This window comes from Candidatus Dormiibacterota bacterium (assembly GCA_036495095.1).
Classification (GTDB): domain Bacteria; phylum Chloroflexota; class Dormibacteria; order Aeolococcales; family Aeolococcaceae; genus CF-96.
Genome location: DASXNK010000037.1, coordinates 1 through 56821, shown reverse-complemented (window position 1 = coordinate 56821; position 56821 = coordinate 1). Strand labels below are relative to the sequence as shown.

General features: G+C 74.5%; 50 protein-coding genes, 2 tRNA genes and 1 riboswitch. Of the genes, 20 read left to right on the top strand and 32 right to left on the bottom strand.

What is annotated here, in order from left to right:
* Positions 1-509: 509 nt before the first annotated feature.
* The 10 genes from VGL20_04310 to VGL20_04265 form a co-directional block, all read right to left on the bottom strand.
* On the bottom strand, positions 510-1880 hold the full coding sequence (locus VGL20_04310; protein ID HEY2702893.1) for a phosphotransferase: 1371 nt from the start codon (positions 1878-1880) through the stop codon (positions 510-512).
* Positions 1881-2266: 386 nt separating this feature from the next.
* The gene (locus VGL20_04305; GenBank protein ID HEY2702892.1) at positions 2267-3457 is read right to left on the bottom strand and encodes an MlaD family protein; all 1191 of its coding nucleotides are present in this window, start codon (positions 3455-3457) and stop codon (positions 2267-2269) included.
* Positions 3457-4722, bottom strand: a complete 1266-nt coding sequence (locus VGL20_04300) for an MCE family protein (GenBank protein ID HEY2702891.1) — start codon at positions 4720-4722, stop codon at positions 3457-3459. The genes VGL20_04305 and VGL20_04300 overlap by 1 nt, the downstream gene beginning before the upstream one ends.
* Positions 4719-5885 carry an MlaD family protein gene (locus tag VGL20_04295; protein HEY2702890.1) on the bottom strand — a complete coding sequence of 389 codons (1167 nt, stop codon included), beginning with the start codon at positions 5883-5885 and terminating at the stop codon, positions 4719-4721. The genes VGL20_04300 and VGL20_04295 overlap by 4 nt, the downstream gene beginning before the upstream one ends.
* A complete protein-coding gene (locus VGL20_04290) occupies positions 5882-7138 on the bottom strand; it encodes an MlaD family protein (GenBank protein HEY2702889.1) in 1257 nt (418 codons plus the stop codon). Before VGL20_04290 ends, VGL20_04295 begins: the two co-directional genes overlap by 4 nt.
* Entirely contained in the window at positions 7135-8262 is a 1128-nt protein-coding gene (locus tag VGL20_04285; protein ID HEY2702888.1) for an MlaD family protein, read from the bottom strand. The genes VGL20_04290 and VGL20_04285 overlap by 4 nt, the downstream gene beginning before the upstream one ends.
* Positions 8259-9398 carry an MlaD family protein gene (locus VGL20_04280; protein ID HEY2702887.1) on the bottom strand — a complete coding sequence of 380 codons (1140 nt, stop codon included), beginning with the start codon at positions 9396-9398 and terminating at the stop codon, positions 8259-8261. The genes VGL20_04285 and VGL20_04280 overlap by 4 nt, the downstream gene beginning before the upstream one ends.
* Positions 9399-9412: 14 nt before the next feature.
* Complete coding sequence (locus tag VGL20_04275) at positions 9413-10264, bottom strand: ATP-binding cassette domain-containing protein (GenBank protein ID HEY2702886.1); 852 nt, start codon at positions 10262-10264, stop codon at positions 9413-9415.
* 17 nt (positions 10265-10281) lie between these two features.
* Positions 10282-11076, bottom strand: coding sequence for an ABC transporter permease (locus VGL20_04270; GenBank protein HEY2702885.1), 795 nt, complete (start codon positions 11074-11076; stop codon positions 10282-10284).
* 10 nt (positions 11077-11086) lie between these two features.
* A complete protein-coding gene (locus VGL20_04265; GenBank protein HEY2702884.1) occupies positions 11087-11866 on the bottom strand; it encodes an ABC transporter permease in 780 nt (259 codons plus the stop codon).
* Between the two features lie 193 nt (positions 11867-12059).
* Between VGL20_04265 and VGL20_04260 the strand changes: the two genes are divergently transcribed.
* Genes VGL20_04260 through VGL20_04245 form a run of 4 tightly spaced genes read left to right on the top strand, consistent with a single transcriptional unit; the run spans position 12060 to position 16180 of the window.
* Positions 12060-13565, top strand: a complete 1506-nt coding sequence (locus VGL20_04260; protein HEY2702883.1) for a glycosyltransferase — start codon at positions 12060-12062, stop codon at positions 13563-13565.
* A 49-nt stretch (positions 13566-13614) separates the two neighbouring features.
* Positions 13615-14883 (top strand): ABC transporter substrate-binding protein, encoded by a 1269-nt coding sequence (locus tag VGL20_04255; protein HEY2702882.1) that lies wholly within the window; start codon positions 13615-13617, stop codon positions 14881-14883.
* The gene (locus tag VGL20_04250) at positions 14880-15461 is read left to right on the top strand and encodes a CPBP family glutamic-type intramembrane protease (GenBank protein ID HEY2702881.1); all 582 of its coding nucleotides are present in this window, start codon (positions 14880-14882) and stop codon (positions 15459-15461) included. Before VGL20_04255 ends, VGL20_04250 begins: the two co-directional genes overlap by 4 nt.
* Positions 15449-16180 (top strand): hypothetical protein, encoded by a 732-nt coding sequence (locus tag VGL20_04245; protein HEY2702880.1) that lies wholly within the window; start codon positions 15449-15451, stop codon positions 16178-16180. Before VGL20_04250 ends, VGL20_04245 begins: the two co-directional genes overlap by 13 nt.
* 12 nt (positions 16181-16192) lie before the next feature.
* Here VGL20_04245 and sppA read toward each other — a convergent pair whose 3' ends face one another.
* Positions 16193-17026, bottom strand: a complete 834-nt coding sequence (sppA, locus tag VGL20_04240) for a signal peptide peptidase SppA (GenBank protein HEY2702879.1) — start codon at positions 17024-17026, stop codon at positions 16193-16195.
* Positions 17027-17134: 108 nt separating this feature from the next.
* On the opposite strand from sppA, the gene VGL20_04235 reads away from it, so the two are divergent.
* Positions 17135-17458 carry a hypothetical protein gene (locus VGL20_04235; protein ID HEY2702878.1) on the top strand — a complete coding sequence of 108 codons (324 nt, stop codon included), beginning with the start codon at positions 17135-17137 and terminating at the stop codon, positions 17456-17458.
* Positions 17459-17523: 65 nt separating this feature from the next.
* Here the strand turns inward: VGL20_04235 and VGL20_04230 are convergent, their stop codons facing one another.
* Positions 17524-18312, bottom strand: a complete 789-nt coding sequence (locus VGL20_04230) for a CHRD domain-containing protein (GenBank protein HEY2702877.1) — start codon at positions 18310-18312, stop codon at positions 17524-17526.
* A gap of 176 nt (positions 18313-18488) precedes the next feature.
* On the opposite strand from VGL20_04230, the gene VGL20_04225 reads away from it, so the two are divergent.
* Positions 18489-18953: a hypothetical protein gene (locus VGL20_04225; protein HEY2702876.1), complete on the top strand. Its 465-nt coding sequence runs from the start codon at positions 18489-18491 to the stop codon at positions 18951-18953.
* An 18-nt stretch (positions 18954-18971) separates the two neighbouring features.
* On the opposite strand, the gene VGL20_04220 is transcribed toward VGL20_04225, so the two are convergent.
* The gene (locus VGL20_04220) at positions 18972-20057 is read right to left on the bottom strand and encodes an S-(hydroxymethyl)mycothiol dehydrogenase (protein HEY2702875.1); all 1086 of its coding nucleotides are present in this window, start codon (positions 20055-20057) and stop codon (positions 18972-18974) included.
* A complete protein-coding gene (locus VGL20_04215; GenBank protein ID HEY2702874.1) occupies positions 20047-20667 on the bottom strand; it encodes an adenylate kinase in 621 nt (206 codons plus the stop codon). The genes VGL20_04220 and VGL20_04215 overlap by 11 nt, the downstream gene beginning before the upstream one ends.
* Before the next feature lie 121 nt (positions 20668-20788).
* Between VGL20_04215 and VGL20_04210 the strand changes: the two genes are divergently transcribed.
* Together VGL20_04210 and VGL20_04205 are read left to right on the top strand one after the other, a co-directional pair.
* Entirely contained in the window at positions 20789-22030 is a 1242-nt protein-coding gene (locus VGL20_04210) for an ABC transporter substrate-binding protein (GenBank protein ID HEY2702873.1), read from the top strand.
* Positions 22031-22097: 67 nt separating this feature from the next.
* Positions 22098-22628 carry a hypothetical protein gene (locus VGL20_04205; GenBank protein HEY2702872.1) on the top strand — a complete coding sequence of 177 codons (531 nt, stop codon included), beginning with the start codon at positions 22098-22100 and terminating at the stop codon, positions 22626-22628.
* Here VGL20_04205 and VGL20_04200 read toward each other — a convergent pair.
* Genes VGL20_04200 through VGL20_04190 form a run of 3 tightly spaced genes read right to left on the bottom strand, consistent with a single transcriptional unit; the run spans position 22576 to position 25699 of the window.
* Positions 22576-23244 carry an ATP-binding cassette domain-containing protein gene (locus VGL20_04200; GenBank protein HEY2702871.1) on the bottom strand — a complete coding sequence of 223 codons (669 nt, stop codon included), beginning with the start codon at positions 23242-23244 and terminating at the stop codon, positions 22576-22578. The two genes, VGL20_04205 and VGL20_04200, sit on opposite strands and share 53 nt — an antisense overlap.
* Positions 23241-24887, bottom strand: a complete 1647-nt coding sequence (locus VGL20_04195; GenBank protein HEY2702870.1) for an ATP-binding cassette domain-containing protein — start codon at positions 24885-24887, stop codon at positions 23241-23243. The genes VGL20_04200 and VGL20_04195 overlap by 4 nt, the downstream gene beginning before the upstream one ends.
* A complete protein-coding gene (locus VGL20_04190; protein ID HEY2702869.1) occupies positions 24875-25699 on the bottom strand; it encodes a hypothetical protein in 825 nt (274 codons plus the stop codon). The genes VGL20_04195 and VGL20_04190 overlap by 13 nt, the downstream gene beginning before the upstream one ends.
* 80 nt (positions 25700-25779) lie before the next feature.
* On the opposite strand from VGL20_04190, the gene VGL20_04185 reads away from it, so the two are divergent.
* Entirely contained in the window at positions 25780-26859 is a 1080-nt protein-coding gene (locus VGL20_04185; protein ID HEY2702868.1) for an ion channel, read from the top strand.
* Positions 26860-26910: 51 nt separating this feature from the next.
* Here the strand turns inward: VGL20_04185 and dnaE are convergent, their stop codons facing one another.
* From dnaE to VGL20_04165, 4 genes are all read right to left on the bottom strand, one after another.
* The gene (dnaE, locus tag VGL20_04180; GenBank protein ID HEY2702867.1) at positions 26911-30579 is read right to left on the bottom strand and encodes a DNA polymerase III subunit alpha; all 3669 of its coding nucleotides are present in this window, start codon (positions 30577-30579) and stop codon (positions 26911-26913) included.
* 267 nt (positions 30580-30846) lie between these two features.
* On the bottom strand, positions 30847-31101 hold the full coding sequence (locus VGL20_04175) for a hypothetical protein (protein HEY2702866.1): 255 nt from the start codon (positions 31099-31101) through the stop codon (positions 30847-30849).
* A complete protein-coding gene (locus tag VGL20_04170) occupies positions 31098-32330 on the bottom strand; it encodes a hypothetical protein (GenBank protein ID HEY2702865.1) in 1233 nt (410 codons plus the stop codon). The genes VGL20_04175 and VGL20_04170 overlap by 4 nt, the downstream gene beginning before the upstream one ends.
* A gap of 5 nt (positions 32331-32335) precedes the next feature.
* Positions 32336-33163, bottom strand: a complete 828-nt coding sequence (locus VGL20_04165; protein HEY2702864.1) for a hypothetical protein — start codon at positions 33161-33163, stop codon at positions 32336-32338.
* A 191-nt stretch (positions 33164-33354) separates the two neighbouring features.
* Here VGL20_04165 and VGL20_04160 point away from each other — a divergent pair, with 191 nt between their 5' ends.
* Positions 33355-34239: a complex I NDUFA9 subunit family protein gene (locus VGL20_04160; GenBank protein ID HEY2702863.1), complete on the top strand. Its 885-nt coding sequence runs from the start codon at positions 33355-33357 to the stop codon at positions 34237-34239.
* A gap of 137 nt (positions 34240-34376) precedes the next feature.
* A riboswitch (cyclic di-GMP riboswitch) is annotated at positions 34377-34453 on the top strand.
* A gap of 41 nt (positions 34454-34494) precedes the next feature.
* Entirely contained in the window at positions 34495-35130 is a 636-nt protein-coding gene (locus VGL20_04155) for a hypothetical protein (protein HEY2702862.1), read from the top strand.
* 3 nt (positions 35131-35133) lie between these two features.
* Here the strand turns inward: VGL20_04155 and VGL20_04150 are convergent, their stop codons facing one another.
* From VGL20_04150 to VGL20_04140, 3 genes are all read right to left on the bottom strand, one after another.
* Positions 35134-36423: a DUF1501 domain-containing protein gene (locus VGL20_04150; protein ID HEY2702861.1), complete on the bottom strand. Its 1290-nt coding sequence runs from the start codon at positions 36421-36423 to the stop codon at positions 35134-35136.
* A 5-nt stretch (positions 36424-36428) separates the two neighbouring features.
* Entirely contained in the window at positions 36429-37931 is a 1503-nt protein-coding gene (locus VGL20_04145; protein HEY2702860.1) for a DUF1800 domain-containing protein, read from the bottom strand.
* 126 nt (positions 37932-38057) lie between these two features.
* Positions 38058-38528 carry an Lrp/AsnC family transcriptional regulator gene (locus tag VGL20_04140; protein ID HEY2702859.1) on the bottom strand — a complete coding sequence of 157 codons (471 nt, stop codon included), beginning with the start codon at positions 38526-38528 and terminating at the stop codon, positions 38058-38060.
* Positions 38529-38663: 135 nt separating this feature from the next.
* On the opposite strand from VGL20_04140, the gene VGL20_04135 reads away from it, so the two are divergent.
* Both VGL20_04135 and VGL20_04130 read left to right on the top strand, forming a co-directional pair.
* Positions 38664-41321, top strand: coding sequence for a S53 family peptidase (locus tag VGL20_04135; GenBank protein HEY2702858.1), 2658 nt, complete (start codon positions 38664-38666; stop codon positions 41319-41321).
* Between the two features lie 230 nt (positions 41322-41551).
* Positions 41552-42238, top strand: a complete 687-nt coding sequence (locus tag VGL20_04130; protein HEY2702857.1) for a hypothetical protein — start codon at positions 41552-41554, stop codon at positions 42236-42238.
* Between the two features lie 64 nt (positions 42239-42302).
* On the opposite strand, the gene VGL20_04125 is transcribed toward VGL20_04130, so the two are convergent.
* Positions 42303-42791, bottom strand: a complete 489-nt coding sequence (locus tag VGL20_04125; protein HEY2702856.1) for a hypothetical protein — start codon at positions 42789-42791, stop codon at positions 42303-42305.
* 267 nt (positions 42792-43058) lie between these two features.
* Between VGL20_04125 and VGL20_04120 the strand changes: the two genes are divergently transcribed.
* Genes VGL20_04120 through VGL20_04105 form a run of 4 tightly spaced genes read left to right on the top strand, consistent with a single transcriptional unit; the run spans position 43059 to position 47415 of the window.
* Positions 43059-43919 (top strand): hypothetical protein, encoded by an 861-nt coding sequence (locus VGL20_04120; GenBank protein ID HEY2702855.1) that lies wholly within the window; start codon positions 43059-43061, stop codon positions 43917-43919.
* A complete protein-coding gene (hppD, locus tag VGL20_04115) occupies positions 43916-45034 on the top strand; it encodes a 4-hydroxyphenylpyruvate dioxygenase (protein ID HEY2702854.1) in 1119 nt (372 codons plus the stop codon). The genes VGL20_04120 and hppD overlap by 4 nt, the downstream gene beginning before the upstream one ends.
* A 10-nt stretch (positions 45035-45044) precedes the next feature.
* Complete coding sequence (locus tag VGL20_04110; protein HEY2702853.1) at positions 45045-46217, top strand: homogentisate 1,2-dioxygenase; 1173 nt, start codon at positions 45045-45047, stop codon at positions 46215-46217.
* A 1-nt stretch (position 46218) separates the two neighbouring features.
* A complete protein-coding gene (locus VGL20_04105) occupies positions 46219-47415 on the top strand; it encodes an aminotransferase class I/II-fold pyridoxal phosphate-dependent enzyme (protein ID HEY2702852.1) in 1197 nt (398 codons plus the stop codon).
* 102 nt (positions 47416-47517) lie between these two features.
* On the opposite strand, the gene VGL20_04100 is transcribed toward VGL20_04105, so the two are convergent.
* Complete coding sequence (locus VGL20_04100) at positions 47518-48141, bottom strand: uracil-DNA glycosylase (protein ID HEY2702851.1); 624 nt, start codon at positions 48139-48141, stop codon at positions 47518-47520.
* Complete coding sequence (locus VGL20_04095; protein ID HEY2702850.1) at positions 48138-50759, bottom strand: glucosidase; 2622 nt, start codon at positions 50757-50759, stop codon at positions 48138-48140. Before VGL20_04095 ends, VGL20_04100 begins: the two co-directional genes overlap by 4 nt.
* Before the next feature lie 67 nt (positions 50760-50826).
* On the opposite strand from VGL20_04095, the gene uppS reads away from it, so the two are divergent.
* Positions 50827-51606: a polyprenyl diphosphate synthase gene (gene uppS, locus VGL20_04090; protein HEY2702849.1), complete on the top strand. Its 780-nt coding sequence runs from the start codon at positions 50827-50829 to the stop codon at positions 51604-51606.
* A 4-nt stretch (positions 51607-51610) separates the two neighbouring features.
* Here uppS and VGL20_04085 read toward each other — a convergent pair whose 3' ends face one another.
* Together VGL20_04085 and VGL20_04080 are read right to left on the bottom strand one after the other, a co-directional pair.
* The gene (locus VGL20_04085) at positions 51611-52210 is read right to left on the bottom strand and encodes a hypothetical protein (protein HEY2702848.1); all 600 of its coding nucleotides are present in this window, start codon (positions 52208-52210) and stop codon (positions 51611-51613) included.
* A 76-nt stretch (positions 52211-52286) separates the two neighbouring features.
* Complete coding sequence (locus VGL20_04080; GenBank protein ID HEY2702847.1) at positions 52287-52949, bottom strand: hypothetical protein; 663 nt, start codon at positions 52947-52949, stop codon at positions 52287-52289.
* A 321-nt stretch (positions 52950-53270) separates the two neighbouring features.
* Here VGL20_04080 and VGL20_04075 point away from each other — a divergent pair, with 321 nt between their 5' ends.
* Positions 53271-53975 carry a hypothetical protein gene (locus VGL20_04075; GenBank protein HEY2702846.1) on the top strand — a complete coding sequence of 235 codons (705 nt, stop codon included), beginning with the start codon at positions 53271-53273 and terminating at the stop codon, positions 53973-53975.
* A 1-nt stretch (position 53976) separates the two neighbouring features.
* Here the strand turns inward: VGL20_04075 and VGL20_04070 are convergent, their stop codons facing one another.
* The 3 genes from VGL20_04070 to VGL20_04060 all read right to left on the bottom strand — a co-directional run bounded on the left by VGL20_04070 (position 53977) and on the right by VGL20_04060 (position 56355).
* On the bottom strand, positions 53977-55398 hold the full coding sequence (locus VGL20_04070) for an ATP-binding protein (GenBank protein HEY2702845.1): 1422 nt from the start codon (positions 55396-55398) through the stop codon (positions 53977-53979).
* The gene (locus VGL20_04065; protein HEY2702844.1) at positions 55362-56078 is read right to left on the bottom strand and encodes a response regulator transcription factor; all 717 of its coding nucleotides are present in this window, start codon (positions 56076-56078) and stop codon (positions 55362-55364) included. The genes VGL20_04070 and VGL20_04065 overlap by 37 nt, the downstream gene beginning before the upstream one ends.
* A 184-nt stretch (positions 56079-56262) precedes the next feature.
* Positions 56263-56355 (bottom strand) — tRNA-Ser (locus VGL20_04060).
* 105 nt (positions 56356-56460) lie between these two features.
* Between VGL20_04060 and VGL20_04055 the strand changes: the two genes are divergently transcribed.
* Positions 56461-56550 (top strand) — tRNA-Ser (locus tag VGL20_04055).
* Positions 56551-56821: the final 271 nt, after the last annotated feature.

Genomic DNA, 56821 nt, shown 5'->3' with positions numbered 1-56821 from the left:
GTCCATGTGCCGCTGTCCGGGCGGAAGTGCCTGGGATCGCACTCGTGGAGGACGAGATCGCCGCGGGCCACCTCGTGCAGCGCCCTGGCGAGGCCCGCGCGCAGCCGGTCGGGCTGTGCCGCGGACAGCCATTCGGGAAGGGTCGCAAGACGACCCAACCCGGGGACGTCGGGGGTCTCCCGGCTGTGCTCGGTGCTCTCGACGGGCGTCGAGGACGACGGTTTGGCGCTGCGCCGCCTCGCTGCCAGGTCGGTGGACCGGCGGGCGCGTGTCTCAGCCACCTCGGCCCACCGGCAGAGTGTGCGGAACTGGATCTGGATGGCAGCAACGCATCAGAGCGAAACCTCGCGAGGTGCCCTGGTACCGACACGCACGGGCGACGAGCGCGGGCGTTGCTCGCCCCGTGTTCCCACTCAATTCGAACGACGAAGGTGCACCGGGTTTCCTTGCGTGGTGGCGCGGAGCAGGAAACGGTGGAGACCCTCCACCGCCTTGTGAAACGCGATCGGCTACGCCGCCCTGGGCCTGTCGGCGATCCGGTGCGGATCGGCTGATTGCCGGCCGGCGTCCATGAGACCCGAGCGACGCACCTGCTGCTCGAGTGTCAGCATCCTGGCGACCAGGCGGGCGGGGCTCGTCCGGGTCCAGGCGTGGACGACGTAGGTGATCAGGTCGAGGGTCTCCCACAGCATGACACGCCTCCTCGACACCGGCGCCACCGCCGCGTAGTGCCGCAGGAACTCATCGCACACGTCCTCGATGGCGGTCACGGCGGCGTCGGTGAATCCGCCACCCGCCGCCAGGTGAGCGCGCATCACGCAGTCCCTGATGCCGGCCCGGAAGCGTGCGACGTCGTGGGCGGGTTCCGCCTGGCAGAAAGCATCGAAGTCGATGAAGCCGACCCGGCCTCGATGGAGCAGCACCTGCGCTGGGCGGAAGGAGCCGTGCGATGGCCGGACCGGATCGGCACGGTGCTCGGCGGCGAGAGCGACCACTCGCGCCAGCAGTGGCGCGGCCGCCCCGGAGAGCTCAGGCACGACCCCCGCGAGGTGTTCGAGCACGGCCTCGATCTGGGCCACCTCGCCCTCCAGGGTCACGGTCTCGCCAAGGGCGACGCCACAGCCGTGGAGCGCGGCCAGCCCCTGTGCGGCCTTGGCGAGATAGTCGTGGAGCTCCTCGAGTGCGACCGACGGTCCCGCGGGGAGCGACGAGCAGATGAGCCGCTCGAGGGTGCGGTCTTCGGCGACGGGGCCCTGGACGAGCAGGCGCAGCCCGGGCACGTAGGCGAGCGGCTCTGCGATTGCCACAGCAGAGGAGCGCGACAGCTCCGAGCTCCACAGCGCGCGCATACCCTGGTAGGCGTTCTGGCCGGTGTCGTCACGATACGTCTTGGCCACGACCACCTCCGGCCAGCCTCGTCGCACCGCCGCTCCGGGGTGGGTGAGCTGGTAGCGAACAGTGCAGCGGCTCCCCCTGTCGTAGCGCATGACCCGAGGCCGACAGGCCGCGATGCGCAGGTCGGCGCAGGCCGGGGTGCCGTCCTGGATGGCCCTCTCCAACAGGACGCGTGCCAGCTCGGCATCCTCGAGCTGCGACACCAGGGGTACCGCGGTGTCAGCGGGAGCGGTGCGCAGCTCGACGCCCAGCGCGGGCAGCAGGCAGCGCCACGCGTCCGACCCGAAGGCCGCGACCCGCCCGTCGAGAACGGGCTGCCGCGTCCCGGGAGCGCCGACCGACCCCTCGAGCCACACGTCGCGCCGCTCGCCGTCGGGGCCGCCGACGCTGACCCGGCACAGGAACGTCCACGTGGTGTCCCGCAGCCGGAAGTGCTTCGGACGGCACTCGTGGAGTACGAGGTCGCCCCGTGTGAACTCCGGCACCGCCCGGCTGAGGAAGGTACGCAGCCGATCGGGCTCTCCCGCTGCCACCAACCACTCGGGGAGAGTCGCGAGCCTGCGCAACCCGGTGACGTCGGCCGCCTCGTCGGTGTGATCACCGCTGTCGACCGATATCCCATGCAGCGGCCTCCGGCGGCGCCACGCCGTCGTCGGCTCCACCGGCCGCGGCGCGGGACCCTCAGACACGTCGGCTCACACCCCGTCTGCCGTCGCCTCACGGAGCACCGATCCCGCCTTCTCGCGTGTGCCCTCCACCCTGACCGACGAACGCGTGCCTGCATTCCTTGCACGGTGGTACCCACCGGACGCCCGGTGTGGCCAACCCAGGGCCGGCACGGGATGAACCCGGCGAGCCGCCAGCTTCCCGCCTACGCCCCCAGGAGCAGCGAGAGCGTGTCCTCGCTCAGCGGGGTGGAGGTGGCGGCGGCGGTGCAGGGCAGCTTGCTCAGCGGACCCGCGGGCAGCACGCTGCAGGGGATCGGGACGTTCGGCAGCAGCCCGAAGGTCTCCACCCGCACGTAGTGCTGGCGGCTGTCGCCGGGCGAGCACGGCTGGGTGGGGTTCTTGGAGCAGGGGTCGCTGCTCCCGAACGCCGACCGGATGTTCTCGATGGCGCTGATGATCCCGGGGGTCGCGTCCACCGGCTGGCCGGGCTGCAGTCCGCGCAGGTTGGCGCCGAACGCCGCCAGCAGGTCGTTGAACTGGTTCAGCCGGTCGATCACCCCGGGCGCCTGGTCGAGGATGCCGTGGATGTTGCCGCCCTGCCCGCTCAGCGCGGTGTCGAGGGTGGTCAGGGTGCTGTCGGCATGGGAGAGCAGCGACTGCAGGTGGTCGGAGTTGGCGGCGAACGCGGCCAGGGTGCGGTCGGTGCTCGCCACCAGCTGGTCGAGCGGCACCTGAGCGAAGTCGGCGTTGAAGGAATCGTTCTTGACCAGCATGTCGCTGAGGTTCGAGCCCACGGCGTCGAGCGCCTGCACCGGGTCGAGCAGCCCGGCGGTGAGCGTCCGGGCGTTGGCGACCAGGTGGTTGACGTCGTCGCCGCGGCCGGCGGCGGCCTGGCCGAGCTGGACCAGCGCGGTCTGCAGGCTCGCTCGCTCCGGCGCCCCGAGCGCGTGGAGGATCTGGTCGAGGTCGACGGGGAGCACCGTCTGCTTCTCGGGGATGACGTCGCCGCCGCCGATCGACGGCGCCGACGCACTGCCCGGTGCGATCTCGAGGAACTTGGGACCGAAGAACCCATGGGGACGCAGCATCACGGTGGCGTCACGGTGGACGTCGGCGAACTGCGAGTCGACGTTCATCACCGCCAGCGCCGCGCCGTTGCGGCTCTCGATGCCGACCACCTCGCCCACCTTCACCCCGGCGATCTCCACCGAGGCGTGGGGGGCCAGCGAGTCGGCGTCGGCGAGCTGGGCGCGCAGCTCGACGTGATGGCTCCAGGGCACCGGGATCGGCGAGCCGGGCAGGCCCCCGACGACCACGCCGACGAGCACCAGGACGATCACCGCGATGGTCACGATGCCGGTGGTCACAGGGTTCACCCGGGGCTGCGTCCTCATCAGGGCGCCCCCCAGAGGTCGAAGGTCGCCAGCGAGGCGCCCGAGCCACCGGTGGGCCACCAGTCGCCGAGCAGGCCGCCGAGCAGCGGCGGCAGCAGCGTGGGACCGGGGTGCGGGCCGAGGATGCCGGGCAGCAGCGGAAGCAGCGGGAGCTGGGGCAGCTGGGGCAGCTGGGGCAGCGCCGGACTGGTCCTCTGCGCGGGCAGCGATGTGGGCAGGGTGCAGCTGCCGGTGGGCAGCAGGCCGCTGCAGTCGATGCCGAGCAGGTTCTGGCGCAGGAAGTAGCCGTCGCGGTCGCTCTGGGAGATGGCGTCGCCGATCTCGTGGATGAGCGTGATCGCGGGAGTCACCCCGCTGACCTGGAACGCCTGGGTCTGGGGCAGCAGCGACGCGAGCAGGCGGTCGAACTGGCCGGCGACGGGGGCGAGCTGCTGCAGCCCGGCGGCGAGCTGGGGGGCACCGCCGCTGCCGAGCACCCGGTGGGCGGTCTGGTTCAGCGCGCCGGTGTTGCTGATGAAGCCGCGCACCGCATCGGGGTTGGCGGCGAGCGCGCCGGTCACCGAGTTCATGTTGTCGATGACCCCGGCGAGGTCGTTGCGGCTGCGGTTCAGCTGGTCGGCGACGGTGCCGAGGCTGGCGAGGATGGTGTTGAGGTCGGCGTCGTGCTGGGCCAGCGTCGCGGTCGGCGACTGGCTGTGCACCGAGAGGTCGCGGAGGCCGGGGACGAGCTGCTGCAGGTTCCCCTCCTGCCCCTGCACCCCCGCGCCCACGGTCCTGATCAGGTTGGTGAGCGCCTGCCGGGTGGGTGGGTCGAAGGTGTTGAGCAGCTGGTCGAAGTCGACCACCGGCCGGGTCGCCACCAGGGGGATGACGCCGTTGTCGGCGAGCTGGTGGCTGCGGTCCTGGCCGGGGACGAGCTCGACGTACTTCTGGCCGAGCAGGGTGGCGAGCCGGATGTTCGCGGTGGTGTCGGCGGGCAGCGGCCACTCCGCGCCGTCGACGTGGAAGGTGAGGTCGGCGTGGTCGCCCCGCGCGATCACCTGGGTGACCTGGCCGACCAGCCGGCCGGCGATGCGCACGTCGCTGCTCACCGCGATCCCGTCGACGTCGATGACCTGCGCGGTCACGGTGTGGGTGCTCGCCCAGGGGGCGGCGAAGTTCACGTTGATCCAGCCCATCACCAGCACCACGGCGCCGATCACCACGGCGGCGAGGACGCCGGCGAGGACGGGGCTGATCCGGGGCCCGCGGGCGCTGCCGATCATCCGAACATCCCCGCGAGGTCGAAGCTGCCGCCGTCACCCGCGGCCGGTGCCGGTGCGCCCGCCTGGGTGGCGCCGCCGGAGCCGGCGTCGCTCGACCCCAGCCTGTAGTTGGGGGTGAAGGGACACCCCTTCTGCTCGCCCGAGATGGCGGTGTGCTGGCCGCCGCACGGCTGAGCGTTGTGTCCGGGCTGGTTGAGCACGGCGTCGACGCGCAGCGTGTCGATGCCGTTGATCGAGTACCCGGTGCCGCTGACGAACTCGTCGAGGAGCATGTCGAGGTGCGGGATGTGGGGGTCGACGGCCTGGATCAGCGGCGCCAGCACCGACCCCGCCTGCTGCAGGCGGTCGAGCGCGCCCGGGCCCTTCTGGAAGATCGCGGCCAGGTTGCTCTGCTCACCCTGGAGGCCGGCGTCGAGGCTGGACAGCGTCCCCGCGGCGTGGTCGAGGGTGCCCTGGAGCTGGTGCTGCTTCGCCGCCAGCGCCCCCAGCAGTGTGTTGCCGCCGGCGATCAGGCCGCGCAGGTGCTGGTCCTCGGAGGCGAGCTTCGCGGTGATGGTGTCGAACTCGGCGTTGAGCCGGTCGAGCTCCGGGCTGCGCTGTGCGAGGACGTTGGTCAGGGGGATCAGCGCGTTGGTGAGCGGGTCGAGCTGAGCGATGGCGGTGTTCAGGTCGGTGGCGCCGTGGCCGCCGAGGGCGATGACCCCCTCCTGCAGCTGGGTGCGGATGGCGGTGCGCACGTCGGCGTTGAACACGTCGGCGAGCTGGTCGAGGTTGACCGGGCTGCTGGTCTCGGCGACGCCGAAGACGTGGCCGTCGCCGAGAGCGGGCGCGCCCGCCGCCCCCGGGCCGAGGTCGACGAAGACGTTGCTCAGGACGCCCCTGGGGCGCACCGCGACGTGCGTCCCCTGGTGCAGGGGCCAGTGGCTCGAGTCGATGCTGAGCACCGCCTCGGCGTAGGGGCCGGTGCGGGGGTCGGCGCCCACGGTGATGCTCTGGACGGTGCCCGCGGTGACCCCGGCGACGCGGACGTCGTTGCCGGTCACCAGCCCGTCGGCGTCGCTGAAGCGCGCGGTGACGTGGTGGACGTCGGAGCCGCCGCCGAGGAAGGCGAGGCCGGCGGCGGCCGCCCCGGCGAGGATGAGCAGGGTCAGCGGCCGGTTCACTGCGACTGCCCCGCGGCGAAGGCGGCCAGCACCGACAGCGGGTCGGAGCTGCCCGCGCTGTGGGTCGCGGCCCCCTGGCCGGTGAGCTGCGGGCAGATCGTGCCGATGGCGCCCTGCAGCCCGAGCAGGCCGAGCACCGGGCTCAGGGTGGTCTGCAGGGTGTCGCAGTGGAAGGAGAGGTCGATGTTCAGGGCGGAGTGCTGGCCGGCCGGCGGGGTGAAGAGCGAGGCCCACTGCTGGGTCACCTTCAGCCCGGTCGGGGTGGTGATGGTGAGCTGGTCGTTGGGGTAGTTCAGCTGGCCGAGCAGGGTTCCGGTGAACACCTCGTCGATGCCGCAGTTGGGCTTGCCCGGGCAGCCCGCGTTGGGGTCGACCACCTGCCCCAGGAAGCCACGCTCGGCGCCGAGCGCGGGGGCGAGCTTCGCCAGCGCCTGGCGCTGGGCGTCGACGGTGGGCGCCGCCGCCGCGTTCAGCTCGGCGGCGACGTTCGAGGCCTCGCGCAGGGTGGTGATCAGCGACTGGTCGCGCTGGGCGATCGCCCCGAGGGCGACGTTGCCGTTGGCGAGCAGCCCGGCGAGCTGCTGGTGCTCGTCGCCGAGGGTGCCCATCAGCGTCGCCAGGTTGGTGAGGATGCGGCCCATCTCGGGGTTGTCCTTCTCGTAGACCTGCGCCACCGGGACGAGGTTGGCCACCCCCTGCTGGAGCTGAGGGATGATCGCCTGCAGGTCGCCGGCGCGGTGCTGGGTGGCGGCGTCGAGCGCCTGCAGCACCAGCCGCTGCTCCTCGCGGGTCCGGGCGTCGAAGGCGTTGAAGATCTGGTCGGCCTCCACCGTGGTGGTGGTGCTGCTCTCCGGCAGGGTGCTGTTGCTGGCCAGCTCCTCGCCGCGGCGGTCGCCGGGCACGAGGTCGACGTACTTCTCGCCGAGCAGCGTCTTCGGCCGCACCTTGGCGGTGCCGTTCGAGTACACCGGCACCGCCCGCGAGTCGCTGATCACCATGGTCACCACGGTGGCGTTGGGATGGGCGGCGTCGCGCTCGACGGCGGTGACCCTGCCGACCTGCACCCCGGCGACGCGCACGTCGGCGGCCGTGGGCACCCCGTCGGCGTCGGCGAAGACGGCGCGCACCCGGTAGCCGGCGCTGAGCGGGTTCGGCTGGCCGATGTTCAGCGCCAGGAACTCCATGGCGCCGATGCACACCGCGGCGAAGAGCAGCACCATGACGGCGTTCACGATCGACCGGCGGCGGCTCACGGGGTGTCTCCCATCACCGCCGCCCAGATGTCGTTGGGGGCGGCGGGCGGCGGCGCGCTCGCAGCGGGGGTGGCGGTGCTGGTGCCGGTGGAGCTGCAGGTGGTGAAGCAGCTCACGGCGTAGATCGACCAGAGGTGCTGCTTGCCGTCGGGCGACAGCGGGTCGGGGGCGTTGGGATCGGTGTCCGCGAACGAGGTGGCGAGGTTCGGGAAGACGTCGTGGATCTGGTCGCGGAACGGGTAGATCCCGCTCAGCACCCGGTTGGTCTGGTCGAGGAAGCCGGCGGTGTTCGCCAGCGCCCCGGGCAGCGTCCGCAGCGTGCTCTGCAGGTTCGGCGCCTGCCCGCTCACCAGCACGTCGAGGTTCTGGAGGAGCAGGTCGGCCTGCTGCACGGTGCCGCCGATCTGCTGCTCCTGGGCGGCGAGCTGAGCCATCACCTGGTTGAAGGTGCCGAACTCGTCGCGGACCTGGTCGCGCTGGCCGGCGAGGGTGGTGTAGAGCTTCTGCAGCTCGACCACCACGTCCTGCAGCTGCTGGCGCCGGGTGGTGAGCACGGCGGCGGGACCGTTCAGCGAGCCCAGCAGCCGGTTGGTGCTGCTCGCCTCGGCGTTGAGGTCGGTTCCGCGCCCGGCGAGCGCCTGGCCGGCGCTGCCCAGCAGCAGCTGGAGGCGGTCGCGGGTCTGGGGGTCGAGGATGGCGAGCACCTGGTCGATGGCCACCGGGGTCAGGGTGTGCTCGACCGCGATCTGCCCGCCCGAGGCCATCTCCCCGCTGGCGGCGCTGCCGCGGGAGAGCTCGACGTAGGTCTCGTTGAGCAGGTTCTTCTTGCGCACCTCGGCACCGCTGTCGCGGTGGAGGGGAAGGGCATTGCTGTCGTCGATGGTCATGCTCACCCGCGCCTGGCCGCCCACCGCCTGGACGTCGTCGACCCGCCCCACCCGGACGCCGTCGACGTAGACCTCGTTCTTGGGGAGGATGCCGTCGCCGCTCGAGAATACCGCGGTGACCCGGTAGGGGTGCTGCCACGGCCAGCTGATGCCGATGCTGGCCACGATGGAGAACAGCACCAGGCTGCAGAAGCCCAGGTACAGAGCGGTGATCGGCAGGTTCCAGCGGCTTCTCATGCGCCGATGAACCCCGCGAGGGTGACCAGCTCGCCGGCGCCGCCACCGTCCATCCATGCCGCCGGCCTGGTCGCCGCCGGGGTGTAGCCGTTGCCGGTGCACGAGCCCGGGGTGGGGGTGATCAGGCAGATGCGGAAGATCGGCAGCCCGGTGCCGAGCGGGGTGGTGCCCGGGGGCACCGACTCCAGCGCGCCGCCGGTCGAGGTCGGGCCCCGCAGCAGCGACTGCTCGAAGGCCTGCAGGGTGCCGTCGGAGAAGCTGGTGCCGATCTGGGCGAGCAGCCCGGCCTCGCTCTGCAGCCCGTTCACCAGGCTCGGCGCCCGCTGGATGAGGTCGCGGATGCTCGCCACCGCGGGGTCGATGGCGGCGTTGAGGTCGGTGAGCACCGCCTGGCTGTCGACGAACTGGCGGCTGAACGCCTGCCGCTCCGCCTCCACCGCGTTCAGGGTCCTCTGCCCGTTGGTGATCAGCTGCTGCAGCTGGGTGATCTGGTCGTTCTGGGTGAGCTTGCCCAGCACCCCGTCGAGGCCGACGAGGATGCGGTCGAGGTCGGCGTCGCGCTGGTTGAGCGTCTTCCCCGTGGTCGCGAGGTTGTCGAGGTTGGCGTGGGCGGCGGCGATCGCCTGGTTGAGGTCGGCGCCGGTGCCGGCGAGCCCCGCGCCGAGGTCGTTGATCAGGCTGCGCGCGGCGGCACGGGTGGTGGTGTCGAGGCTGTTGAGGAAGGTGTCGAGCTCCACCGGCACCGCGCTGGCGCTCGCCTGCAGCGGCTGGGAGGCGTCGTAGGCGGGGGCGCTGGCGGGGCCGTCCTGGAGGTCGATGTACTTCTCGCCGAGCAGCGACCGCGGCCGGATCCCGGCGGTCACTCCGCGGTGGAGCGGCCAGCTGGCGTCGGCGACCTCGACCACGATGCGGGCGTGGCCCTCGGCGGTGGGCTCGATGCTGCTCACACTGCCCACCCGGGCGCCCGCCTCGAGCACGTCGCTCCCCGCCACCAGCCCCGACGCCGACTGGGGGTAGGTGATGGAGACCCGGTGCGCCGGCCGCCCCGCCAGCCCGGGGGCGGCGAGGGCGACGACCAGCACAACCGCGATGAGCGCGGCGACGGCGAGACCGGCGGCGAGGGGACGGCGGGACATCTTCTCGAGCTGCCTCAGTCCATCCCCAGGGGGCCTTCGGAGTCGGCGGTGAAGAACTGCCGGACGAACTCGTCGGGAGACTGCTCGATCTCCTCCCGGGTGCCGAAATGGCGCATCTTCCCCTTGTAGAGGATGCCGACGTAGTCGGCCATGCGCTGCACCGCGAAGACGTTGTGGGTGACCACCACCACGGTCGCCTGGTACTTGGTGGCGATCTCCTTGATGAGGTCGCAGAGCAGCGTGGTGCGCACCGGGTCGAGGCCGGAGTCGGGCTCGTCGACGAGCAGGATCTTGGGCTCCATGACCAGCGCCCGGGCGAAGCCCGCGCGCTTGCGCATGCCGCCGCTGAGCTCGTTGGGCATCCGCTTCTCGGCGCCCGCCAGGCCCACCTCGCTGAGACGCGCGATGACGGTCTCGCGAATCTGGGCCTCCCCCATCTTGGTGTGCTGGCGGAGGGGGAAGGCGACGTTGTCGTAGAGGTTCATCGACGAGAAGAGGGCGCCGTCCTGGAAGAGCATACCGATGGAACGACGCAGCTCCAGGATCTCCTTCTCCCTCAGGTGGGGGACCGACCTGCCGTCGACCACGATGTCGCCGGCGTCGGGCATCAGCAGGCCGACGATGTGGCGCAGGCTGACGCTCTTCCCCGTCCCCGACGGGCCCATCAGCGCGGTCACCCCGCCCCGGGGGATGCGGCAGGTGACCCCGTCGAGGACCTTGAAGGAGCCGAAGGCCTTGCGCAGGTCCTTGAGCTCGATGACCGGGTCCATGTTCCAGGTGGACACCGACTGGTTGGTGCCCGGCTGGTTCAGCCGGCCACCCGCCGGCGTCGCCACCCCGGCCGGGGGAACCTGGAAGGAGGTCATCGCTTGCAGTCGCCTCGTCAGATCTGGATCGGAAGGTTGGGGTTGTTCCCCCAGAAGACCTGGGTGAGCACGGCGTTCACCACCACCACCATCACCAGGGCGGTCGCCATCGTCTTGGCCACCGCCCGGCCGATGCCCACCGCACCCCCGGTCACGTTATACCCGTAGTAGACGGCGACGCTGACGATGAGGATGGCGAAGACCACCGCCTTGGTCATCGAGAAGACCAGGTCCTGGGTGTTGAGGAAGCGCCAGAAGTAGTCGAAGTACACCCCGTCGGACACCTGGCGGATCTGGAAGTGCTGGACCAGGTACGACCCCAGGTACGACACCGCCAGCGACAGCAGGTACATGAACGGGAGGACGATGAAGCAGGCGAGCATGCGCACGCTCACCAGGTAGACCCGGGTGGGAATGCTCATGATCTCGAGGGCGTCGATCTCCTCGTTGACCCGCATGGTGCCGAGCTCCGCGACAAGGCCGCAGCCCACCTTGGCGCCGATGGCGAAGCCGAAGAAGAGCGGAGTGATCTCGCGGGTGTCGCAGATGGCGTTGAAGACCCCGGTGAGGGTCAGGGCGCCGATCTGGGAGAGCGAGTAGTAGGCCTCGACGCTGCACTCGGCGCCGGTGGCGGTGGTGAGCACCAGCGCGACCGGGGTGGAGCCGATGGCGATGAACGCCGCGTACCACCACACCTCGCGCATGTACCGCAGCGCCTGCGGGATCTGGATGAAGGTCACGAATGCGAACTGGACGACCTCGCCGAGGGTGCGGGTCCAGCCGCGGACGCGGGACAGGGCGGCGACGGCCATCAGCTCCTCATCACCGCAGCACGTTGCTCGAATGGAAGAGGGCGAGCACCGTCGGCGTGTACAGGTACTCGAAGACCTGGATGCTGATGAAGGACGCGACCACCGCCTGGTGGACCGCTCGCGCCACCCCCTCGGCGCCGCCCCGGGCGGTGATGCCCTTGTAACAGCAGATGATCGAGACCAGGACTCCGAAGATCATGCATTTGATCTCGCCGCCGTAGAGGTCCTGGAGGGTGCCCTCGGTGAAGAAGGTGCTGAGGAAGGCGCCGGGGTTGACGCCGACCAGGTGCACCGAGGCGAGGTACCCGCTGAGGCAGGTGAAGGCGATCATCGGGATGTTGTAGAGGGCGGTCATCAGCGTCATCGCGGCGAAGCGCGGCACCACGATGAAGGCGATGTTGCTGATCCCCATCACCGAGAGCGCCTCGAGCTCGTCGCGCACCTTCCGGGCGCCGAGGTCGGCGGTGATCGCGGTGCCCGCCACCGCGGCCACCATCAGCCCGGTGGCGACCGGGGCGAACTCGCGGACGTTGGCGAGAACCATGAAGCCGCCCACCCGGTAGTCGGCGCTCGCGATCTTGAAGAAGGTGCCCGCCTCGAGGGCGACGATGGCGCCCCAGCCGAAGCCCGTGAGCAGGAGCGGCACGAAGCAGACGGTCATGATGAACCGGCACTGCTCGAGGAACTCGGCGACGTAGAAGGGCCGGCTGAAGATCCCCCGGACCGCCTGCGCGAGGAGGATCGACTGCTCGCCGAGCGTGGTGAGGCCCTGGCGTGCACGGGCTACCACGGAACCGTCTTTTGCATCGACTTCCAGCCGGCCCGAAGGCGGGCGGTGCTGCTCTCGCTGGCGCACCACGGCCACGCCATCCCCCGGGGTGCAGGCTGAGTATAGGTGACCCTCCAACCCGATGCGTCACGGAACGGTGTCGAGTGCCGGGCCTGCCGGGATCGCGGCCGCCGGGCGCCGTATGCTGCCGGCCATGCCCACGACGCCGCTGCTCAGCGTGGTCATCCCCACCCGCAACGAGGCGGCCAACCTCCCCGTCCTGGTCGAGCGGTTGCGCTCCGCGCTCGAGGGCATCGCCGCCGAGCTGTGCTTCGTCGACGACAGCGACGACGGCACCCCGGCGCAGCTCGAGGCCCTCGCCGGCGGCTCCGGCGGGTCGGTCCGCTGCCTGCTGCGCCAGGGCGCCGAGCGCTCCGGCGGCCTGAGCACCGCGGTCGTCGCCGGCCTCCGCCTCGCCACCGGCAGCTTCGTCTGCGTCATGGACGCGGATCTCCAGCATCCCCCGGAGGTCATCCCCGCGATGCTCGAGGCGGCCACCGCCGGGGCCGACCTGGTGGTCGCCAGCCGCTACGTCGAGGGCGGGTCGCGGGGAGGCCTCGACGGCGCCACCCGGCGGCTGGTCAGCCGCGGGGCCACCGCGGTGGCGCGCAGCCTCTTCACCGAGGCGCGGCGCAGCACCGACCCGCTCTCCGGGTTCTTCCTCTGCCGCCGCGCCCTCGCCGACGGCATCGAGTTCCGGCCGGTGGGCTTCAAGATCCTGCTCGAGCTGCTGGTGCTGCTGCCCCGCGAGGTGCGGGTGGTGGACGTGCCCCTGCGGTTCATGCCCCGGGAGCGGGGCACCAGCAAGGCCAGCGCCCGCCAGGGCCTCCTCTACCTCCGCCACCTCCGCTCGCTCTTCCTCGACGTCAAGGGGTCGGCACGGCGCTGGAAGTTCGGCCTGGTGGGGATCAGCGGGCTGCTCGTCTTCCTGCCGCTGCTCGCCCTCCTCAGCGGCCCGGTGGGTGTGCATCCGCTGCTCGCGGTGGTGCCCGCCTACGCGGTGGCGCTGGCCTGGAACACCACCTTCAACCGCCTCTGGACCTACTCCGACCGGCGCCGCCGCGCCGGCGGCGAGGGCCTCGCCTCCTACCTGCGCGGCGCGGCGCTGTCCGGGGCGCTGATGTACTCGAGCTACGCGATCCTGGTCGAGACCGGCCGGCCGGCGGACGCCGCCGGGGCCGTGGCGGCGCTGGTGGCGATGGCGGCGAACGCGGCCCTGAACCTCCGGGTGGTGCAGCGCCGCCCGTCGGCGTGGACCGACGTCGCCGTGAACCGCGGCGTCCAGGCCGCCCTCGCCGAGCTCGCCGCGGCGGTGAGCGCCGACCGCGCCTACCTCCTCCCCGCCGGCCCCCATGCCGGCGGCGGGGCCGTGCCCGGCGCCCTGCTCGCCCGGGTGGTGGCCGGGCAGCGCCCCGCGCTCTGGACCGAGTCCGCCTCCCACCGGCCCCAGCGGCGCACCAACATCGAGATGAGCTCCACCCTGCTGCTCCCGGTGGTGCGCGACGGCGAGGTGCTGGCCGTGGTGGTGTGCGAGCGCCGGGCGACCAGCGGCTTCGACGACCAGGCGCTCGAGACCGCCACCCGGGCGGTGGACGGCCTGGTCACCGCCCTCGCGGGCATCGACGGCCCGCTGCCGGTCGCCGCTCCCCCCGGGCGCTGACCTGCCATCATCCCCGCCGCCTCTCCCCCACTCCAGGAGGTCTCCGCCGATGCGCGCACGTCTGCGATCCGCCGCCGCCGCCACCGTGGCCGTGGTGCTGCTGCCGCTGCTGCTCGGCGCCTGCGGGAGCGGCGCCGACCCGCTGCGCATCGGCGCCGTCTTCCCGATGACCGGTCCGCAGTCGGGTGGATACGCGCGCGAGGAGCTCACCGGCGTCGAGATCGCCCGAGACCTGGTCAACGCCGACGGCGGCGTCGCCGGGCGGCAGATCCAGCTCGACCTCCGCGACCTGCCCGGCCGCGACGTCGGCCCGGAGCGGGCCGAGGAGCTGCGCCGCGACGGCGTGCCGGTGGTGCTGGGCGCCTACAGCTCCGACCTCTCGATGCCGGTGAGCTACGCCACCTCGAGCGCGGGGATGGTGTACTGGGAGGCGGGCGCGGTGGCCGACCGGCTCACCGGTCGCGGGCTCGACCGGGTCTTCCGGGTCGGCGCCACCGGCTCCAACCTCGGCGACAACTCCGGGCGCTTCGCGGCCACCCAGCTGGCGCCGATGATCGGCCGGCCCGCCGGGTCGCTCCGGGTCTCGCTGGTGGTCGCCGACGACGACTACGCCCACTCGGTCGCCGACGCCGCCGCCGCCACGGTGCGGGCGGCGGGGATGCAGGTGGTCAGCACCGGCACCTACTTCCCCGGGGCGCCGCACTTCGAGCCGGTGATCGCCGCGCTCAGGGCCGCCCACCCCGACATCCTCATCCTCGCCTCCCACATCCCCGACGGGGTCGCCTTCCGCAAGGCGATGCTGGCCGCGGATGTCCGGGTCGCCGCCTTCATCGGCTCGACCATGGCCCAGTGCCTTCCCGACTTCGGCGAGCTGCTCGGCCCCGCCGCGGTCGGCGTGTTCGCCTCCGACCGCCCCGGCGGCGGCTTCGACCCGGCGACGCTCCGGCCGGAGGGGCGGGCGCTGTACGCCCGCCTGGCCGCGGCGTGGACGAAGCGGCTCGGCGGGGCGCCCACCGAGGAGGGGCTGAGCGGGTTCACCGCCGCCTGGGCGCTCTTCCACGACGTCCTCCCGCGGGCGGCGCGGAGCGGCGGGCTCGACGCCGCCCACATCGCCGCCGCGGCGCGCGCCTCCGACCTGCCCGAGGGCTCGCTGCCCAACGGGGCGGGGCTGCGCTTCTCCACCGATTCCGACCGGCTCGGCCAGAACCTCCGCGCCGCCGCGGTGATCTGGCAGTGGCAGGCGGTGCGCCACAGCGTCGTGGTCTGGCCGGCGGTGTACGCCACCGGCCGGGCCGAGCTGGTGCCGCCGGCGCAGTGATCAGCGCCCGCTCGCTCCCCGAGGGGCCCGCCCGCAGCCTCCTGCTGCTCGGCGGCCTGGCCGCGGCCATGACCCTCCGCGTCGCCGCGGGGCTGGGAACCACCCAGGCCGGGGCGCTCTTCGCGGTGCTGCTGCTGGCCACCGCCGCGGCGGCGGGATGGCGGCCGGCGTGGCCCCGTCCCCGTGCCCTCGCCGCCGGCGTGGCCGGGGCGGCGGTGCTCTGCGCGGCCCCGGTGCTGCTCCACGTCGCCGGCCGCACCCTGGTGCTGGGACCGGCGCCGATCGGCATGCTCCCCACCTGGGCTGCGGTCACCGTGCTCATCTCCGTCGCCGAGGAGGCGCTGCTCCGCGGCGTGCTCATCGACGCGGTCGCGCCCTGGGCGGGCGAGCTCGCCGCCGTCGCCGTCGCCGCCGTCGCCTTCGCGCTCCTCCACGTCCCCCTGTACGGCTGGCAGGCGGTGCCCCTCGACCTCGCCGTCGGGGTCTGGCTCGGCGGCCTGCGGCTGGCCACCGGGGGGATCGCCGCCCCCGCCACCGCCCACGCCCTCGCCGACATGGTCGCCTGGTGGCTGCGATGACCGGGCGACGGCGGGCGGCCGCGACCCTGGCCGCCGGCGCGACCCTGCTCGCCCTGGCGTGGAGCGTGGGCCCGCGCTCGGCGCCGCCCCTCTACGACGGCGGTCCGATCGTCGCCGAGCCCTACCGCTACCTCCACCCGCCGGCGGGACTCACCAACACCAAGGCGCCGGGGACCATCGACGCCACCCTCAAGCTCGAGGCGGGGCAGAGCCCGGCGATGGCCGACACCACCGAGGAACAGCCCGCGCAGGCGCAGCTGCTCGCCGCCCAGGGGGCGTTCGCCGTGCCTCCCGGCGCCACCGGGGTGCGGGTCACCATCGCCCCGGTCGACCCCCCGGCGGTCGCCCCCACCGGAGGCGTCATCGCCGGCAACGTCTACCGCTTCGCGGTCACCGGCGTCCCCGGGGGCGCCCCGCTGCCGCTCAAGGCCGGCCAGCAGGTCACGGTGGTGCTCCGGGGCCCCTCGGGCGTGGCCAACCCCACCCTCGAGGTCTGGGACGGCACCGCCTGGAACCGCGCCGACACCACCCCGCTCGGCAGCAGCTCACCGGACAGCTACGCCGCCAACCTCACCACCCTCGGCGACGTGGCCCTGGTGGCGCCGGCCGGCGCCCCGGCCGCGACCAGCAGCGGTGGAGCTGGGCTGATCGTCGCCGCCGTGGTGGTCGCGGTGGTGCTGGTGTCGGCGGCCACGGTGCTGGTGCTCCGCCGCCGGTAGGGACGACGCCTCCTACAGCCGTGGAGAGGCGAGCCAGCCCTCGAGCTCGGTGATCCACCGCAGGCTCGGCGGCCCCATCCCCGCGCCGGGCACGCCCAGCCTCTGGAGCACCGGGCGGCGCCGCTCCAGGCGCTGCGTCCTCCGGTGGGGCAGACCGCCGAGCCGCTGCGCCTCGTCCAGCGCCTCCTCCTCGTCGGCGGTGGCGTCGACGAGGCCGAGGTCGAGGGCCTGCTCGCCGAGCCACACCTCGCCGGTGGTGACCCGCGCCAGCCGCTCGCCGTCGAGCTGGCGGGCGGTGCTCACCGCCGCGGTGAAGCGGCGGAAGATGGCGTCGACCAGCTCCTGCTCCTTGGCCCGGTCCTCGTCGGTGGGCTGGCGCCAGGGCGCCCCCAGGTCCTTGAACGGCCCGGTCTTGGTGATCAGCATCTGGGCGCCGATGCGCTTGAGGGTGTCGACGAGGATGGGGCGGGCGTTGATCACCCCGATGGAGCCGACCACAGCGCCCGGGAAGGAGAGGATGCGGGTGGCGCCGCAGGCGAGGAAGTAGGCACCGGAGGCGCCGGTGCCGCGGAACCACGCCACCACCGGCTTGCGCTCGGCGAGGCGGCGCACCGAGACGTAGAGTTGCTCGGAGGCGATCGCCCCGCCCCCCGGCGAGTCGATGTCGAGGAGCACGCTGCGGATGCGCTCGCTGTCGGCCGCCTTGTGCAGCAGGCGCTGCATCTCCTGGGTGCGGACCGCCCCGCCGATCACCCCGCGGACGGGGATGACGCCGATGCGGCGGCGGTCGGCCACGGCCGCCAGCCGGTCGGGGACGAGCTGGGTGATCGCGGCGGGCGCTGTCATGTCCGGGGGATGGTACGGGCCCGGGGCCCCGGCCGCGCGGGCGGCCGTCACCGCACTGTGAGGACCCCGTCCGCCGACCCGCAACCGGGCGGGGCGTACGCTGGCCGGGTGAGGTTTCGAACCTGCCGTGGCTGCGGCTGTCCGTGGAATCGCGCCGGCAACCTGGTCTGCGCCGACTGCCACCGGGTGCTCGCCCTCGCCCGCCCTCCGCGACCCGCGCGCCGGATGGTCGCCACCGTCCCGGCGGTGGCGCTGGGACCGGCCAGCCTCCTCGTCCCCTTCGGCCCCCGCGCCGGCGAGCCCGTCTCCTCGACCCGCCTCGCCCTCGCCGAGGGTGACGACCGCGCCCCCGCCCTGAGGCTCTGCCTCGCCCTGATCATGTTCGCCGCCGCCCTCCTCGTGGTCCTGTCGCTCCTGCACCTGCACCCGTAGCCGGCCGCGGCTGAGGATCGCCGCAGTCACCGCCGGCGCCCATCCTGGCGGCACCGCGGCCTGGGTCAGCCGCGGGTGACGTCGCCACAGCTGAGCGGGGCGGCGCCGTCCCCGGTCATGTCCGGGCCGCGGTGGATGTTCACGTACCAGCGGCCGAGCCGGTCCACGCCGCTCAGGGTGGCGTGGAGCACGGCGCGGCCCCTGGCGTCGGCCTGGACGCTGGGCAGGGTGAGGACCATCGGCCCCTGCGCCGCGCAGCTGCCGTCGTGGATGTTGGCGGGGTGCCAGGAGCCGGGCACCAGGCCCTGGACCACCAGCCGGACGTTGAGGGTGTGCGCCGCGATGTCGACGGCGAGCGCGGCGGTGCCGGCGGGGCCGGCCTGGGGGGTGGCGCCGGGGACGAGGCGGACCATCCCGGTCTGCCCGGACAGGTCGCCGCAGAAGAGCGGGGCCGAGGCCGCCCCGGTGGCCGCCTCCAGGGGGATGAACTCCAGCGCCGCGGTGGTGGGCACCGCCTCGACCCCCGGCACCCGAGCGATCGCGTCGACCACCCCGTGGGCGTCGGCGGCGGTGGGGCCGAGGGTGTCGAGGACGTCGCCGGCGGGCCCGCCGCAGCCGCCCCGGCGGATCCGCGCCGCGAGCTCCTCGCCGGCCATCACGCCGGTGACGTGGACGGCGAGGGTGAGGGTTCGCGCCCCCGGGTCGTACTCCACGTCCGCGGTGCCGTCGGGAACGTTGATCAGCTGCGCCGAGGCCCGCTGGGTGGCCGCGCCCCCGGAGGGAGGGCTGCCGCAGCCGGCGGCGGCGGCGAGAAGAAGCGCGGCGGCGACGGCGAACGGTCTCCCCCAGAGCACCCTGCGTTCCCTCCTCGTGCGGTGAAGCCGCGGATTGTAGGCGGTCGCCGGGGGGCCCGCCACGGTTCGGCGCCGGCTGAATCCACCGCGATCGCGGCCGCGGGAGCCATCGGGACTCTCGTACACTTGTTCGTGCGCTGCCGGGCGGCAGCCGCACGGTGACAACGGAGGTCGCGATGAGCCGCGTCTATCTGGCCGCTCGCTACGGCCGGCGTGAGGAGCTGCTGGCCCGCGCCGGCGAGCTCACCGCCGACGGGCACACCGTCACCAGCCGCTGGCTGCTCGGCGACCAGCAGTGGGACGCCGCCACCCTCGCCGCCGCGACCGCCCTCGAGGAGCGCCGCGAGACCCCCCCGGAGGCGGCCCGCTTCGCCGTCGACGACTGGGCCGACCTGCGCGCCGCCGACGTGTTGATCCTGTTCACCGAGCCGCCGGGGTCGACCGCGGGCACCCGCGGCGGCCGCCACGTCGAGTTCGGCATGGCCTATGCGCTGGGCAAGCACTGCCTGGTGGTCGGCGGCCGCGAGAACGTGTTCCACCTGCTCCCGGGGGTCGAGCACCACCCCACCTGGGAGCGCGCCCGGCGGCGGCTGCGCTGGGAGCGCACCCCCGCCGGGCTGGCCGGGACCACCGGCGGCTGAGAGGGCTCCCCAGCCCCCCTACAGCACCACCACGGAGCGGAGCACCTCGCCCCGTCCCATCTTGGCGAAGGCGTCCTCCACCCCCTCGAGCGGGATCGTCTCGGTCACGAAGCGGTCGAGGTCGAGCTGCCCGCGCAGGTAGAGGTCGGTGAGGATGGGGAAGTCGCGGCTGGGCAGGCAGTCGCCGTACCAGGACGACTTCACCGCACCGCCGCGGCCGAACACCTCGATCAGCGGCAGCTCGAGGCGCATCGCCGGGTCGGGCACGCCCACCATCACCACGGTGCCGGCGTGGTCGCGGCTGTAGAAGGCCTGCGTGAAGGTCTGGGGCGAGCCCACCGCGTCGATGGCGACGTCGACGCCGTGACCCTCGGTGAGGGCGCGGATCGCCTCCACCGGGTCCTGGGTGCGGGCGTTGACGGTGTCGGTGGCGCCGAAGTCGCGGGCCCACCCGAGCTTGCGGTCGTCGACGTCGACGGCGACGATCCGCCGCGCCCCGGCGAGCCGTGAGGCGGCGATCGCGGCGTCACCCACGCCCCCGCAGCCGAAGACGGCCACGGTGTCGCCCCGGGTCACCCCGCCGGTGTTCACCGCGGCGCCGAAGCCGGCCATGATCCCGCAGCCCACCAGGCCGGCGGCCTCGGGACGCGCCCTCGGGTCGACCTTCACCGCCTGCCCGGCGTCGACCAGGCAGAGCTCGGCGAAGGCGCCGATGCCGATCGCCGCCTTCAGCGGGGTGCCGTCGGTGAGGGTCACCGGCTGGGCGGCGTTGCGGCTGGAGAAGCAGTACCAGGGACGGCCGCGCCGGCAGGACCGGCAGCTGCCGCAGGGCGAGCGCCAGGCGACGATCACGTAGTCGCCGGGAGCCACCCCGGTGACCCCCTCGCCCACCGCCTCCACCGTCCCCGCGGCCTCGTGGCCGAGGAGGAAGGGGAAGGCGTCCTCGATGGCGCCCTCGCGGTAGTGCAGGTCGGTGTGGCAGACGCCGCAGGCCTGCGGCCGCACCAGCACCTCCCCGGGGCCCGGGTCGGGCACCAGGATGGTCTCCACCGTCACCGGCGCGCCCTTCGACCGGGCGACCACGCCACGCACCTCATGCGCCATCGGCCACCCTCCGCATCGCCTCGCGGTCGCCGGCCCGGCCGAGCGCGCCGGCGACCTCCTCGCTCACCCGCCCTCGCACCTCGTCGATGCTGCCGACGCCGTCGACGGTGGCCACCCGGGCACCGCTCCTCCGGTAGTGGTCCAGCACCGGCGCGGTCTTCCGCTGGTACTCGTGCATGCGCTCGCGGATCACCTCGGCGGTGTCGTCGACGCGGCCCTGCTCCCGGGCGCGGCCGAGCAGGCGCTCGACCAGGTCGTCGACGGGGACGTCGAGGGACAGGATCAGCCCCACGTCCCTTCCCTTGCTCTTGAGCATGGTGTCGAGCGCCCGGGCCTGGGCGACCGTCCGGGGGAAGCCGTCGAGGATCACACCCTTGCGGACGTCGTCGTGCCCCAGCCGCTCGGCGATCACCCGGACGATCAGATCGTCGGGGACCAGCTTGCCCGCCGCCATCAGCGGAGCGACCTCGCGGCCCAGCGGGCTCCCGGTGGCCGCCTCGGCACGCAGCATGTCGCCGGTGGACACGTGGGCCATGTCGAAGTCGCGGGTGATGAAGGCCGCCTGGGTTCCCTTGCCGCTGCCGGGCGGTCCGAAGAGCACGGCGATCAACCGAAGAACTCCCCCATGGTGGCCGGCGGTGCCGCCCCGAGCGCCCAGTATGCCGCTCGTATGATTGGCGTTGTCCAGTTCTGTCAGTGAGCTGCCGCATCCTCAGGAAGGCCACCCCCCGATGAACCTCCGTTTCCCGGCCGCGGTCTCGGCCCTGCTCCTCGGCCTCGGAGGGCTCGCCGGATGCGGCGGCGGTGGGGCCGTACCGCCGGCCTCGCTGCTGGTGGCGCTGAACCTGCCGTCGTCCTCCGACGCCGCCACCGCCGAGTACATGCGCCAGGGCGCCGACCTGGCGATGAAGGAGCTGAACCGCGGCGGCGGCGTTCACGTCGGGGGAGGCGCGCACCCGCTGCGGCTGCGCATCTACGACGGCGCCTCCGACCCCCAGCGGGCGGCCGCGAACACCCGCTCCGCGATCGCCGCGGGCGCGGTCGGGGTGGTCGAGGACGGCGCCGGCGCGCCCCTCAGCGCCGCCGCCGGCCGGGCCGCCGGAGTGCCGGAGATCGTCATCGCCGAGGGCGCCTCCGAGCTGATGAAGGGCCGTCCCAGCCTCTTCCGCCTGGGCATCGCCAACGACGCCGCGGCCACCGTGCTCGGCGGGTACGTCGCCCGGAGGGCGGCGAGCGTGGCCATCGTCCACGACGACGGCGAGGATGGCCGCGACGGCGCCCGCCGCCTCGAGGAGGCGCTGGCCACCGCCCAGGTGCGGGTGACCGCCAGCCGCGAGGTGGCGGCGGCGCTGCCCACCGTGGACGCCGAGATCCGCGGCCTGCTCGACGGCCATCCCGCCGCGGTGGCGATCTGGGCCTCCCCGGCGGTGACCGCACGGGCCCTGCAGGCGCTCCACGCCGCCGGCGCCTCGCTCCCCGTCTTCAGCGGGCCCGCCGGCGAGAACCCGTCGGTGCGCAGGGTCGCCGGGTCCGCCACCGAGGGCCTCGCCTTCGTCGCCTCGCGGATGACCAGCGAGAGCGACAGCGTCTCCTTCGGGCAGTTCGAGCACCGCCTCGCCGCCGCCGAGGGCGGGCCCATCGACGCCGGCGTCCGGGACGGCCGGGGCCGGGAGCTGCGCCAGCCCGCCGACGGCGCGCTCTTCGCGTACGACGCGGTGCGGGTGCTCGCCGCGGCGATCGAGAGGAGCGGGTCGGCGCGGCCCGGACCGGGGCTGCTCGCCGCCATGACCGCCGCCGCTGTGACCAGCGGCAACGGCGACCACCGCGGCTTCAACCCCGACAACCACGAGGGCGTCGCCGACGACGACCTCTACATCGCCGCCATCCACGACATGACCTTCGCGCCGGTCAGGGACGAGCCGCTCTCGGCGACGCTGCCGGCGCCGGACGAGCTCCTCGCCGACTTCCATTAGAGGGCGGCGGGCGCTGCTGGGCGCCGCGGCCGCCGGCCTGCTCGCGGGCTGCCAGGAGGCGAGCATCGTGCGGGTCACGCCGGCGCCCAGCCCCTCGGCGGCGGCCACCCTGCCGCCCTTCGGCTACAACCACCGCTACGGCAACAACCCGGTCGCCGCCGCCGACGGCTTCCGCCTCGAGCGCCAGCTGATCGCCCGCGGCGAGTACTGGGAGGTGGCCGTCTCCACCGAGCCGGCGGCCGCGGGACTGGTCGACCATCCCGGTCCCGCCGCCGTCGCCGCGGCCCGGGCGGAGGCGCGCCAGGCGACGATGGTCATCGCGACCGAGATCCCGTCCGCGATCCGGGCGCTGCTCGCCGGCGGCCACGCCGGGCAGCAGGCGTACTGCGCCGGCCTCCTCGACCAGCTCCGTGGGCTCGGCTACTCCGGGCTGGAGTCGGCGCGGATCGAGGTGTACTTCACCGAGCGCGACCACCACGCCGAGCTCACCTGGACGCCGGCGGCCACCACCTACACCGTGCTCGACAACGACCTCGGCGGCGACCTCAGCGGTCTGCCGGGAGGGACGACGCCGTTCCCGGGGCCGGCCGCTCCCTGACCCGTCCTGCGGCGATCTCCAGGGAGGGCGGCGCGGGGAGCTCGGCGCCGGGCTGGTCGAGCCAGAGCACCGCGGCGCCGCGGGCCGCCTCGGCGCGGGCGAGGGCGCGCACCGCCTCGGCGAGCTCGGCGGCGAGACCGTCGGTGGGAGCGTCGAGCACGAGCACGGCGGGGACGGCCAGCCAGGCGCAGGCGACGCGGAGCAGCTGGTGCTCGCCCCCGGAGAGTCGAGCCACCGGCAGCGCGGCGCGGGCGGCGAGGGCGGGCTGCGCGTCGAGGGCGGCGGCGGCGGTGCGGGCTCCGGTGGCGGCGAGACCCAGCGCCTCGGCGACGCTGCAGCCGGCCAGCCGCGGACGTCCCTGCACCACCGCGGCGAGCCCGGCGCGGCGGCGCCGCGAGGGGCTGCCGGCGCAGACTCGGCCGCCGGCGCGCACCTCGCCCGCCGAGGGCAGCTGACCGGCGAGCGCCGCGGCGAGCACGGTCTTGCCGGCGCCGCCGGGGGCGACCAGCACCGCGCAGTCGCCGGCGCCGATCCGCAGGCCGGGCACCTCGAGCAGCAGCACCCCGTCGCGGACGGCGCGCAGGCCCACCACCTCGAGTCCGCCGGGCGCGTTCACGGGGTCACCGGGATGGTCGCGGCGACACCGCCGGAGAGGCGGACCCGGCGGCCGGCGAGGGCGGCGACGGCGGCCTGGTCGTGGTCGGCGAGGACGACCGCCACCCCGGCGGCGGCGGCGGCCCGCAGGCAGGCGATCACCACCTCGCGGTCAGCGCCGAGGCCGGCGAGGGGCTCGTCGCAGAGCAGCACCGCGGGGCGGAGGAGCAGCACCCGGGCGAGCTCGACGAGCCGCCGCGCGCTCGCGGGCAGCTCCGCGCAGGGGCGGTCGCCCCAGCCGTCGAGCCCGAGGCGGCGGCGCCAGGCGCCGGGGTCGCCGCCACCGCCGCCGGCGGCGGCGGCGAGCGTCAGGGTCTCGGTCACGGTGCAGGCCGGCCAGCCGCCGCCCTCCTGGGGAAGCCGCACCACCCGACCCGGTCCCGACCCGGCGGCGGGCTCCACCCGCACCTCGGGCGCGCCCCGCCGGGCCGCGGCCTCGATGGCGCGGAGGGTGCTGCTCTTGCCGGCGCCGTTGGCCCCGACCAGCCCCAGCACCTCGCCGGCGGCGACCTCGAGGTCGAGGGACGGCAGCAGCACCGGCCCGCCCCCGGCAGCGGTGACCCGCAGCCCGCGCACCACCAGCGCGCGCGGCCCCCCGGCCGGCGCCGTGACCGGCCAGGGCGCGGCGGCGGCGAGCGCGGCGGCGGCCGGGGGTGGTGGCAGGGCCTGCCGGGCGCGGCGGCTTCGGCGCGGCAGGGTGACCAGCAGGGCGAGGGCGAGCAGGCCGGTACCCAGCGCCCTCCCCTCCGGCGGACCCGACCAGCCGGCGGCGGGGAGCAGGGCTCCGCCGAGCACGCCGGCGCCGACCGCGGCGAGTGCCGCCGCCGCCGGCCCCCAGCGCCCCGCCAGCAGGGCGGCGAGGAGCGGCAGCGCGGCGGCGTCGACGCCGAGGCCGGCGGGCCCGGCCGCCCCGGTGGCGTGGGCGGCGAGGGCGCCGCCCAGGGCGGCGAGCCCGCCGGCGACGGCGAGCGCCGACGCCTGCGCCACCGCCGGGCGCAGCGACGCCGCGGCAGCGCGCTCGGGGTCGCTGCCCACCGCCCGCCAGCGCGGTCCCGGTCCGCGGCCGAGCAGCACCGCGGCCGCGACCACGCTGAGCGCCGCGACCCCGAGGACGAGGTGGTAGCCACCGGCCGGCCCGAGCACGGCGAGCCGGTCGCCGGGGAGGGGGAGCGACAGCGGCGGCAGCGGGCCGAGGGCGCCCGCGCTCAGCCCCGGCGCCGCCCCCACCGCCGCCGCCCCGCCGGCGGCGGCGAGCAGCCCGAGGACGAGGAAGCCGGCGGCGTCGAGCCGGGTGCCGGCGAGCCCGAGCAGGGCGGCGGCGAGCGCGCCCGCGGCGGTGGCGGCGAGCACGGCGAGCGGCACCGCCCCGCCGTGGATGGCGATCAGCCCGGAGACGTACCCCGCACCCGCGGCCGCCGCGGCGAGGAGCAGCGGGGGGCGCCCCGCCGCCAGCGCGATCGCGGCGCCGGCCGCGGCGCCGGCCATGGCGACGGCGGCGGTGACGTCGGCGAGCACCGGCACCGAGACCAGCGCCGGCAGCGGCGCCGCGGCGGCGGCGGCGGCGACGGTGAGCGCGGCGGCTCGGCGTCCCCTCACCGGCGCCACCGCAGCGCCACCACCAGCACCGCGACCGCGTCGGTGACCGGCTCGCCGGCGCCGCCGAGGGCGTAGCCGGCGACCACCTCGACGCCGCCGATGAGCAGCGCCCCGGCGCCCACCGAGAGCGGCGACGACAGGCCCCCGGCGGCGGCCGCCGCCACCGCCCGCAGCGCCAGCGGCACCCCTGCCGCGGGGGCGGGGGCGACCCGCGCCGACGCCACCACCGCCCCCAGGGCGGCGAGCGCGCCGGCGGCGGCGAAGGCGGCGAGGCGCAGCCGGGAGGTGTCGACGCCGAGGTCCTCGGCGGCCGCCGGCGCGGCGGCGGTCACCCGCAGCGCGGCCCCGAACCGGGTGCGCCGGATCACCGCGGCGGCCCCGGCGGCGACGATTGCGACCACCGCGATGGCGGTCAGGTCGGAGGCGCGCAGCACCCCGTCCCCCAGCCGCCACACCTGCGACGGCGCCGGGAAGGGGTAGGCGGCGCGGGGGAAGAGCGCGGCCATCCCCTGGCGCAGCAGCGCCCCGGCCGCCACCAGCCCGGCGGCGGCGAGCAGCGGCCGGCCCGGGATGCGCGCCACCACCCCGCGTTCCAGGGCCGCGCTGGCGAGGGCGCCGAGGACGAGCGCGAGGAGCACCGCCACCGCCACCGGCGCCCCCCGGCCGGCGAGCGCGGCGCCGGCCACCGCCCCCACCATGGCGACGTCGCCGGCCGCGAGGTGGAGCACCCCCGACCCCGCGTGAGCGGCGTACACGGCGAGCCCGAGGGTGGCGTACACCGCCGCCGCCGCCAGCGAGTCGAGGACCAGCTGCAGAACCACGCCAGCACTCACGGGCCGGAAGCATGCCGCCCCGCCGTCCCGGCCGGTGCAGGAGCGGTGCGTCGTGCGAGCATCCGACCGTGAGCTGGACCGACATCATCCAGGTGGTGGGTGGCGCGCTGATCACCGTCCTCACCCTCTACGACCTCTTCGACGCCGTCGTCCTCCCCCGGCCGTCGGTGGGGCGCCTCAGTCCGAGCCTCGCCCTGCTGCGCGGGATGTGGACGGTGTGGCGGTGGCTGGGCACCCGGTTCTCCCAGTCGAACCGCCGCGAGGCGGTCCTGGCGGTGTACGCGCCGCTCGCCGTGCTGGTGCTCCTGGGGGTGCGGATGTGCGTCCTCGTGGTGGGCTTCGCGCTCGTGTTCAACGGCCTCGCCCACCAGTTCAGGCCGCCGCCCCAGGACCTCGGCATCAGCCTCTACTTCTCCACCGCGTCGCTGCTCTCCCTGGGCGTCACCGACATCGAGCCCACCGGCGGGGTGGTCCGCACCCTGGTGGCCCTCGAGGCCGCCTTCGGCCTGGGCCTGATCGCGGTGGTGATCAGCTTCCTCTTCTCGCTGTTCACCTCCTTCCAGCGACGCGAGACCGCGGTGGTCAGCCTCGATGCCCTCGCCGGCGCCCCGCCATCGGGGGCGCAGATCCTCGAGGCGTGTGCCCAGTACCGCATGCCCCAGGAGCTGGAGAGGACCCTCGTCGAGTGGCGGGTGTGGAGCGCCGACGTGCTCGAGAGCCACCTCGCCTACCCGGTGCTCCTCTACTTCCGCTCCAGCCACGACAACGAGGCCTGGATCAACTCATTCGGCGCGGTGATGGACGCGGCGGTGCTGGTGCTCACCACCCTCGAGGACTGCCCGATCGGTCCGGCGCACCTGATGGTGAAGGTCGGCGGCCACCTCGTCGAGGACATGGCCTACCGCCGCAACGACCACGGCGATGGCCTCCCCTGGCTGGAGCGCGAGGACTACGACGAGGCCCGCCGCCGGCTGCGCGCGGTGGGCTACCGGGTGCGCGACGGCGACGCTCCGTGGGAGGAGTTCATCCGCCACCGCAGCGTGTACGCCTCGCCGCTGATCCGGCTGGCGCGGCTGCTCGCCGTGCCCCCCGCCCCATGGATCGGCGACCGCTCCTACCTCCCCCACGCCGGCCGCCCAGCGCGGTAGAGCTCAGGGTCGGCGCCCAGCGCTTCCCTGACGACCGACCCGAACCTCCGGCTAGTGGAAGTCGTGGGCGGGGGGAGCCTCCCAGCCGGCGACGGGACGGGTGTGGCCGTGCTGGGACCGCGGTGCGGCGGGGTGGGCGCCACCGCCGAGGGCGGCGACGCGGCCATCGATGAGCCGTCCCTCGGAGTCGAGGGCGCGGACCTGCTCGACGATCAGGTTGAGCCGGCCCGACTGCGACTGCAGCCGCCCGTCGACCAGCAGCAGGGGATGGAAGTTGGCGACGCTGCGGGTGCGCCGCACCACCGGCGGCCGGAGGATGAGGTCGAGGTGGCCGCCCTCGTCGGCCAGGGTGAAGAAGCGGAACCCCTTCGCGGTCATCGGCGCCTGGCGGGCGATCACCAGGCCGCCGACCCGCAGCCGGGTGCCGTCGGCGAGCCCGGCGACCTCGCCGAGCGGGGTGCAGCCGAGGGCGCGCAGCGGCTCGCGCAGGTGGGCCACCAGGTGCGGGCCGGTGCTCAGCTCGCTGATGCGGTACTGCGCGGCGGTGCTCTCGCGCTCGTCCATCGGCGGCAGCGGCGGTGCGGTGGCGGGAGCGATCAGCAGCGGCGGCGGCGGCGGCTCGGGCGGCGCGGTGCGCACGGCGTCGCCGGGTCGCTGCCCGGCGATCGCGCCGCGACCCCGTGGAGGACCGGTGATGGCGATGGGACCGGGGCCTGGGGCGGCCGCCGACCGCGGCCGCCGCGAGACCCCGTCCTCGGCGGCGCGCAGCTCCCAGAGCAGGGCACGCCGCGGCCGGCCGGGCATGACCCCGTCGAAGGCGCCGACCATGACCAGGTTCTCCATCGCCGGGCGGGGCAGGCCGGTGCGCCGCCAGAACTCCGCCACCGAGCCGGCGCCGGCCACCGCGGCCTCCTCGCAGCGGGCCCGCGCCTCGGGACCGAGGGCGCGGACGTAGGCGAAGCCGAGCCGCACCGCCCAGTCCGACAGCCCGCCGCCACCGCTGCGGGGCCGGCGGCGGCTGGCCACGGCGGCGCGCTCACCGGCGGTGGGCGGTCGCGACGCCGGGTCGCGGCGCACCGCACCCTCCTCCACGCGCCATCCCGGCGCCAGCCCGGCGGCCACCGCGCCGGCCGGCGGGGCGCCCTCCCCGACCCACTCCAGGGTGCAGCGCGCCCGGCTGCGGCCCACGTCGACGGGCAGGGTGCAGGTGCCATGCCGCTTGCCGTCCTCGACCAGCACCGAGGGGTGGTAGAAGCCCATCGGCTGGGCGTTGAGCAGCGAGCAGAGCCAGGCGGCGGGATGGTGGAGGCGCAGCCAGCCGGTCTCGTAGGCGGTGCGCGCGAAGGCGGCGGCGTGGCTCTTGCAGAAGCCGTAGACGGCGAATCCCGCCACCGCCTTGAAGATCTCCCCGGTGACCTCGGCAGGGATACCCCGGGCCACGCAGCGGGTGATGAACTCGTCGTGGAGCTCGGCCATCTCCACCCGCGAGCGGTGGCGGTTCATCGCCCGGCGGAAGCGGTCGGCCTCGCCGGCGCTGTAGCCGGCCACCTCCATGACGATCCGCAGGATCTGCTCCTGGTAGAGCACCACCCCGTGGGTTTCGGCCAGGATCGGCTCCAACGACGGATCCAGGTAGGTGACCGGCTCCAGTCCCTGGCGGCGGCGCAGGTAGGGGTTGACGGCGTTGCCCTGGATGGGGCCGGGCCGGATGATCGCCACCTGCACGATGAGGTCGTTGAACACCCGCGGCTGGGACTGGTGGAGCGACTGCTGCTGGGCGCGCGACTCGATCTGGAAGAGGCCGATGGTGTCGGCGGCGCAGATCACGTCGTAGACGCGCGGGTCGTCGAGGGGCAGCGCGTCGAGGTCGGGGCGCTCGCCGGTGACGGCCTCGACATGGTCGAGACACTCCTTGATGGCGCTCAGGGTACGCAGCCCGAGCAGGTCCATCTTGATGAGGCCGAGGTCCTCGACGTCGTCCTTGTTGAACTGCACCACCACCCGCCCGGGCATGGTGGCCCGCTCCACCGGGGCGACGTCGATCAGCGGCGCCCCGGTGACGAGCATGCCGCCGACGTGGATGCCGAGGTGCCGGGGGCACCCCTCGATGCGCTGCAGCAGGTCGAGGAAGTGCGTCCAGGGCAGCGATTCGGTGATCTCCCCGGGGTCGAGGCCGGCGGCGGCGACGACGTCGCCGACGCTGCCCATGTGCCAGGCGCCCACCGACTTGGCGAGGCGGTCGATCACCGGCTCGGGGACGTCGAGCGCCGCCCCCACCTGGCGCACCGCCATCCGCGGCCGGAAGGTGACGATGTTGGCGACCATGCCGGTGCGCTCGGCGCCGTAGCGGTCGTAGACGTACTGGATCACCTCCTCGCGGTGCTCGGTGGAGAAGTCGATGTCGATGTCGGGCGTGCCCTGGTGGTCCTCGTGGAGGAAGCGCTCGAAGAGCAGGTCGTGCTCCACCGGGTCGACCCGGGTGATGCCCAGCAGGTAGGCGACGATGCTGTCGGCGGCGCTCCCCCGCCCCTGTCCGGGGATGCCGCGCTCGCGGGCGAACCGCATGATGTCCCAGGTGATGAGGAAGAACTCGGCGAGCCCGGTGGTCTCGATCACCCCGAGCTCACGCCGCAGCCGCGCCCGCACCGGCTCGGTCACGGGGCGGTAGCGGCCGGGGAGCGCCTCCTCGCAGAGCCGGCGCAGCGCCGAGAGTGGGGTCTCGCCCTCGGGCACCGCGAAGCCGGGGAAGCGCACGTCGCTGAAGTCGAGCGCGACGCTGCACTGCGCGGCGACATGGGCGGCATGGTCGAAGGCCTCGGGATGCTCGCCGAGCAGGGCGCGCATCTCCACCTCGGACTTGACCCGATGCTCGGCGTTGGGCAGCAGCAGGCCGTGGGCGGCGGCGCGGTCGAGGGTGGTGCGATGGCGGATGGCGGTGAGCAGGTCGAGCAGCGGCTTGTCCGCCGCGGCGGCGTGGACGGGGGTGTTCGAGACCACCGCCGCCAGCCCGCAGCGCCGTGCCAGCGCCGCCGTCTCCGCCACCAGCCAGCCGTCGGCGGGATGGAGGTGGTGGGTGAGCAGCAGCACCACGCGGTCGCGACCGAAGGCCTCGCGCAGCCGGTCGGCGGCGTGCCCTGCTCCGCGGCGGTCGCCGCGGAGCAGGGCGGCGGTGATCTCCGACTCCGGGCCCCCGGCGAGCACGGTGCAGCCGTCGAGCTCCGCGGGGTCGAGCACCGCGGGCGGACCGGTGGCGGGACGGCGGGTGGAGGGCAGCGACGGCCAGCCCTCGGGGAAGGGCCCGGCGGTGGTGCGCAGCGCCGCCGGGCGCTCCGGGGGCGGCGGCTGCCGGGGAGCGGGGGCGGGCCCGGGCTCGGGGTTCGCGAGACCGGCGATGCGCAGCCGGGGCTGGCCCTTCTCGCCGGCGAGCTGGGCGGCGCTCACCGCCCGGCAGAGCTGGCGGTAGCCCCGCGAGCTGCGGGCGATGAGGCGCAGCCGGCTGCCGCCGGCGAGGTCGAGCTCGACCCCGATCACGGGGTGGATGCCGGCCGCGCGGGCGGCGTGGACGAGGGCGACCGCGCCGTAGAGGCCGTTGCGGTCGCAGATCCCGAGCGCCCCGAGCCCGGCGGCGGCAGCGGCGGCGACCAGCTCGCGGGGCGACGAGGAGCCGTCGAGGAAGGAGTAGTGGGAGCGGGCGGCGAGCTCGGCGAAGCCGGTTGACATCACCACTTTTCCGTGTATACTCCGTACCAGTCGTTTTGCTGTCGAACAGAGCGCAGCGAGGAGGAGGCGGAGTGAGGCCCCGGCCGGACACCCCCATCCACACCCCCTTCCCCTGCACCCCCCATCCCGTCCGCCGTCGGCCCGAGGGGCTGGACCGCCGCTCCACGAGCACTCCCGCCAGCACGCGACCGGCCGTGTCCCGGCCGCCGAACCTCGCCGGCCCCTCCCCGGCGGGGCACTCCGGCGGCCCGGGGCACGGTGTCAGGCTCAGTCATAGCGACGCACCACCGTCCAGCGGAGGGTGTCGAGCTCACGGCACAGCTCCAGGCAGTCGCCCCCGGCCACCAGGCAGCGGCGGTACTCGCGGCGCACCGGCACCCGCCACCAGTCGGTCTCCACGACCCAGCGGTTGACGGTTCCGGTGACCGCCCGCCACCCCCCGCCGGTGCGCACCGCGGTGGGGCTGCCGTCGGCGGCGACGCGCACCTGCTCCCCCTCCCCCGCGTCGAGCAGCTCGGTCATCTCCCTGACCGCCCGGCCACCACGACCGGGACCGGGGCCGCCGGCTCCCAGGTGAAGCGGCGCTCGGGCACGTCGCCGGGGTCGAGGGTGAGCCGCGGCCGCACCACCGTGGCGGTGCCGAAGCGGTCCTGGAGACGGGCCACGGCGCTGGCGACGGCGTCGCGCTCGGCGTCGCCGCGGCGCCAGAGCTCGACCTGGCGCCCCGAGGCGGTGGAGAGCTCGTCCACCTCGATGCGGAGACCGGCCACCGGTCCGGTGGGCTCGAGGGCGCCGAGCAGCCCGAGCACCGTGGCCCACAGCTCGGTGGCGGAGCCGGCCGGGGCGGGGGGGACGCGGGTGCCCGCCGCCACCGGCCCCGCCTCGCCCTCGAGGACGAGGCCGACCCGCCCCGCCGACAGGCCGCGCTCGCGCAGCCGGGCGCCGAGGATGCGGCAGGTGCGCTCGGCGCAGCGGCTCAGCAGCTCGCGGTCGGCGGCACCGCCCTCGATGACCAGCCGCTCCACCAGCGTCCGCGGAGCGGTGGCGGGGGTGACCGGCGCCTCGTCCTCGCCCCGCGCATAGCGGTGGATGGCCTGGCCGGCGTCGCCACCGAACTGGCGGCCGAGGTCGGCGGGCGAGAGCGCGGCGACGGCGCCCAGGCAGTCGAGCCCGAGGGTGCCGAGCCGGGCCAGGATGGCGGCGTCGACGGGCAGCAGGCCGATCGGCAGCGGCGCCAGGAAGGCCGCCTCCTCGCCGGGGCGGACCCGGCGGACGTGCCGTGGGGTGCTCACCCGCGCCGCCATCCAGGCGGTGAAGCGCGAGCCCGCGACCCCCACCGCGGGAGCGGTCCCCAGCCCCCGGGTGAGCGCCCGCGCCGCCGCCGCGGCCCAGGCGGCCTCGCCGGGGTGCTGGGCGTGGTGGCCGCCGAGGTCGGCGTAGGCCTGCTCGTCGCCCATCTCCACCGAGGGCACCACCGCGCAGAGCTCGCCGAGCGCGGCCTCGCGCAGCCGCGCCGCGGCCACGACGTCGAGGTCGACGAACACCGCCTGGGGGCAGAGCTGCTGCGCCTGGCGGAGAGGCTGGCCGGGACGCACCCCCGCCGCCCGGGCGGCCGGCGAGGCGGCGAGCACCGGCAGCCGCAGCACCGGCGCGCCGCCGACGATCACCGCCTCGGTGCGCAGCTCGGGGTGGCGCTGCCACGCGGCCAGCAGCCCGAGGTGGTCGAAGTGGGCGCAGAGGATGCGGGGCACCGGGATCAGCCCGCGAGCGCGGGCGAGGCGGGGAGCGGAGTGGCGGCGGCGGCGGCGGCGGCGGCCGGCTGCACGGGCAGCTCCTCGACCACCGCGGGCAGCCCCACCACCTCGGCGGCGGCGTGGGGGCGGGGATAGCGGAGCAGCAGCGCCGCCTCCTCCCCCACCCCGCCCAGCTTCGACTTCACCACCGTCAGCCGCACCCGCAGCCCGGTGACGTCGCCGTGCGCCAGCTGCCAGTTCAGCGGCGCACAGGCGACGGTGAGCGACGAGGCATGGGCCAGCGGCGCCGCCGGTGGCGAGGGCGCGGAGACGCAGGCCACCGCCCCCCGCCCCTGGACCGCGCCCACCAGCGCGGAGAGGGCGTGCTCCCATCCCCGCTCACGCCCGGCGGCGCTCCCCAGGGCGACCGCCAGCCAGGGCACCCCGGCGGCGACCAGGGTCCGGGCCATCGCCAGCCCCGGCCCCAGCGCCCCCCCGGGGGGACGGACCACGTAGCAGGCGTCGAGGTCGGCGCCGAGGTCGGCGAGGAAGCCGGGGTCGAGGGTACCGGCGAGGTCGACGTAGGCCACCGCCATGCTCCGGCTGGCCCGGGCGGCGAAGGCCTGGAGGAGGGTGAGCCGTCCCGTCGCCCGCCCCCGCTCGCCGGTGAGCACGGAGATCCGGCCGCAGGGGAGGCCCTGGGGAAGCACCCCGTCGAGGACGGGGATGCCCGTCGACCACGCCGCGGCGGTGACGGGGTCGCCTCCCCACCGCACCGCCGCGTGACCGTGACGGCGCTGGAGGCGGCCGACCACCTCGTCGAGTGCTGCCGGAGGGCGCTGACGCGACATCTCCTCTCATCCCGCACACCCACTCACCACGTCGGTCCCGGCCTCGGACAGGGGAGCGAAGGGAGAGGGCGAGAGGCTGGGTTGACAGCATAGCGAACATCCGTTCGTGGTCGCAAGCGCCCCGGGTGGCGGCTGCTCCGACGGGCACGCCCCATCCCATACTCTCTGCCGACGCCAACAGGAGGACGGCCGTGGCTCGCATCGCCATCACCGGTGGGACCGGTTTCGTCGGCATCCACACCTCGCGCGCCCTCGCCGCGGCGGGTCACGACCTGCGGCTGCTGGCGCGGGGCACCCGCCGCGGGCCGCGGCCGGCGGGGGCCGAGTGGGTGCGCGCCGACGTGGTCGGCGGTGAGGGCCTGGTCGAGGCGCTGCGCGGCTGCGACGCCGTCGTCCACCTGGTCGCGATCATCCGCGAGAAGCGGAGCCAGACCTTCGCCCGGGTGAACGCGGAGGGCACCACCAACGTGGTCCGCGCCGCCACCGAGGCGGGGGTCGGCCACATCGTCCACATCAGCGCCATCGGCGTCGACCCCGACCCGCGCTATGCCTACCTCGCCTCCAAGTGGGAGGGCGAGCAGGCGGTGCGCGGCGGCGCCGTGCCCTTCACCGTGCTCCGGCCCAGCCTGGTCTTCGGTCCCGGCGACGGCTTCTTCACCGTGCTCGCCAAGCTGATCCGGCTGAACCCGGTGGTGCCGGTGGTGGGCGACGGCCGGGCGCTGTTCCAGCCGATCGCCGTCTCCGACCTCGCCCGCATCATCAGCCTGTGCATCGAGCGCGGGCCCTCGGGCGAGGTCCACGAGGTGGGCGGCCCCGAGCACCTCACCTACGAGCAGATCATCGACATCATCAAGGCCGAGACCGGCAGGCGCCGGCGCAACGTCCACGTGCCCGTCGGCGCGATGCGCCCCCTCGCCGCTCTGTTCGAGAAGGTGCTCCCGAACCCCCCGGTCACGCCCGGCCAGCTCCGCCTCCTGGAGAAGGAGAACGTGACCCGGGTCGACGCCGTGGCCACCCAGTTCGGCTTCGACCCCCTGTCCCTCGAGGGCAACGCCGCCTACCTGCAGGACTACTGACCGGACCCCGGGAGCGGGCCGGAGGGTCCCCCGCCGTCAAGAATTGTTCAGGGGCGGACACAGGGGTGATTCCCTGGTGACAGGGCGGCGGCGCGGCGAGATCCGTCCGCGTTGCGGGCCTACGGTGCCGGTGTCGGCTTCGGAAAGGGCAAACCCTCCGCGAGGAGGGGACGCAAAGCCTCGGGTCTCGACAGGAGATGGCCGGGCTGCCAATGAAGTCACTGGCAGGGGCCGACAGCTCGGAGGGATGCTGTCATGGCCCCGGAGACGACCGCGCCGGCGAGCGAGACCCTGGAGACCCCCCGGCCGCGCCGCCTCCGGCCCGGCTCGAACCTCCTCCTCGGCGCCGCGCTGATCGCCTCCGTCACCGCCGGGTCGCTCTGGGTCACCGGCGCCGGCACGCGGGTCGCCGCGGCCAGCCCCAACTCCGCCGCCCGGTCGGTCGCGCTGCCCGCCCCGGCCGCCACCCCGGCCATCGGCAGCCTCCCGGTGGTCATCACCCTGCCCTCCGGGCCGGCGAACACCCTGCGCAGCGGCGACGGCAGCCTGGACACCACGGTCACCACCTACTCCGACTGCAGCGGCGCCACCGAGCTCACCCACGTCAGCGCGGCGGTCGACACCTGCGTCGGCGGCCGCACCTACTTCGTCGGCCACAACGCCGGCGTCTTCACCCCGCTGCTCGACCTGGGCGTCGGCTCGATCATCACCTGGTACGACAGCACCGGCGCCGCCCACCGGCTGCGCATCGTCGAGGTGCGCGACAACTGGCTGCGCGACGACGGCGTGCCGCCGCTGGCGAACGGCAACGTGGTCGCCCAGTTCCAGACCTGCGAGACCGCCTACCCCGACGGCTCCCACGACCGCATCCTCGACGCGGTGCCGGCGTAGCCCTCAGGAGGCGAGCGCCGGATGGGCCGTCCCCGCCACTGACGGGGCCGAGCGCAGGAAGCGCACCGGGGTGATGCCGTCGCCGGCTCCGTAGCCGAGCAACGAGCCCGCCGGCGGTCCCGCCAGCCAGCCCTCGAGCACGGTGGCGTACACCTCGCGCAGCTCGACGGCGCGCACCATGTTGCCGTCCTTGTCGAGGCTGGAGAGCGAGGGCTGGACGCCGTGGAGGCCACCGGCCACGCCGTCGCCGACGAGCAGCATCGGGGCCGCGGTGCCGTGGTCGGTGCCGCCGCTGCCGTCCTCGTTCACCCGGCGCCCGAACTCCGAGAAGGTCATGAGCAGGTACTGCTCGGGGTGGCCGGTCGCCAGCGCCAGGTCGTGGAAGCGCCCGATGGCGGCGTCGACGAGTCCGAGCAGGCGGTCGTGGTTGGGATTCTCCGCGGCGTGGTCGTCGAAGCTCCCCAGGGTCACCATGGCGATCTCGACGCCGAGGTTGGAGGTGAGCAGGGTCATCGCCGTGGCCACCTGGTCGGCGAGCGTCCCCGTCCCCGGGGTCGCCCCCCGGGCGAGCGCGGCGATGGCGCGCACCGCGCCGACGGTGGTCCGGCCGCCGCTGAGCAGCGCGTCGGTGGCGGGGTCGCCGCTGGTGCCGCTGCAGCAGTCGAGGTAGCCCTGGTGGAGGCGCGCCGCCTCGCTGCCGGGCGCGTCGGCGCCGTCGTCGAAGTGGAAGCCCCCGAGCGAGGAGATGGCGACGCCGCTGGTCTGCTCGCCGGTGAGCGCCTTCGGAAGGCTGTTGCCGATGCTCACGGCGCGCAGCGCGCCGCCCCGCCCGGGGGTGCGATCGAGGTACCGGCCCAGCCAGCCCGACCCCTGCCGCACCGCGGGGTTGCCCGACTGCCAGATGTCCATCGAGCCGAAGTGCGAGAGATCGGGCTTGTCGTAGCCGACCCCCTGGACGATCGCGACCCGCCCCTGCTGGTAGAGCGACTGCAGCTTCACCAGGTTCGGATGGAGGCCGACCCCGGGGCTGCCGGGCAGGGGCAGCACCTTCGCCTGCGGGATGTTGATGAGCGGACGCCTGGCGTAGTAGTCGCCGCTGCCGTAGGGGACGACGGTGTTGAGCCCGTCGTTGCCGCCGGCGAGGAGCATGACGATCAGCTTGCGGCCGCTGCTCGGGGTGGCCCCGGCGGCCGCGGCGTGCAGCGCGCCGGCGTCGAGCCACATCGGGGCGATCACGGTGGCGGCTCCCAGGGTGCCGCCCAGCCGGAGGAGGTGGCGTCGGGTGATCCGCATGGTCGTCACCGCAGGTTGTAGTCGGGCGAGGCGAGAAGCAGGGTGAGCACGCCCCGCGCCACGGTCTTGTCGTCGGCGTGGGCGGCGCGTGCCGCGGCCACGTAGCCGCTGATCGCCGCGGAGGTCGCGGGCAGCAGGTCGAGCAGGCCGAGCCGCAGCATCCACGGCTGCGGCGCCGGGGCCGGGGTGCCGTCGAGCAGGGCGCCGAGCTGGTCGTCGGTGACCAGCTGCGCGGCGCGGGCGGCGAAGTTGTAGCGGGCGAGCAGGGTGGCGGTGTTCGCCCAGGCGGTGCCGCCGTGCCAGCCGGCGACGTTGGGCGGATCGAAGAGGACCTGCCCCATCCTGGTGCACTCCTCCGCGAGCAGGTCGTTGGGTGCGGTGCTGTTGCCGGGCTGGCCGAGCAGCGACTCGACGTAGCCCAGGGCACCGTCACCGCGGGCGAGGTTGAGCCCGCGGATGGTGCCGGCGACGAGCTCGGCGGGCGACTTGATAGTGCGCGCGGCGCCGTCCGAGAACTCCGGGCGGAGCAGCAGCGCGCGGACCATCGGCCTGACCTGGTAGTTCGATGCGACGAAGGCCTCGGCCATCGCCTGCACCACCTGCGGCTCCGGGTCGGGACGGTGGAGGAAGCCGGCGAGGCGCCGGGCCACGTGGTTGGCGGCCACCGGTCCCTGGGGATGCCGGTCGAGGACGATGTCGACGACGTCGCCCGCGCCCCATGGTCCGGTCTGGCCGAGGAGGGTCTTGGGCCCGGCGTCGTGGAGGGCGGGGTTGAAGGCGACGGCGCCCTGCTTGTCGACGGTGTAGCCGGTGAAGGCGCGCGCCGCCTCGCGGACGTCGCCCTGGGTGTAGCCGGCGTCGTGGCCGAGGCTGAACAGCTCCATGAACTCGCGGCCGTAGTTCTCGTTCGGCCTGCCCTTGCGGTTGGTGTCACCGTCGAGCCAGATCAGCATCGCCGGATCGGCGGTGATCGCCTTGCAGAGCGCCCGGAAGTCGCCGGCGGCCTGGCTGCGGAGCAGCCGGTTCTGGCCGATCATCAGCTCCAGCCGGCGCACCTTGACGAATCCGGTGGCGAAGTGGCCGTGCCAGTGGAGGGTCAGCTTCTCCTCCAGCGGGTTGGGGGTGGTGGCCATCCGCTGCAGCCACCAGCGCTGATACGGCTGGGGGGTCGGGTTGTTGGCGTCGCCACTCTGGGCGACCTCCTGCAGCGCCATCACCTCGAGGTCGTCGGCGCGGCCCGCCGAGCTGGCGAAGCCGAGCAGGTGATCGACGGTGGCGGTGTAGCCTGCCGCCGCCCACTGGTCGATCTCGGCGACGGTGGCGCCGAATCCGGCCCGGGCGAAGAGCCGGGCGACCCGGCGGCGGGCGTCCAGCGGCGCCACCGGCGCGGGCGCGGCCGCGGGCTGGGCCGGCGCGCGCACGGCGCCGAGCGCGGGGGTGTGGGGCACCGGCAGCCCGAGCAGGTGCAGGGTCTTCCCGAGCAGCCCGGCCACCAGTGGATCGGCCATCTCAAGCCCCCCTCGGAGGAGCGCCTCCCGCCCGGCCGGCGCCGCCCGGTCTGATCTCGACGCCGATTAACGCACTGGCGGCCCTGCATCGTCCGGTTCGATCGGAGCGATGCTCCGAGGCCCGGGTCAGGGGAGGACGAACGGTTTCCGCACCACCTCGTCGAGCACGAAGATGGTCTGGGTGCCCTGGACCATGGGCAGGCTCTGGAGGCGCTCGAGGACGACGTCGCGGAGGGTCTCGACGTCGGTGGCGCGGACCAGGATGAGGGCGTCGTGGGTGCCGGTGGTGAGCGCGCAGTACTCCACCTCGGGCATCTCGACGAGCTCGGTGCGCAGCGCCCGCCAGTCCGGCTGGCGCACGGACAGGAGCACGAGCGCGGCGATCCCCAGCCCCATCCGGCGGCTGTTCACCCGGGCCGTGAAGCCCTCGATCACCCCCTCCTCGCGGAGCCGCAGCAGCCGGGTGTAGGCGTTCGCCCGCGACACCCCGACCTGCTCGGCGAGGGCGGCGATGCTGATCCGGCCGTCGTCGCGAAGCACCTCGAGGATGCGGCGGTCGATCCGGTCCAGGCCGGCGGGCTGCTGCGCTCTGGGCACGGAGCCGGACCTTAGACGACAGAGCCGATCGCAAGAAAGCGGACGCTGGAGCGTCGGAGGGATGAGGGGGACGCCAGCCGTTCAGGTCTGCATCCGGCGCAGATCGGGGCTCGACGACCTCGGGGGAGTCTGCCCATGGCAAGAGGACCGCTTCGTCGAGCGCTCACCGCCGTCGTCGCCACCGGGATCCTGGTGGCGGGCGCAGCGAACCTCCACGCCGCCGTCCTCGACGGGCCGCCCCTTCCCGCGGTGGTCCAGCTGGCCCAGAACCTGCTTCCGGGCCTCGACAGCCTGGTCGCCCAGGCCCTGCCCCCGGCGTCGACGCCGCTCCACATCGGCGTCGGCCTCGCCCCCTCCGACCCGGCCGGCGAGCAGGCGCTCCTCACCGCCCTCTACGACCCGGCCAGCCCCCTCTACCACCGGTTCCTCACCCCCGAGCAGGTCGCCTCGAGGTTCGGCGTATCGCCGGAGCGGGTCTCGGCCGCGGTGGCCTGGCTCCACGGTGCCGGGCTCGAGGTCCAGCACGTCGGCTCCGGCGGCACCTTCATCGAGGCGGTCGGCGCCGTCGGCCAGCTGGACCGGCTGCTCGGCACCACGGTGCGCTCCTACAGCGCCGGGGGCACCAGCTTCCTCGCCAACGACCGGGCGCCGAGCGTGCCCGGCGGCCTCGGGGTGATCTCGATCGTCGGGCTCAACACCCTCCAGCACTTCTCCACGCCGCACAGCACCACGTCGGCCGCGAGCGCGCGGACCCGGCTCGGCGCCACCCCCGCCCCCGCCGGCCTCTACACCGACAGCTACACGCCCCAGGACCTGTGGTCGCTCTACCAGCAGCCCGCCGAGAACCAGGGCCAGGGCCAGACCATGGCGATCTTCGGCGCCGGGGCGACCGACCCGGTGGTGGCCAACCTGCGCCGCTTCGAGGACCTGAACCACCTGCCCCACGTGCCGGTGGTGGTGAAGCACACCGGGCCGGGCCCGTGGAACGACAATTCCGGTGAGGGCGAGTGGAACCTCGACACCCAGGCGAGCACGGGCATGGCTCCGCTGGTCCGCCAGGAGCAGCTCTACTTCGGCGCCTCGCTCAGCGACGCCGACGTCGCGACGATGTTCTCGACCTGGGTCAGCGACCCCAACGGTCCCCGCCAGGCGAGCGCCTCGTTCGGCGAGTGCGAGACCAACCCGCTCAACTTCCTGCTCGGGAACCCGATCGCCAACCCGCTGCCGAACGCCGGCCAGGCGCTGGGCAACAACCTCGAGCCGGTCGCCGAGCAGACCCTGCTCCAGGGCACCCTCGAGGGCCGCACCCTCTTCGTCTCCACCGGCGACACCGGCTCCTCCTGCCCGATCGCGGTGCTCCCGATCGTCGGCGCCGGCAACGGTGTCCTGAACCAGGTCGTCCCGCTGGCCAACTACCCGGCGGCGAGCCGGTACGTGGTCGCGGTCGGCGGCACCGTCCTCTACGCCAAGCAGGGCACCAGCCCGAAGGAGCGCGCGCTCGAGTACGCCTGGCCCTTCGGCGGCGGCGGCTCCGCCCTCTTCATTCCCCGGCCCGACTACCAGAAGGGGGTGAGCGCCGTGAACCACCCCTGCCTGATCGGCAGCGGCCTGCTGCAGATCTTCACCCCCGGCACCATGTGTCGCGGGCTCCCCGATGTCAGCGCCCTCTCCGGTGACGTGATCAGCAACGGCTACACCGTCGTCACCGACATGATCCCCGGCACCTCCGGCGGCACCAGCCTCTCCGCCCCGCTGTGGCTGGGGATGTGGACCCGCATCCAGGCGGCCGCCCCCGACCAGGCGCACGGCCTCGGCTTCGCCAACCCGCTCCTCTACGCGAAGGGCACCAGCTCGCACTACGCCCAGGACTTCCACGACATCACCCTGGGCACCAACGGCCTCAACGTCGCCGGCGCCGGCTGGGACTACGTGAGCGGCTTCGGCACCCCGAACCTCGGCAACCTGATGCGGGACATCACCGGGACCACCGCCCCGGCGGTCACCACCGGGCCGCCCGCGGTGCCCGACCCGGTGCTCGCCACCCCCTGCGGACCCGCGTTCGTGACCGCGCCGGGGAACGCCACCGATCCGCTCACCGCGGCGCCGATCCCGCAGATGGACCTGACCCGCGGCGAGCTCGACCTCAGCCCCGACGGCACCACCCTGCGCGCGGTGCTCACCGTCGCCGACCTCACCGGCCAGGTGCCGTCGATCTCGCAGGCCGCCGACTACACCCTCTACTGGACCTACGCGGGCACCACCTGGTACGCCCACACGAAGATCGACCGCACCGGCGCCGCCACCTTCGAGGACGGGAGCGTCGGCGGCGGCAAGGCCGCGGCGACCCACGTCGACGCCGGCCGGATCGTGCCCGGCAAGCCGGGCCTCGTCGAGGTGGACGTGCCGCTGGCGAACGCCGGCAACCCGCCCGCGGGGGCGCGCCTCGCCTATCCCTATGGCGTGACCTCGCTGGAGCTGGCGACCCTCAACCTCACCGTGGACGCCGGCGGCGGCCAGAACGACGCCGCCGCCCTGCCCTGCGGCAGCGCCGCGCCGGCACCGGCCAGGGTGCCCTCGGCGGCGCCCGCACCGCTGCCCCTCCCGGTGCCGCTGCCCCTCCCCCTCCCCGCGCTGCCGGTGCCGGGCCTGGGCGCGGCCGCACCTGTCCCCGGGGCGCCGGCTCCGAGCCTGACCATCCTCGGGATCCCCATCAGCCTCGGCGGCCCCGCTCCGGCGGCGCCCAGGACCAGCTCCGGTGGGCTGCTCGGGCTGGTGCTCCGCCTGCTCTGGTAGCCCGGGCGCCGGGCGGTCGCACCTCCCGGTGCGGCCGCCCGGACCGACCGGACAGATGGCAGGTGCGCGCGGTTCGTTGTTTTTACCCGATCTGTCAGCAACACAGTACGGATGTTCTGGCCATCTATGGCCGATCTACTTACTGTCGAGCGTGACCTTTTCATGAGTGACACCGTTGTGTGTGCGACATGGGTTCTCCTCGTCGACGGATCGGCTTTCGCGCCGCCGCAGTGACCGTCGTCGCCGCCGGCGCGGTGATCATGGGATACAGCGGGACCGCCGGCGCGGCCACCGCCCCGGGGCCGCGGCCGGCGGCGCTGGCGCGGCCCTCCACCGCCGAGGCGGAGACCCGCGAGCATCGCTGCACCACCACCCGGTCGGGGTCGGAGGCGCCGGAGCAGGAGCGCGACCGCTGCGACGACGACGCGACCCACGACCAGCCCACTCGCGAGCACGCCCGCCAGGACAGGGACGGCCGCCACCACGGCGGCCACGAGCACGAGGGCGGCGACCACCGCCCGGCGACCGCCGAGGGCGGCACCGGTGACACCGGTGACACCGGTGACACGGGCGGCATCGCCGGCCACGCCGGTGAGGCCGCGGCGACGCCGAAGCCCACCCCCGCCCCGGAACCGTCGCCGGTCGCCGACGCCGGGGCGGGGCGAGCCCCGGCGGGCGCGAGCACGCCGGCACCGTCCGGCGGGAGCACCACCACCACCACCACCAGCAGCAGCTCGTCCTCCACGGCCGCCGGCTCCGCCCACGCCGCCGCCGGGACCGCCCCCGTTCCCCCCACCGCGATGCGCGCGCCGGCGCCGGTCCTGACCCCGACCACCGGGGTCGACGGCACCTTCGGCGCCGGGCTGCTGCTCTGCCTCGCCGGCCTCGTCGCGCTCCTGCTCGCCCGGCGCCGCTGACGCGACGAGGCCGCCGGCACGGTGCCGGCGGCCTCGGAAGGGGGGGAGGGGCGAGCGGTGAGGGCTATGCCGCGGCGGCGGCTTTGGGGTGCGGGGTGGCCGCCATCACCCTGGCGATGCGGACCTTCGCCCTCGCCAGGCGCGTGGCCTCCTGGGCGGCGGTGATCGTTCCCTTGGCCCGAGCGGCGTCGAGGCGCTTGGTGATGGTGTCGAGCGCGGCGTCGCGGACCGCCTGCGCCGTGGAGCCGGCGATGGCGTCGAGGGTTTTCCCCGCCCTGACCTGGTCGCGGACCTGCTGCACGGTCAGCCCGGCCTGCCTGGCGACCTCCTTCACGATCACGTGGCGGAGGGCGAGGCCGGAGTGCTGGCGCTTCGCGTTCAGGCCCTTCGGGCCGGGCGTCGGGGTTGTCGCCGGCGCCGGCGAGGCGCTCGTCGCCGCCGCCGGAGCGGAGGCCAGCATCGGGGGAATGGCCGCGGCGCCGATGCCGGCGGCGGTCATCAACCCGGCGCCGGCGAGGGCGATGCGGGCGAGGGTGAAGCGGGGGCGGATCATGGGGCGGGAACTCCGGGCGGGGTGGACGGGAAGGGGTGCGGCGCCAGTGTCCACCGCACCCCGCCCCGGATCGCTGAGGCCACGCTGAGAACCGTCCAGCCCACCACGGCGCGGGGCATCATGGCCCAGACGTACTGTAAGTAAGCGTGGGAATATGTGCTGTTTCGTCTCCAGTAATGCCACGATCATCGACAGATATCGGCGACCGGCGGCATACTTTGACCGGATCATCCAGATCCCCTCGTATCTTCTGGAGGTGGCAGCGACATGGCGATGCTCGTCCACGAGCCGGCGGGCGGCCACGGGCCCGGGTGGGACCGCTTCTTCGCGCGGGTGCGGGCGACGGTCATGGATCACCCGGTGGTCACCGACAACCACTACTGCGCCTGGTTCTCCGAGGGTGCGGTCAGCCGCGACCAGGTCCGCGACCTCGTCCAGCAGTTCTCGGTCTTCAGCAACCTCTTCATCGTCGCCCAGCTCCTCAAGACGATCAACGCGCCCAGCCTGGCCCAGGCGCGCGAGTCGAAGGAGATCCTGGTCAATGAGCTCGGCGTCGTCTTCCGCTCCGGCCGCACCGCCCCGCGCCCCAGCGTGGTCCCCGCCGGCGCGGACGAGATGGAGCGCCTCGGCGACCCCGCCCTGGTCTCCACCGAGGGCACCGTCGACGGCGGCACCTATCACTTCACCGCCGCCCACTTCGAGTGGCTGACCAAGGTGGCGGAGCCGCTCGGGCTCGGCTTCGGCGACATCGGCAAGCGCCGCCACGGCTGGCCCACCACCCTGCACTTCTGCGACGAGCTGGCCCGGATCTACGGCAGCGAGGACCCCGACATCGCCGAGGGCGCGTCCTTCGCGGTCGAGCACTGGGCCGCCGCCGGGTTCTGGAAGCAGCTCATCACCGGCCTCGACCGGTTCCGCGACCGCGAGTGCCCCGAGCTGCGGCTCTCCTTCTTCACCTGGCACGACCGGGTCGAGGATCAGCACGCCGCCCACACCATGGACGAGCTCGTGGAGGCCTACCGGCGCCCCGACTTCGACGAGGAGAAGTTCCTCCAGGGCGCCCGCGAGATGCTCGACGGCGTCCGGGTCTTCTGGGACGGGCTCGAGGAGCGGAGGAACTCGGCGTGACCGAGACGGCGCTCCCGACGGCGGCCACGGACGCCCCGGTGCTGCTCGGCACCGACCACGTCGAGCTCTGGGTGGGCAACGCCCGCCAGGCCGCGCACTACTACCGCACCGCCTTCGGGTTCGACGTGGTCGCCTACGCGGGTCCCGAAACGGGGGTGCGCGACCGCGCCTCCTACGTGCTGCAGCAGGGCCACATCCGGCTGGTGCTGACCGCGGCCCTCGGCCCCGAGGGCGCCGTCGCCGAGCACGTCCGGCTCCACGGCGACGGGGTGCGGAGCATCGCGCTGCGCGTCGAGGACGCCACCGCGGCGTTCGAGGCGGCGGTCGCACGCGGCGCCCGTCCGGTCGAGGAGCCGCACCGCGTCGAGGACACCTCCGGGACGGTGCGGAGCGCCTCCGTGGCCACCTTCGGCGACACCGTGCACCGCTTCGTCGAGCGCCACGGCTACGCCGGTCCCCACCTTCCCGGATACCGCGCGGACCGTCGCACCGGCGGTGGGGTCGGTCTCCGTTCCATCGACCACGCCGTGGGCAACGTCGAGGTGGGGCGGATGGACCCCTGGGTGGACTGGTACCACACCGTCTTCGACTTCGAGGTCTTCCAGGAGTTCGACGAGAACGACATCGCCACCCGGTACAGCGCGCTGCGATCGAAGGTCACCCGCGACCCGGCGACGATGATCACGTTCCCGATCAACGAGCCGGCCACCGGGCTGCGGGTGTCGCAGATCCAGGAGTACCTCGACTACTACCGCGGGCCGGGGGTGCAGCACATCGCCCTCCACACCGACGACGTGGTCGACACGGTGCGGCGGATGCGCGGCGCCGGCGTGGAGTTCCTGACGGCCCCGGCCGCATACTACGAGTCGCTGGCGCCACGGCTCGCTGACCACGGCGTGTCCGAGGACCTCGACCACCTGCGCGAGCTGGGCATCCTCGTCGACTTCGAGGAGGACGGATACCTGCTGCAGATCTTCACCCGTCCGGTCGGAGACCGCCCCACCCTCTTCTACGAGGTCATCCAGCGCCGCGGCGCCCGCGGCTTCGGCAAGGGCAACTTCAAGGCGCTGTTCGAGGCGATCGAGCGCGAGCAGGCGGCCCGGGGAAACCTGTGAGGCGCCACTGATGCGCTCGTACATGCGTCTCGGCGAGGTGCCGCGCAAGCGGCACATGCGGGTGGTGCGCGAGGGGCGTCCGGTCTTCGAGGAGCTCTTCGGGCGCGAGGGGTTCAGCGGCCCGTCGTCGCTGCTCTACCACCGCGGCATGCCCGAGGCGGTGCACGACATCGCCCCCGGACCCGACGACACCGCCGCCCGCGAGCTCGAGCAGGTGCACGGCCACTCCCACATCGAGGCGTGGCGGCTGGACCAGCACGGCGACGCGGTCAGCGGCCGGCGCTGGCTGCTGGTCAACGACGACGTCCGCATCGGCGTCGCCGTTCCCGCCCACGCCCAGGAGACCCTGTACGTCAACGCCTCGGCCGACGAGGTGCTCTTCCTCCACCGGGGCTCGGGGACGCTGCGCTCCCAGTTCGGCCGGCTGCCGCTGCGCCAGGGCGACTACGCGGTGATCCCCCGCGGCACCATCCACCGCCTCGACCTCGACGACCCCGCCGCGTCCCGCGTGCTGGTCGTCGAGTGCGCCGGGATCGTCGACTCGCCCGACCGCTACCGGGCGCGCAACGGACAGCTGGTCGAGTCCGCCCCCTACTCGGAGCGCGACGTGCGCGGCCCGGTCGACCTGGAGAGCGTCGAGGGACCCGCGGAGGTGTGGATGAAGCGCGCCGGCCGGGTCACCCGCTACTGCCTCGACCACCATCCGTTCGACGTCGTCGGCTGGGACGGCACCGTGTACCCCTGCGCCCTCTCGGTGCACGACTTCGAGCCCCGCGCCGGCCGCTTCCACGTGCCCCCGCCGACCCACCAGGTGTTCCAGGCCCCCAACCTGGTGATCTGCAACTTCGTCCCCCGCAAGATCGACTGGGACCCCGAGGCGGAGGCCCTCCCCTACCACCACTCCAATCTGGATTCGGACGAGGTGATGTACTACGCGGGCGGCAACTACAGCGCCCGCCGCGGCATCCGGGAGGGCTCGATCACCCTCCACGTCGGCGGCGTCCCCCACGGCCCCCAGCCGGGCGCGCTGGAGGCGACCCGCGACGCGCCCCGGGAGACCGACGAGCTCGCGGTGATGATCGACACCTTCCGCCCGCTCCACCGCACCACCACGGCGCGGCAGGTTCTGGACAGCTCCTACCCCTTCTCCTGGCACGCTCCGGACCGGCCGGAGGAGAGCTGAGATGGACAATGACGGGATGCTGTCGCGCTGGGCGGCGGCGCAGCTGGAGGCGGGCGGCTGGGTGCGCCGCATGTTCAGCGAGGGCGAGCGGCTGCGCGCCCTCCACGGGCCCGACTCGGTCGCCGACCTCGCCCTCGGCCAGCCGCTGGGCGAGCCCGTCGAGGCGGTGCGCTCCGCCATCGCCGCCGCCGCCGCCGAGCGCGGCGCCGAGCGCTTCGGCTACATGCCCAACCTCGGCTTCCCCGAGGTGCGCGCCCGGGTCGCCGCCGACGCCGGGGTGGATGTCGGCCCCGAGTGCATCGTCCTCACCGGGGGTGCCGGTGCCGCGGTCTGCCTGGCGCTGCGCGCCTTCGTCGACCCCGGCGACGAGGTCGTCGGTGTGCTGCCCTTCTTCGGCGAGTACCGCGCCTACTGCGCCACCGCCGGCGCCACCTGGGTGACCGCCGCCTCCACCGCGGACTTCGGTCTCGACCTCGGCGCCATCGAGCGCGCGCTCACCCCCCGCACCGCCGCGCTGATCCTCAACACCCCCGGCAACCCCTCCGGCCACGTCGCCACCACCGCCGAGCTCGGCGGCCTCGCGGCGCTGCTCGAGCGCCACCGGCGGCGGCACGGACGGCGGGTGGTGCTGATCGTCGACGAGGTCTACCACCGCCTCGTCTACCCGCCCGCGGTGCACGTCCACCCCTTCGCCGTGCACCCCGCCACGGTGCTGGCACGCTCCTTCTCGAAGGACCTGGGGCTCGCCGGCGAGCGGATCGGCTACCTCGCGCTCCACCCCGACCTGGCCACCCCCGAGGTGATGCGCGGGCTGGAGCTCTGCCAGCGCGCCCTCGGCTTCGTCAATGCGCCGGCGACGATGCAGCGGATGCTCATGCACCTGCCCTCGCTGGACGTCGACATCGCCCCCCACCTGGCGCGCCGCGACCTCGCCGTCGGCCTCGCCCGGGACGCTGGGCTGGAGGTGGCGGAGCCCCAGGGCGGCATCTACGTGTGGGTCCGCGCCCCCGGCGGCGACGGCCTCGCGGTCGCCGGCGCCCTCGCCCAGCGGCGGGTGCTGGTCGCCCCCGGCACCGCCTTCGGCATGAGCGGGTGGCTGCGCATCTGCTTCACCGCCCCGGTGGCCGCGCTGGAGCGGGGGATCCGGGTGCTCGGCGAGTACGCCATCCTCCACCCGCCGCTGGAGATGAGCGCCTAACCGCTCCGCCCTTCTGGCTCTGGTCGTCGACGCGCCAACTGGGCGGCATCCTCCTCGGCATCTACGCCCTGGGACAGATCGGCCGCTGAGCCCGGCGCCGGCTCAGGGCTGCCGGCCGAGCCAGTCTCCGAGCAGCGCGCCGAGACCGGCGCGGCAGGCGGTGGCACCGCCGTTGGCGGGATGGCGCACGCAGGGCACGTCGTCGCCGAGCGCGGCGGCGGCGAGCCGCCCGATGGCGACGACATGGGCGGGACGCACGCGGTCGAGCAGGCGGCGCAGGAACGCGGCGCCCGCCTCCAGCTCGGCGCGGGTGGGACGGCGGTTGCTGTGCGGCACCGCCCCCGCCGGATGGGTCGGCACCAGGTTCCAGAGCAGCACCGACCCGGTCCAGCCTCCCGCCGCCAGCGCCGACTGGACGATCGTCGCCGACGGCTCGCTCCAGCCCCGCGGGTGTCGTGAGCTGCGCCGGTAGGGGCCGCCCTCGACCAGCTGCCGCTCGCAGAGCAGCACCAGCCCGGAGTAGCGTGCCCCCCGCCAGCCCGCCGCCTCGGCGACCGCGACCACCGGCGCCTCGCGGCGGTCGCGGAGCTGGCGGCGCAGGTTCTCGCGGCGGATCAGCGGCGCCTCCGGCCCGAGGTCGTCGCCTCCGGTCTCGGCGTACTGGTTGAAGGTGGCGCCGACCCGGGCGGCGGCGATGTCGTCGACCAGGGCGTCGAGCCCGCTCACCCGCCCGATCCGGGGGGCGACCAGCGCGCCCCGCGGGTGCGGATGAGGTCGGCGACCAGCCCCGTCCATCCGGTCTGGTGCGACGCCCCCAGCCCGGCGCCGGTGTCGCCGTGAAAGTACTCGTGGAAGAGGAGGGCGTCGCGCCAGGCGGGGTGCTCCTGGAAACGCGCGGTGTCGCCGAAGCAGGGCCGGCGGCCGTCGCCGCCGCGGGTGAAGAGGCCGATCAGCCGGCCGGAGAGCTCGTCGGCGACCTCGACGAGGCTGAGGCTGTGCCCCGAGCCCCGCGGGTGCTCGACCCGGAAGCCGTCACCGAGATAGGCGTGGAAGCGCTGCAGGGCGCCGACGATCAGGTGGTTGATCGGCATCCACACCGGCCCGCGCCAGTTGGAGTTGCCGCCGAAGAGGCCCGAGGTCGACTCGCCGGGCTCGTAGTCGAGGGTGAAGCTGGCGCCGTCGACGGTGGTGACCAGCGGCCGGTCGCGGTGGCGCAGGCTGAGCGCGCGTATCCCGTGCGGGGAGAGGAACTCGGTCTCGTCGAGCATGCAGGCGAGGATCCGCCGCAGCCGCTCCGGGCTGACGATGGAGAGCAGATGCCGCTCGCCGATCCCGGGGACGGCGATGTGCGACACCACCGCCGCGGCGCGGGGCCGGTTGCGCAGGAACCACCCCATCCGCGAGCTGAAGTCGGGCAGCGCGGCGCCGAACCCGGCGTCGAGCACGGTGACGGCGAGGAGCGGGATCAGCCCGACGATGGAGTGGGCGCGCAGCGGCATCCGGCCGCCGTCGGCGGTGTGGAGGACGTCGTAGTAGAAGCCGTCGGCCTCGTCCCAGAGGCCCTGCTCCTCCATCGCCAGGGCGATGAGCGTGAAGTGCTCGAAGAACTTGGTGGCGACGTCCTCGTAGGTGCGGTCGTGCCGGGCCAGGGTGAGCGCCACCTCGAGCATGTTGAGGCAGTACATCGCCATCCAGGCGGTCGCGTCCGACTGCTCGAGATGGCCAGCGCCGGGCGGCAGCATCGAGCGGTCGAAGGGGCCGATGTTGTCGAGCCCGAGGAAGCCGCCCTCGAACACGTTGCTGCCCTCGGTGTCCTTGCGGTTCACCCACCAGGTGAAGTTGATGAGCAGCTTGTGGAAGATGCGCTCGAGGAACTCGTGGTCGGTGCCGCCGTCGATCGCGAAGACCCGCAGCGCCGCCCAGGCGTGGACCGGCGGATTGACGTCGCCGAAGCTCCACTCGTACGCGGGCAGCTGGCCGTTGGGGTGCATGTACCACTCGCGGCAGAGCAGGATCAGCTGCTCCTTGGCACGCGCCGCGTCGACGTGGGCGAGCGTGACGCAGTGGAAAGCGAGGTCCCAGGCGGCGAACCATGGGTATTCCCAGGTGTCGGGCATGGAGATCACCTCGTGGCTGCCGAGGTGGCGCCAGCCGCCGTTGCGGCGGGCCCGCTCCGCCGGGGGCGGCGGGAACACGGGGTCGCCGTCGAGCCAGCGCTCCACGCTGTAGTTGTAGAACTGGTACGACCAGATCATCCCCGCCAGCGCCTGGCGAAGCACCGCAGCCTCGTCGCCGGACGCGCCCGCGGGCACCAGCGCGGCGTGGAACAGGTCGGCCTCGTGGCGGCAGGCCGCCACGGTGGCGGCGTGGCCGTCGCCGAGGTCGGGGGCGGCGTCCCCGGCGGCGAGGCGCAGGCGCAGCCGCCGGGTCTCGCCGGGCCCCACCGACAGCCGGTACCGGAGCGCCGCCCGGGTGCCGGTCTGCGCAGGGTTGACCGTCGCCGCGCCGGAGACCACGTGGTCGTTGATGCCGTCCTTGGGAAACGGCGACGCCCCATCCTCGCCCCACAGCCGGCGGGCGTTGCTCTCGTTGTCGCAGAAGAGCAGGCCGGCGCCGGGGTCGCCTGCGAGCGTCCAGCGGCCGAGGTGGTGGTGCTCGGCCAGGATGCGCCCCTCCACCGCCGAGAGCCGCGGCACCCGCGGGTCGTGCCCCCAGGCCCAGGTGTTGCGGAACCAGAGCATGGGCAGGACGTCGAGGTCGGCGGGCTCGGGGCCGGCGTTGACCACGGTGATCAGCGCGCAGATGTCGTCGGGCCCGGCCTTCGCGTACTCGACGGTCACGTCCCAGTAGCGGTCACCGTCGAGCACGCCGGTGTCGACCAGCTCGAACTCGGGGTCGAGCCGTCCCCGGCGGCGGCTCTCCTCGACCAGCCGGTCGTAGGGGAAGGCAGCCTGGGGATACACGTGGCGCCAGCGCAGGTAGGACGCGGTGGGGGTGGCGTCGGTGAACCACCAGTACTCCTTGGCGTCCTCGCCGTGGTTCCCCTCGGAGCCGCTCACCCCGAAGATCCGCTCCTTGAGGATGGGGTCGCGACCGTTCCACAGCGCCAGGGCCATGCAGAGCACCTGGCCGTCGTCGCAGATGCCGGCCAACCCGTCCTCGCTCCAGCGGTAGGCCCGGGAGCGGGCGTGGTCATGGGGCAGCGAGCTCCAGGCGTCGCCGCCGGCGCTGTAGTCCTCGCGGACGGTGCCCCAGGCGCGCTCGGCCAGGTAGGGGCCCCAGCGGCGCCAGGGCACGCGGTCGGCCTCGAGCAGGCGGCGCCGCTCCGGATCGGGGTCGGGCATGGCGCGGATGGTTCCAGATCGGTGGCGTCGACCGCCCCGCCTCGAGCCCGGCGCCCACAATGCCCGGATGCCCCGCCGGCTCCCCGAACTCGCCTACGATCTCTACCGCATCCGGCTCTGGGCGCGGGTGCGCAGCGGGCCGATGCCCCAGCACCTCGCCGTCATCCTCGACGGCAACCGCCGCTTCGTCGAGGAGCACCGGCTCGCCTCGATGCGCGACGGCTACGCGGCCGGCGCCCGGCGGGTGCGCGACGTCCTGGTCTGGTCGGAGCGCGCCGGCGTCCAGGCGGTGACCCTGTGGGCGATGTCGATCGACAACCTGGGGCGGCCCGAGGCCCAGATCGAGGCGATGAGCGGGGTGATCGCCGACGAGCTCGACGCCGTGGTCCCGGGCGCGATGCGCCGCGGCTGGCGGCTGCGCGGCATCGGCCGGCGCGACCTGCTGCCCCTGGAGCTGCAGCACACCCTGACCCGGATCGAGGCGGAGACGGCGGCGAACAGCCGGCTCACCGTGCAGTTCGCCCTCGGCTACGGCGGCCGCGAGGAGATCGTCGACGCGCTCCGCCGCTGGGCCGCCGCCGAGGCGGTGAGCGGCCTCCCCGTCGAGGAGGCGCTGGCGTCGCTGCAGCCCGACGCGCTGACGCCCTTCCTCTACGGCGGCGACCTCCCCGACCCCGACCTCATCCTCCGCACCAGCGGGGAGCTGCGGCTCAGCGGGTTCCTGCTCTGGCAGAGCGTCTACTCGGAGTACTACTTCACCGACGTCCTCTGGCCGGACTTCCGCGAGATCGACTTCCTGCGCGCGCTGCGCAGCTACCAGGCGCGGAGGCGGCGCTTCGGGCGCTGACCCCTCAGGCCACCGCGGCCGCCTCGCCGGCGGCGGGCATCCCCACCAGACCGCCGGCCATCGCCCAGAGGCGGGGGAGGAAGCCGCGGCAGTCCTCGAGGGCGGTCCGGACGTCGTCCGCGGTCATCACCCCCGGGCGGGTGTAGAGCGCCTCGTGGCGGCGCTTCCGCAACCGCTCGCTGGTGGTCGCCATCAGCCGCGACCGCGAGCGCCCGGTCAGCGCCTCGACCAGCTCGGCGGTCAGCGCGATCGCCAGCTTGTGCCCCTCGAAGTCCCGGGCGTGGTAGCCGAGGCAGTGGAGCACGGTGTCGGCGGTGTTCACCACCGACTGGTAGAGGAAGACGATGGCCACGTCGGGGTCGTCGAGGTGGCGCACCGCGCGGCGGAAGTTCAGCGCGGCGAGGTGGAGGCCGTCGGCGACGAGGTGGGGCTCGACGGCGACGCACTCGAGGCGGCCGCGGGCCTGGAGGTCGTCGAGGCGGGCGCGGACGGCACCGAGGCGTCGGTCGTCGCGGAGCAGCGACGCTCCGGGGGTGACGGCGGTCGGGCTGATGCGGTGGGTGGCCAGGCGTGAACGCTGCCACCTGGGGTGGGGGGATGCCACGAAGGTCTCCTCGGACTCGGGTGGGCGCGCCGTGGGGACGCGCCGAGACGCCGGCTGCCGCCGGCAGGTCCCGGGGTCAGGGGAGGGCGGGGGGAGGCCGGCTCCAGAGCCGGCGGCCGAAGCGCTCGACCGGGGCGTCGAGGCAGGGACGGGCACCGCGGGGGACGCCGTCGTCCCGCCGCCGTGCCCAGAGGGTGCGGAGCAGCCGCTCACAGCGCTCGAGCGCGCCGGCCCGGCCGGCGAGGGCCCGGCCGGCGAGCAGCAGCGCCGCCGCCAGCACCAGGGCGACCCCGAGCTGGAGCGCCGCGGCCGCCCAGTGGACGCCGAGCACCGGGCCGAGACCGGCTGCGCGACCGCCGGCGAGGACCGACTCGATGTTCTCCTGTGCGAGGTAGACACCCAGCTGTGCGGCGCCGAGGGGCAGCCAGAGGGCCACCAGCCGGGCCGGTGGCGACACCACGGCCGCGGTGCCGGCGGCGCACCCGGCGGGGATGGTGCCCCCGCCCCGCCAGGCGTGCGCCAGCCCGGCGCGGGCGCTGTCGAGGCGGCGGCCGAGGGCCAGCCACGCCCGCCAGCAGCCGGCCCCGGCGGCGGCGGCGGCGAGGGCGAGGAGCGCCCCCACCGGCACCATGTAGGCGTGGGCGCCGGCGAGCGCGGAGCGCACCGGGGGGGCGCCGTCGACCACCCGCAGGTACTCCAGGGTGTGGCCGAGCCACGCCCCCAGCAGCGCCGCCGCCACGAACGCGCCAGCAGCGCCAGAAGCGGCACGGCGAGGCGGCGTCCAGGGGTGCATCAGGGCGAGCATATCCGACCCCGGCTTCGCGTGGACGGTCGATTTCTCCTTGTGCGGCAAGGGGTGCTGCCGCTTTCGCCCGGCAGCGCCGGATGATCCGGCCAGAAGCGGCAACAACGTGCGTGGGTCCTCGAGGAGGTGCTTCGAATGCGTCGTTTGCTCGTCCCTCGGATGCGACATATACTGTCAACCCACGCGGGGAGCGCAGGCTGGGGGGTACTCGAGAGCGTGGATCGACGGCAGTCACCGGTGCCCGAGTCCGGTCGCATGAGCACCGGTGCCGCCCTGCGCGCCTACCTCGCCGCCTCGTCCCGGCCGGCCCCGCCGGCTCCTCCCCCCACCCGGCCTCCCGCCGAGCTGGTGGGGCGCCCGGTGCCGCCGCGGCCGGTGGTGCCGGAGCTGGCTCCGCTCCCCGAGGAGGTGGTGGTGCACCGCCGTCTGAAGAGCGCGTTCATCGACTTCGACGCCCTCATCGCCAGCCTCCGCGTCGACCGCCTGACCGGCTACGTGCGGGCCCAGGCGCGCGACTTCGAGGGCATCCTGCTCTTCGCCCGGGGTGAGCGCGGCCTCAGCTGCTTCCGCGGCGAGACCGTGGTCACCGGGCCGCGGGCTGGCGAGCTGGTGCGCCGCCGAGCGCTGGAGGACGACGTGCTCCTCGACGTGGTGCGGGTGCGCTCGATCACCGCGGGCATGCTCCCCCGCCTGTTCACCGGGCCGGCGCGCCACATCGGCTTCACCCGCTTCCTCCATGTCGGGGAGCTGATCGGCTCGCTGGTCGACGAGCGGACCGACGCGGTGGTGATGGTGTCCGGGCGGCTCGACACCGGGGTGGTGGTGGTGCGCGGCGGCCGCGTCGACAGCGCCTGGACCCGCCTGCACCCGCGGCCGCTGACCTCCCTTCAGGTGGTGCTCGCAGCCGCACCCGAGCCCACCGCGCGAGTCGAGATCTTCACCGCCTCGGGCGACGGCTAGCCTAGGCCGGGGCCGCGGGCTCGCGCGGGTCGGCGGCGAGCTCGACCACGAAGTGGGCCCCGGATGGCGGCCCGTTGGGCGGGGCGAGGGCGAGGCTGCCGCCGTGGAGGTCGGCGATCACCGCGCACAGCGCGAGCCCGAGCCCGGCGCCCCCGGTGTCGCGGCCGCGGGCGGGATCGGCGCGAGCGAAGCGCTGGAAGAGGCGGTCGCGGATCGACGCGTCCACCCCCGGACCGGCGTCGGCCACCTCGAGGCGCCAGCGGCCCTCGTCGCATGCGGCGGTGAGGATCACCTCCTCACCGGCCGGGCTGTGGCGCACCGCGTTGTCGAGGAGGTTGTCGATGAGCCGGCGGAGCAGCTCGCGGTCGGCCCAGAGCGAGCCCGCAGGCGGCGGCTCGAGCGCCAGGCTCACCCCCCGCGACCCGGCGAGGACGCGCCAGCGGTCGACGGTCTCCTCGAGCAGATCGGTGACGTCGACACTCTCGAAGCGCGCCGCCAGCGAGCCGGCGTCGGCCCGCGCCAGCAGCAGCAGCTGGTCGGCGAGCCGGCTCATCCGCTCCACCTCGCTGAGCACCAGCCGCTCGGTGGCCTGATACTCGTCCACCGACCGCGCCCGGGAGAGCGACACCTCCAGCTCGGCCCGGATCATCGCCAGCGGCGCGCGCAGCTCGTGGGCGGCGTCGGCGGTGAAGCGCTGGAGGGTTCCGAAGCCGGACTCGAGGCGGGCGAGCATCGCGTTGAAGGTGCCGGCGAGCTCGCCGAGCTCGTCCGGCGGGAGGTCGAGGGCGATGCGCCGGTGGAGGTCGTGCTCGCTGATGTCCCGGGCCGCGCCGGCGATCACCCGCACCGGCTTGAGGGCCCGCCCGGCGGTCCAGTAGCCGAGTACGGAGGCGATCACGACCATCGACACCACCACCACCACGAGCAGGATCTTGGCCTCGTTGAGCGCGACCTGGACCTCGCTCATCGGATGGCTGCCCACCATCAGGGCGCGCCCGCCGTTGCCGAGGTCGACCACCTTGGCGAGCACCCGCACCTCTCCCCCGGTGTCGGGCATGGTCTCGAGGATCGGGTTCGCGAGGGTGGGGTGACGGCGGAACACGGCCCCGGCGAGGCGCGGGGTGACCGGCCGGCCGATGCTGTCGAGGATGGCGCCGGTGGGCCCCAGCAGCATCGCGCTCACCTCGCCCTGCTCGATGTCGGGCACGGCGTCCTTCTTGTCGATGCGGACCGGGGTCACGTCGCTCTCGAGACCGTTGATCAGCGCCTGCACCCGCTCGCTGAGCTCGCTGTCGGTGGAGGCGTACTGCGAGCGCACGTAGGCGACGTAGAACGCGCTCGACACCACCGTGGCGAGGACGATGAAGAGCGCCGAGTAGGTCGCGGTCAGGCGGACGCGGGTGCGCCGGAGGAGGGCACGCATGAGCCGGTGGCCTCGAGGCGGTAGCCCGCCCCTCGAATGGTGGTGATGAGGTCGGTTGCGCCACCGGCGGCCAGTTTGCGCCGCAGCCGGGCGATGTAGACCTCGAGCAGGTTCGACTCGGTGTGGAGGTCGGTGTCCCAGACGTGCTCCTCGATCTGGCTCCGGCTCAGCAGGCGGCCGGCGTTCTGCATCAGCAGCTCGAGGATGGCGAACTCCTTCGGGGTCATCGCCACCGGCTGGCCGCCGACGGTCACCGTCCAGGCGTCGGCGTCGAGCCGCAGCTCGCCGACCTCGACCACCGCCGGCGGCGGCGGCTGGTGGCGGCGCGTGACCGCCCGGATCCGCGCGACCAGCTCGCGGAAGGCGAAGGGCTTGACCAGGTAGTCGTCGGCGCCCGCCTCGAGACCGCGCACCCGGTCATCGACGGAGTCGCGCCCGGTGAGCATCAGCACCGGCGTGGCCACGCCGCGCCGGCGCAGCTCGGCGCACGCCGAGAAGCCGTCGGTGCCGCCGGGCAGCATCACGTCGAGCACGATCACGTCATAGGAGGCCGCCGAGCCGACCGCGGCGAGGGCCTCGTCACCGCTGCTCACGGCGTCGGCGCGCAGCCCGGCCTCCCGCAGCCCGCGCAGCAGCGCCCGGGCGAGACGCCGGTCGTCCTCGACGACCAAGACGCGCATCCCTGTGGTCTCCGTACGCCCTTCCCTTTCGCTGGCGGCGACGCCGCCCGAGCCGCACTCGGCTGACCGGTCGGATACAGCTTCCCACGTCCCCATGTCGAGCGGCACGGCCGGATCGCCCGCAGCCGCAGGCCCAGGGGACGCCCCCTCTCCGGGGCTCGCCGCGCCGGGCGGGGCTGGGGGCTGGCGGGAAGGGAGGGATTCGAACCCTCGGAGGAGCTTAACACCCCTCACCCGCTTAGCAGGCGGGCGCTTTCGGCCACTCAGCCACCTCCCCGCGGCGGCGTCGAGTATACCGACGCAGGCTTCGCCCGACGACCCGTCGCCGCCCCGTCACCGCCCCCGGCCCCGGGGCCGCACCTTGCCATAGGATGTGCCCGCTGGAGGGATGCCGGAGTGGTTGATCGGAGCGGTCTTGAAAACCGCAAGGGCCGTCAAGCCCTCGGGGGTTCGAATCCCTCTCCCTCCGCCAAGTTGAATACGGAACGTGCGGTCAATGTGACACGGTTTGGTGACTGATACCAGGGTCTGACACCTTCGTTGACACCCTCAGGCTCGTACGTTCCGGCCAGAACTGGTCGAATCTCTCGCGACCGAGGCCTGGCCGCGGTCTCCGCACGCCCCCCGATGACCCTCCGTGAGGGTCGCTCAGGCCGCGCTGCCGATCACCTGTGCGAGCGCGCCGGGGTCGACGGCGAGGTGCTGCGGCACGGTGACGGTGATCGGGTCGCCCTGGGCGAGCA

Bases quoted from the DNA above. Each gene is read 5' to 3' on its own strand.
- VGL20_04305 (HEY2702892.1), bottom strand. From the start codon at position 3,457: ATGAGGACGCAGCCCCGGGTGAACCCTGTGACCACCGGCATCGTGACC.
- VGL20_04300 (HEY2702891.1), bottom strand. From the start codon at position 4,722: ATGATCGGCAGCGCCCGCGGGCCCCGGATCAGCCCCGTCCTCGCCGGC.
- VGL20_04285 (HEY2702888.1), bottom strand. From the start codon at position 8,262: ATGAGAAGCCGCTGGAACCTGCCGATCACCGCTCTGTACCTGGGCTTC.
- VGL20_04280 (HEY2702887.1), bottom strand. From the start codon at position 9,398: ATGTCCCGCCGTCCCCTCGCCGCCGGTCTCGCCGTCGCCGCGCTCATC.
- VGL20_04275 (HEY2702886.1), bottom strand. From the start codon at position 10,264: ATGACCTCCTTCCAGGTTCCCCCGGCCGGGGTGGCGACGCCGGCGGGT.
- VGL20_04270 (HEY2702885.1), bottom strand. From the start codon at position 11,076: ATGGCCGTCGCCGCCCTGTCCCGCGTCCGCGGCTGGACCCGCACCCTC.
- VGL20_04260 (HEY2702883.1), top strand. From the start codon at position 12,060: ATGCCCACGACGCCGCTGCTCAGCGTGGTCATCCCCACCCGCAACGAG.
- VGL20_04255 (HEY2702882.1), top strand. From the start codon at position 13,615: ATGCGCGCACGTCTGCGATCCGCCGCCGCCGCCACCGTGGCCGTGGTG.
- sppA (HEY2702879.1), bottom strand. From the start codon at position 17,026: ATGACAGCGCCCGCCGCGATCACCCAGCTCGTCCCCGACCGGCTGGCG.
- VGL20_04225 (HEY2702876.1), top strand. From the start codon at position 18,489: ATGAGCCGCGTCTATCTGGCCGCTCGCTACGGCCGGCGTGAGGAGCTG.
- VGL20_04220 (HEY2702875.1), bottom strand. From the start codon at position 20,057: ATGGCGCATGAGGTGCGTGGCGTGGTCGCCCGGTCGAAGGGCGCGCCG.
- VGL20_04210 (HEY2702873.1), top strand. From the start codon at position 20,789: ATGAACCTCCGTTTCCCGGCCGCGGTCTCGGCCCTGCTCCTCGGCCTC.
- dnaE (HEY2702867.1), bottom strand. From the start codon at position 30,579: ATGTCAACCGGCTTCGCCGAGCTCGCCGCCCGCTCCCACTACTCCTTC.
- VGL20_04175 (HEY2702866.1), bottom strand. From the start codon at position 31,101: ATGACCGAGCTGCTCGACGCGGGGGAGGGGGAGCAGGTGCGCGTCGCC.
- VGL20_04165 (HEY2702864.1), bottom strand. From the start codon at position 33,163: ATGTCGCGTCAGCGCCCTCCGGCAGCACTCGACGAGGTGGTCGGCCGC.
- VGL20_04155 (HEY2702862.1), top strand. From the start codon at position 34,495: ATGGCCCCGGAGACGACCGCGCCGGCGAGCGAGACCCTGGAGACCCCC.
- VGL20_04150 (HEY2702861.1), bottom strand. From the start codon at position 36,423: ATGCGGATCACCCGACGCCACCTCCTCCGGCTGGGCGGCACCCTGGGA.
- VGL20_04145 (HEY2702860.1), bottom strand. From the start codon at position 37,931: ATGGCCGATCCACTGGTGGCCGGGCTGCTCGGGAAGACCCTGCACCTG.
- VGL20_04135 (HEY2702858.1), top strand. From the start codon at position 38,664: ATGGCAAGAGGACCGCTTCGTCGAGCGCTCACCGCCGTCGTCGCCACC.
- VGL20_04125 (HEY2702856.1), bottom strand. From the start codon at position 42,791: ATGATCCGCCCCCGCTTCACCCTCGCCCGCATCGCCCTCGCCGGCGCC.
- VGL20_04120 (HEY2702855.1), top strand. From the start codon at position 43,059: ATGGCGATGCTCGTCCACGAGCCGGCGGGCGGCCACGGGCCCGGGTGG.
- VGL20_04110 (HEY2702853.1), top strand. From the start codon at position 45,045: ATGCGCTCGTACATGCGTCTCGGCGAGGTGCCGCGCAAGCGGCACATG.
- VGL20_04105 (HEY2702852.1), top strand. From the start codon at position 46,219: ATGGACAATGACGGGATGCTGTCGCGCTGGGCGGCGGCGCAGCTGGAG.
- VGL20_04095 (HEY2702850.1), bottom strand. From the start codon at position 50,759: ATGCCCGACCCCGATCCGGAGCGGCGCCGCCTGCTCGAGGCCGACCGC.
- uppS (HEY2702849.1), top strand. From the start codon at position 50,827: ATGCCCCGCCGGCTCCCCGAACTCGCCTACGATCTCTACCGCATCCGG.
- VGL20_04075 (HEY2702846.1), top strand. From the start codon at position 53,271: ATGAGCACCGGTGCCGCCCTGCGCGCCTACCTCGCCGCCTCGTCCCGG.
- VGL20_04070 (HEY2702845.1), bottom strand. From the start codon at position 55,398: ATGCGTGCCCTCCTCCGGCGCACCCGCGTCCGCCTGACCGCGACCTAC.
- VGL20_04065 (HEY2702844.1), bottom strand. From the start codon at position 56,078: ATGCGCGTCTTGGTCGTCGAGGACGACCGGCGTCTCGCCCGGGCGCTG.